Annotated in this window: 54 protein-coding genes, 1 tRNA gene and 3 pseudogenes; 39 read left to right on the top strand and 19 right to left on the bottom strand. The window is 49.4% G+C overall.

Going from position 1 to position 57,671, the window contains the following annotated elements:
- The first annotated feature begins 65 nt into the window (after positions 1-65).
- From PVOR_RS23505 to PVOR_RS23495, 3 genes are read left to right on the top strand one after another with little or no spacing between them, the layout of a single operon-like run.
- Positions 66-809, top strand: coding sequence for an MntP/YtaF family protein (locus tag PVOR_RS23505; protein WP_006212019.1), 744 nt, complete (start codon positions 66-68; stop codon positions 807-809).
- Between the two features lie 9 nt (positions 810-818).
- Complete coding sequence (coaE, locus tag PVOR_RS23500; RefSeq protein WP_006212018.1) at positions 819-1,418, top strand: dephospho-CoA kinase; 600 nt, start codon at positions 819-821, stop codon at positions 1,416-1,418.
- Positions 1,415-1,981: a lytic transglycosylase domain-containing protein gene (locus PVOR_RS23495; protein ID WP_006212017.1), complete on the top strand. Its 567-nt coding sequence runs from the start codon at positions 1,415-1,417 to the stop codon at positions 1,979-1,981. Before coaE ends, PVOR_RS23495 begins: the two co-directional genes overlap by 4 nt.
- 67 nt (positions 1,982-2,048) lie before the next feature.
- Here PVOR_RS23495 and PVOR_RS23490 read toward each other — a convergent pair whose 3' ends face one another.
- Entirely contained in the window at positions 2,049-2,276 is a 228-nt protein-coding gene (locus tag PVOR_RS23490) for an alpha/beta-type small acid-soluble spore protein (RefSeq protein ID WP_006212016.1), read from the bottom strand.
- Between the two features lie 148 nt (positions 2,277-2,424).
- Between PVOR_RS23490 and nrdR the strand changes: the two genes are divergently transcribed.
- From nrdR to PVOR_RS23450, 7 genes are all read left to right on the top strand, one after another.
- Positions 2,425-2,898 (top strand): transcriptional regulator NrdR, encoded by a 474-nt coding sequence (nrdR, locus tag PVOR_RS23485; RefSeq protein WP_006212015.1) that lies wholly within the window; start codon positions 2,425-2,427, stop codon positions 2,896-2,898.
- 175 nt (positions 2,899-3,073) lie between these two features.
- Positions 3,074-3,146, top strand: a tRNA-Ala gene (locus tag PVOR_RS23480).
- Positions 3,147-3,947: 801 nt separating this feature from the next.
- Positions 3,948-4,199 carry a hypothetical protein gene (locus tag PVOR_RS30820; RefSeq protein ID WP_148246691.1) on the top strand — a complete coding sequence of 84 codons (252 nt, stop codon included), beginning with the start codon at positions 3,948-3,950 and terminating at the stop codon, positions 4,197-4,199.
- Positions 4,200-4,491: 292 nt separating this feature from the next.
- A complete protein-coding gene (locus PVOR_RS23465) occupies positions 4,492-4,800 on the top strand; it encodes an SRPBCC domain-containing protein (protein WP_234973081.1) in 309 nt (102 codons plus the stop codon).
- A gap of 83 nt (positions 4,801-4,883) precedes the next feature.
- Positions 4,884-5,381 carry an SRPBCC domain-containing protein gene (locus tag PVOR_RS23460; protein WP_006212011.1) on the top strand — a complete coding sequence of 166 codons (498 nt, stop codon included), beginning with the start codon at positions 4,884-4,886 and terminating at the stop codon, positions 5,379-5,381.
- Between the two features lie 30 nt (positions 5,382-5,411).
- Positions 5,412-5,750, top strand: coding sequence for a DUF1801 domain-containing protein (locus tag PVOR_RS23455; protein ID WP_006212010.1), 339 nt, complete (start codon positions 5,412-5,414; stop codon positions 5,748-5,750).
- Positions 5,751-6,287: 537 nt separating this feature from the next.
- Complete coding sequence (locus tag PVOR_RS23450) at positions 6,288-6,521, top strand: hypothetical protein (protein ID WP_160164031.1); 234 nt, start codon at positions 6,288-6,290, stop codon at positions 6,519-6,521.
- A gap of 164 nt (positions 6,522-6,685) precedes the next feature.
- On the opposite strand, the pseudogene PVOR_RS23445 reads toward PVOR_RS23450, so the two are convergent.
- From PVOR_RS23445 to PVOR_RS23430, 5 genes and pseudogenes are all read right to left on the bottom strand, one after another.
- A pseudogene (locus PVOR_RS23445) lies at positions 6,686-7,610 on the bottom strand (S66 peptidase family protein).
- A gap of 125 nt (positions 7,611-7,735) precedes the next feature.
- The gene (locus PVOR_RS32885) at positions 7,736-8,038 is read right to left on the bottom strand and encodes a hypothetical protein (RefSeq protein ID WP_327196583.1); all 303 of its coding nucleotides are present in this window, start codon (positions 8,036-8,038) and stop codon (positions 7,736-7,738) included.
- Positions 7,983-8,549: an NmrA family NAD(P)-binding protein gene (locus PVOR_RS23440; RefSeq protein ID WP_006212008.1), complete on the bottom strand. Its 567-nt coding sequence runs from the start codon at positions 8,547-8,549 to the stop codon at positions 7,983-7,985. The genes PVOR_RS32885 and PVOR_RS23440 overlap by 56 nt, the downstream gene beginning before the upstream one ends.
- A 57-nt stretch (positions 8,550-8,606) precedes the next feature.
- Positions 8,607-9,056 carry a MarR family winged helix-turn-helix transcriptional regulator gene (locus PVOR_RS23435; RefSeq protein ID WP_006212007.1) on the bottom strand — a complete coding sequence of 150 codons (450 nt, stop codon included), beginning with the start codon at positions 9,054-9,056 and terminating at the stop codon, positions 8,607-8,609.
- Between the two features lie 60 nt (positions 9,057-9,116).
- Positions 9,117-9,989, bottom strand: coding sequence for an AraC family transcriptional regulator (locus PVOR_RS23430; protein WP_040680940.1), 873 nt, complete (start codon positions 9,987-9,989; stop codon positions 9,117-9,119).
- 138 nt (positions 9,990-10,127) lie between these two features.
- On the opposite strand from PVOR_RS23430, the gene PVOR_RS23425 reads away from it, so the two are divergent.
- The 4 genes from PVOR_RS23425 (at position 10,128) to PVOR_RS23410 (ending at position 13,661) form a co-directional block, all read left to right on the top strand.
- Entirely contained in the window at positions 10,128-10,988 is an 861-nt protein-coding gene (locus tag PVOR_RS23425; RefSeq protein WP_200860845.1) for an amidohydrolase family protein, read from the top strand.
- 62 nt (positions 10,989-11,050) lie between these two features.
- Positions 11,051-11,992, top strand: a complete 942-nt coding sequence (locus PVOR_RS23420; protein ID WP_006212004.1) for an aldo/keto reductase — start codon at positions 11,051-11,053, stop codon at positions 11,990-11,992.
- A gap of 23 nt (positions 11,993-12,015) precedes the next feature.
- The gene (locus tag PVOR_RS23415) at positions 12,016-13,029 is read left to right on the top strand and encodes a zinc-binding alcohol dehydrogenase family protein (RefSeq protein ID WP_006212003.1); all 1,014 of its coding nucleotides are present in this window, start codon (positions 12,016-12,018) and stop codon (positions 13,027-13,029) included.
- A 200-nt stretch (positions 13,030-13,229) separates the two neighbouring features.
- A complete protein-coding gene (locus PVOR_RS23410; RefSeq protein ID WP_040680919.1) occupies positions 13,230-13,661 on the top strand; it encodes a J-domain-containing protein in 432 nt (143 codons plus the stop codon).
- A gap of 99 nt (positions 13,662-13,760) precedes the next feature.
- On the opposite strand, the gene PVOR_RS23405 is transcribed toward PVOR_RS23410, so the two are convergent.
- From PVOR_RS23405 to PVOR_RS23380, 7 genes are all read right to left on the bottom strand, one after another.
- Positions 13,761-15,281 carry an ABC transporter substrate-binding protein gene (locus PVOR_RS23405; RefSeq protein ID WP_006212001.1) on the bottom strand — a complete coding sequence of 507 codons (1,521 nt, stop codon included), beginning with the start codon at positions 15,279-15,281 and terminating at the stop codon, positions 13,761-13,763.
- Positions 15,282-15,309: 28 nt separating this feature from the next.
- Positions 15,310-16,071, bottom strand: coding sequence for a response regulator transcription factor (locus PVOR_RS23400; protein ID WP_006212000.1), 762 nt, complete (start codon positions 16,069-16,071; stop codon positions 15,310-15,312).
- Positions 16,046-17,809: a sensor histidine kinase gene (locus PVOR_RS23395; protein ID WP_006211999.1), complete on the bottom strand. Its 1,764-nt coding sequence runs from the start codon at positions 17,807-17,809 to the stop codon at positions 16,046-16,048. The genes PVOR_RS23400 and PVOR_RS23395 overlap by 26 nt, the downstream gene beginning before the upstream one ends.
- Before the next feature lie 142 nt (positions 17,810-17,951).
- A complete protein-coding gene (locus PVOR_RS32325) occupies positions 17,952-18,899 on the bottom strand; it encodes an ABC transporter substrate-binding protein (protein WP_234973080.1) in 948 nt (315 codons plus the stop codon).
- Positions 18,841-19,449 (bottom strand): ABC transporter substrate-binding protein, encoded by a 609-nt coding sequence (locus PVOR_RS32320; protein ID WP_234973079.1) that lies wholly within the window; start codon positions 19,447-19,449, stop codon positions 18,841-18,843. The genes PVOR_RS32325 and PVOR_RS32320 overlap by 59 nt, the downstream gene beginning before the upstream one ends.
- 90 nt (positions 19,450-19,539) lie before the next feature.
- A complete protein-coding gene (locus PVOR_RS23385) occupies positions 19,540-20,469 on the bottom strand; it encodes a carbohydrate ABC transporter permease (protein ID WP_006211997.1) in 930 nt (309 codons plus the stop codon).
- Positions 20,470-20,480: 11 nt separating this feature from the next.
- Positions 20,481-21,437, bottom strand: a complete 957-nt coding sequence (locus PVOR_RS23380; protein ID WP_006211996.1) for an ABC transporter permease — start codon at positions 21,435-21,437, stop codon at positions 20,481-20,483.
- Between the two features lie 245 nt (positions 21,438-21,682).
- Here PVOR_RS23380 and PVOR_RS23375 point away from each other — a divergent pair, with 245 nt between their 5' ends.
- The 14 genes and pseudogenes from PVOR_RS23375 (at position 21,683) to PVOR_RS23310 (ending at position 39,081) form a co-directional block, all read left to right on the top strand.
- The gene (locus tag PVOR_RS23375; RefSeq protein ID WP_040680938.1) at positions 21,683-22,348 is read left to right on the top strand and encodes a formylglycine-generating enzyme family protein; all 666 of its coding nucleotides are present in this window, start codon (positions 21,683-21,685) and stop codon (positions 22,346-22,348) included.
- Positions 22,349-22,969: 621 nt separating this feature from the next.
- Entirely contained in the window at positions 22,970-24,709 is a 1,740-nt protein-coding gene (locus PVOR_RS23370) for an extracellular solute-binding protein (protein ID WP_006211994.1), read from the top strand.
- Between the two features lie 30 nt (positions 24,710-24,739).
- Positions 24,740-25,711 carry an ABC transporter permease gene (locus PVOR_RS23365; RefSeq protein ID WP_006211993.1) on the top strand — a complete coding sequence of 324 codons (972 nt, stop codon included), beginning with the start codon at positions 24,740-24,742 and terminating at the stop codon, positions 25,709-25,711.
- A 15-nt stretch (positions 25,712-25,726) separates the two neighbouring features.
- On the top strand, positions 25,727-26,662 hold the full coding sequence (locus PVOR_RS23360; protein WP_006211992.1) for a carbohydrate ABC transporter permease: 936 nt from the start codon (positions 25,727-25,729) through the stop codon (positions 26,660-26,662).
- 34 nt (positions 26,663-26,696) lie between these two features.
- Positions 26,697-28,506, top strand: a pseudogene (locus PVOR_RS23355) (glycoside hydrolase family 2 protein).
- 20 nt (positions 28,507-28,526) lie between these two features.
- The gene (locus tag PVOR_RS23350) at positions 28,527-29,525 is read left to right on the top strand and encodes an aldose 1-epimerase (RefSeq protein ID WP_006211990.1); all 999 of its coding nucleotides are present in this window, start codon (positions 28,527-28,529) and stop codon (positions 29,523-29,525) included.
- 72 nt (positions 29,526-29,597) lie between these two features.
- Positions 29,598-31,340 carry a glycoside hydrolase family 2 protein gene (locus tag PVOR_RS23345; protein WP_006211989.1) on the top strand — a complete coding sequence of 581 codons (1,743 nt, stop codon included), beginning with the start codon at positions 29,598-29,600 and terminating at the stop codon, positions 31,338-31,340.
- 90 nt (positions 31,341-31,430) lie between these two features.
- A complete protein-coding gene (locus tag PVOR_RS23340; protein ID WP_006211987.1) occupies positions 31,431-32,828 on the top strand; it encodes a family 43 glycosylhydrolase in 1,398 nt (465 codons plus the stop codon).
- A gap of 250 nt (positions 32,829-33,078) precedes the next feature.
- On the top strand, positions 33,079-34,035 hold the full coding sequence (locus PVOR_RS23335) for an ArsR/SmtB family transcription factor (RefSeq protein WP_006211986.1): 957 nt from the start codon (positions 33,079-33,081) through the stop codon (positions 34,033-34,035).
- Between the two features lie 277 nt (positions 34,036-34,312).
- Positions 34,313-35,344, top strand: a complete 1,032-nt coding sequence (locus PVOR_RS23330; RefSeq protein WP_006211985.1) for a daunorubicin resistance protein DrrA family ABC transporter ATP-binding protein — start codon at positions 34,313-34,315, stop codon at positions 35,342-35,344.
- Entirely contained in the window at positions 35,341-36,156 is an 816-nt protein-coding gene (gene tetB(58) / locus PVOR_RS23325; RefSeq protein WP_006211984.1) for a tetracycline efflux ABC transporter Tet(58) subunit B, read from the top strand. Before PVOR_RS23330 ends, tetB(58) begins: the two co-directional genes overlap by 4 nt.
- A gap of 231 nt (positions 36,157-36,387) precedes the next feature.
- Positions 36,388-36,597: a hypothetical protein gene (locus PVOR_RS23320; RefSeq protein WP_006211983.1), complete on the top strand. Its 210-nt coding sequence runs from the start codon at positions 36,388-36,390 to the stop codon at positions 36,595-36,597.
- 4 nt (positions 36,598-36,601) lie between these two features.
- Positions 36,602-37,862, top strand: a pseudogene (tyrS, locus tag PVOR_RS23315) (tyrosine--tRNA ligase).
- 106 nt (positions 37,863-37,968) lie between these two features.
- Complete coding sequence (locus tag PVOR_RS23310; protein ID WP_040680917.1) at positions 37,969-39,081, top strand: NAD(P)H-dependent flavin oxidoreductase; 1,113 nt, start codon at positions 37,969-37,971, stop codon at positions 39,079-39,081.
- 81 nt (positions 39,082-39,162) lie between these two features.
- Here PVOR_RS23310 and PVOR_RS23305 read toward each other — a convergent pair whose 3' ends face one another.
- Entirely contained in the window at positions 39,163-39,411 is a 249-nt protein-coding gene (locus PVOR_RS23305) for a hypothetical protein (RefSeq protein ID WP_006211980.1), read from the bottom strand.
- Between the two features lie 514 nt (positions 39,412-39,925).
- On the opposite strand from PVOR_RS23305, the gene PVOR_RS23300 reads away from it, so the two are divergent.
- From PVOR_RS23300 to PVOR_RS23285, 4 genes are all read left to right on the top strand, one after another.
- A complete protein-coding gene (locus tag PVOR_RS23300) occupies positions 39,926-40,897 on the top strand; it encodes a helix-turn-helix transcriptional regulator (RefSeq protein ID WP_006211979.1) in 972 nt (323 codons plus the stop codon).
- A gap of 75 nt (positions 40,898-40,972) precedes the next feature.
- Entirely contained in the window at positions 40,973-41,584 is a 612-nt protein-coding gene (locus PVOR_RS23295; RefSeq protein ID WP_006211978.1) for an SRPBCC family protein, read from the top strand.
- On the top strand, positions 41,581-41,961 hold the full coding sequence (locus PVOR_RS23290) for a VOC family protein (RefSeq protein ID WP_006211977.1): 381 nt from the start codon (positions 41,581-41,583) through the stop codon (positions 41,959-41,961). The genes PVOR_RS23295 and PVOR_RS23290 overlap by 4 nt, the downstream gene beginning before the upstream one ends.
- 951 nt (positions 41,962-42,912) lie before the next feature.
- Positions 42,913-43,269: a hypothetical protein gene (locus tag PVOR_RS23285; RefSeq protein WP_006211976.1), complete on the top strand. Its 357-nt coding sequence runs from the start codon at positions 42,913-42,915 to the stop codon at positions 43,267-43,269.
- Here the strand turns inward: PVOR_RS23285 and PVOR_RS29890 are convergent, their stop codons facing one another.
- From PVOR_RS29890 to PVOR_RS23265, 4 genes are all read right to left on the bottom strand, one after another.
- Complete coding sequence (locus tag PVOR_RS29890) at positions 43,270-43,758, bottom strand: transcriptional regulator (RefSeq protein WP_327196582.1); 489 nt, start codon at positions 43,756-43,758, stop codon at positions 43,270-43,272.
- A 344-nt stretch (positions 43,759-44,102) separates the two neighbouring features.
- Positions 44,103-44,537, bottom strand: coding sequence for a flavodoxin domain-containing protein (locus tag PVOR_RS23275; protein WP_006211973.1), 435 nt, complete (start codon positions 44,535-44,537; stop codon positions 44,103-44,105).
- A gap of 363 nt (positions 44,538-44,900) precedes the next feature.
- Complete coding sequence (locus PVOR_RS23270) at positions 44,901-46,643, bottom strand: sigma-54-dependent Fis family transcriptional regulator (protein WP_006211972.1); 1,743 nt, start codon at positions 46,641-46,643, stop codon at positions 44,901-44,903.
- An 84-nt stretch (positions 46,644-46,727) separates the two neighbouring features.
- The gene (locus PVOR_RS23265) at positions 46,728-47,648 is read right to left on the bottom strand and encodes a proline dehydrogenase family protein (protein ID WP_006211971.1); all 921 of its coding nucleotides are present in this window, start codon (positions 47,646-47,648) and stop codon (positions 46,728-46,730) included.
- Positions 47,649-47,823: 175 nt separating this feature from the next.
- Between PVOR_RS23265 and pruA the strand changes: the two genes are divergently transcribed.
- Both pruA and rpoN read left to right on the top strand, forming a co-directional pair.
- Complete coding sequence (pruA, locus tag PVOR_RS23260; RefSeq protein ID WP_006211970.1) at positions 47,824-49,371, top strand: L-glutamate gamma-semialdehyde dehydrogenase; 1,548 nt, start codon at positions 47,824-47,826, stop codon at positions 49,369-49,371.
- An 84-nt stretch (positions 49,372-49,455) separates the two neighbouring features.
- Complete coding sequence (gene rpoN, locus PVOR_RS23255) at positions 49,456-50,808, top strand: RNA polymerase factor sigma-54 (protein ID WP_006211969.1); 1,353 nt, start codon at positions 49,456-49,458, stop codon at positions 50,806-50,808.
- A 216-nt stretch (positions 50,809-51,024) separates the two neighbouring features.
- On the opposite strand, the gene PVOR_RS23250 is transcribed toward rpoN, so the two are convergent.
- Positions 51,025-52,170, bottom strand: a complete 1,146-nt coding sequence (locus tag PVOR_RS23250; protein WP_006211968.1) for a lyase family protein — start codon at positions 52,168-52,170, stop codon at positions 51,025-51,027.
- A gap of 385 nt (positions 52,171-52,555) precedes the next feature.
- On the opposite strand from PVOR_RS23250, the gene gap reads away from it, so the two are divergent.
- The 5 genes from gap (at position 52,556) to PVOR_RS23225 (ending at position 57,390) form a co-directional block, all read left to right on the top strand.
- Positions 52,556-53,566: a type I glyceraldehyde-3-phosphate dehydrogenase gene (gene gap / locus PVOR_RS23245; protein WP_006211967.1), complete on the top strand. Its 1,011-nt coding sequence runs from the start codon at positions 52,556-52,558 to the stop codon at positions 53,564-53,566.
- Positions 53,563-53,742, top strand: coding sequence for a GapA-binding peptide SR1P (locus tag PVOR_RS23240; protein ID WP_006211966.1), 180 nt, complete (start codon positions 53,563-53,565; stop codon positions 53,740-53,742). Before gap ends, PVOR_RS23240 begins: the two co-directional genes overlap by 4 nt.
- An 18-nt stretch (positions 53,743-53,760) precedes the next feature.
- On the top strand, positions 53,761-55,356 hold the full coding sequence (pckA, locus tag PVOR_RS23235) for a phosphoenolpyruvate carboxykinase (ATP) (protein WP_006211964.1): 1,596 nt from the start codon (positions 53,761-53,763) through the stop codon (positions 55,354-55,356).
- A gap of 175 nt (positions 55,357-55,531) precedes the next feature.
- The gene (locus PVOR_RS23230) at positions 55,532-56,251 is read left to right on the top strand and encodes an SDR family oxidoreductase (RefSeq protein WP_006211963.1); all 720 of its coding nucleotides are present in this window, start codon (positions 55,532-55,534) and stop codon (positions 56,249-56,251) included.
- Between the two features lie 284 nt (positions 56,252-56,535).
- Entirely contained in the window at positions 56,536-57,390 is an 855-nt protein-coding gene (locus tag PVOR_RS23225; RefSeq protein WP_006211962.1) for an NAD-dependent epimerase/dehydratase family protein, read from the top strand.
- The last annotated feature ends 281 nt before the right edge of the window (positions 57,391-57,671 follow it).

Raw genomic sequence — 57,671 nt, 5'->3', positions numbered from 1 at the left:
GCGCATGGAGCTGCTCTCTTTATGAATGAGCAGCTGTCTATGGCGCTTTCGGAGGAGGGAAAAGGGTGCTCAATCATATTTTCTCGTCTGCGCTGCTGGCCATGGCATTAAGTCTGGACGGTTTTGGAGCGGGTGTTACATACGGTCTGCGCAAAACAAGGATACCGCTATTGTCTGTATTAATCATCTCGCTATGCTCCGGACTGGTGCTAGGCGTCTCCATGCAGGCGGGTGCTCTGTTACAGCGGTTCTTATCCCCATCTGTGGCATCCGTTATCGGAGCTGCCATTTTGATTCTGCTGGGTTTGTGGTCCCTCTATCAGCAAGTCCGCAGAAGAAGCGAGTCTGAAGCGCAGCCGGTTTCTGCTTCGGGGATTTCCGAATCCCTTACGGAAGCACAGGCTGCTTTAAATCAAAGGAAGTCCATCGACGGTGGGGCTGGCACAGCTGAACCAGAGGAGCTTCAGAAGGCTGTATTCTCTCTTGAGATTCCGAAGATCGGCGTTGTCATTCAAATTCTGCGCAGTCCGACAAAGGCGGATCTGGATGACTCCGGCAGCATCTCTCCCTGGGAGGCGATGTGGCTCGGGATCGCGTTATCGCTTGATGCGTTCGGAGCTGGACTTGGCGCAGCGATGCTGGGTTTTTCGCCGCTGGGTACGGCGGCTGTGGTTGCATTGTTTAGCGGGATATTCCTCGTTATGGGCATGAGGATCGGTTTACGTTTTGCTTCCAAGGGCGGAATGCGATTTATCTCTTATTTGCCCGCTTTTTTGTTAATCGTCATGGGTATAATGAAGCTGTTATGAGGTGAAGTCATGAATATCGGTTTAACCGGAGGAATTGCAACAGGCAAAAGCACCGTGTCCTCTATGTTGGCCATGAAGGGAGCGCTTCTCGTCGATGCGGATATCATCGCCCGGGAAGTGATGCTCCCGGGTCATCCGGTGCTGGATGAAGTGACCGAACATTTTGGACAAGATATCCTGTTTGAGGACGGTACCTTGAATCGAAAAAAACTCGGAGAAATCATATTTCATAATCCCGAGCAGAGAACGGCGCTGAATGGTATCACACATCCTGCGATCCGGCAGGAAATCCGGGAACGGACGGAAGCGTACGAACGCCAGCATCCGGATCGGCTCGTGGTGGCCGATATTCCGCTGCTGCTGGAGGCGAGGGAGCAATATCCTTTTCTTGAGCAGATAGCGGTTGTCTATGTACCGCGAGAGCTGCAGCTTGAGCGTTTGATGAATCGTGATGCTCTTACCAGAGAAGCGGCAGAGGCACGTTTAAGCAGCCAGATGGATATCGAACAGAAGAAGTCGCTGGCGGATATTCTTATCGACAACAGCGGCTCACTAGTCGAGACACAGCTGCAGGTGGACAACCTGTGGCGCAGGATGGTTCAAATATGAAGTGGCTGCTTAAAAAAAGAGTGCTGCTTCTGCTGTTTGTTTCTTTTGTAGCGCTTCTGTTCCTGAGCTCCAACTGGATGACGCTCCTGTACCCGATCCATTATAAAGATGAGATCCGGAAGCATGCAGATTACTATGAGGTTGATCCATTCCTGGTGGCGTCCATCATTCGGGTGGAAACCAATTTTAAGCCGGGCAAGGAGTCCAAGAAGGGCGCGCTTGGCATTATGCAGCTGATGCCGGATACGGCCAATTGGGCGATGGAAATGGCCAAGCTGCCATCAGTGAACCTCCTGAGCGTAAAGAATGAAGTGGACGCGAATATCCAGCTGGGCACCTGGTATATCCAGAGCCTGCACAAAGAGATGGACGGCAATCCGATTGCCGCGATTGCGGCCTATAATGCCGGCCCCGGGAACGTCAAGAACTGGATCAACAAGGGTATGTGGGATGGAACCTATGAGAATGTGAAGAGTATTCCCATTGGGGAAACCAGGCATTATGTACAGCGAGTAATTTATTATTATAATCAATATACGGACGTATATAAGGGCGGTTTTTAATGAAAAAAGAGCGCTGGACAGGCTCTTACATCGAGCCGCCAACACTCCTTTTTTAAGGAAGAATCAATTATTGACCGGAGTATTGACCAGCCAATTGTTGCTCGGCCAGGGTTACAAGACGTTTTGTGATGTATCCCCCGATCGAACCGTTCTCGTAGGAAGTCATGTTACCTTGGTATCCGTCTTGTGGGATGGAGATACCAAGCTCTTGAGCTACCTCGTACTTCAATTGCTCAAGAGCAGCGTTTGCGCGAGGAACAACCAGGTTGTTGGAGTTGTTGTTGCTTTGTGCCATGTTAAGTTCACCTCCTTGAGTTGGTAAAAGTATTATGTCTCGGGTTTCGCATTTTCATAACATAAAAGACAAAAGTTTTGCTGGTAAATTTTTCTGAATGTAGTTACAGGTTAAATATGCGAAGAACAAAGGAAGTGAAGATGACTTTATGAAATGTCCATATTGCAGTTATGCCGGAACGAAAGTGCTGGATTCCAGGCCGGCCAACGAAAATAAATCCATCCGCCGCCGCAGGGAATGCGAGCAGTGCAGCAAAAGATTCACAACCTTTGAAATGGTGGAGGAAACGCCCCTGATTGTCGTTAAAAAGGATGGTAGCCGTGAAGAGTTTAGCCGGGAGAAGGTGCTTCGTGGCTTGATTCGGGCTTGCGAGAAGCGTCCGGTATCCGTCGACCAGCTGGATATGATTGTGTCGGATGTGGAGAAAGCACTGCGCAATACCGCAGCAGCCGAGGTGGAGAGCCGCCAGATCGGCGAGCTGCTGATGGAACGGTTATATCCCGTGGATGAGGTAGCTTATGTCCGCTTTGCGTCCGTGTATCGGCAGTTCAAGGATATCAATATGTTTATGAAGGAATTGAAAAGCCTGCTGTCCAAGGATACGGACGTACAGGAGCTGTAAGAGCGTCGTGGTTTTTTAGGGAGACGGTACTATACCGATGTTAGGATGGCTCCGCAGCCTCATCATGATAAGTGACATTATATAGAGAGTAAAAGAAGTACAGCTTGTCTTCATAAAATGCCAAAAAAATGTTGACAGGCCTGCTGATATTTTATATGATATAGAAGTCGCTTACGGGGCCTTAGCTCAGCTGGGAGAGCGCATCGCTGGCAGCGATGAGGTCAGGGGTTCGATCCCCCTAGGCTCCATAACTAAAAAGAACCCGCTAAACACAGGGATTTTCGAGTGTTTGGCGGGTTCTTGCTATGCTTAGATATGATTTGAGCGCGTGGTCACACGTTTGGTCACACTAAGGATTTTTTTAATGCTATTTCATCTTTTGCGAGGCAAATAGGACTCCGCTCAGACCTTTATTTTATTTTTCTCGATCACAAACAATCGCCCTGTCCTCTTTTGGAGGCAGGGTGATTTACTTTTACTCCGTTCTAAATGCTCCGATGAAAGGCGGTCAGTAAGTTGAGGATGAATTATTGAATCATGTTTAACGATTCAGAATCAAATTCTAACGAGCTACCCGTGTCGGCAGCGATTAAAACCTCCTTTTCTTTGCTCTCAAGTTGCGACCCGAAAATCATGTTGCCATACTGATGTGTGGTTTCCTTATGAATAGATGGTTAAATATGGAAATTAATGTCGAAGGTCACTCGAATGTCTGAATGCCCAGGGATTTCCTTTATTTTAGGGACTTTCGCTTTCTTCGTCAAATCATAGAACGTTCGAAGCAAGTTGCGTGGATTTACAAGAGTGCCTAACTTCGTACACACAATCAAATCATAGACTCTATAGTACGAGCCAGCGGAGCCGCAGCAAAATGCGCGGCTTATTTTAATCTCCTTCTGATAATTCCTTGTAGCGTCCCATTGTTATTTTTGCCTGCGACAGTACGTAATCCCTGACAGCTATCTTCGGAATTCGATAGCCCTTCATCTTTATCGACTTGATTTCGCCACTATTTAGCAATTCATAGGCTTTGTTCCTCGCAATGTTCGATGCTGGCAATGGTCAACTTCATCGCGCAAGGGATGGCAATCGGGATCTATGGCAAGATGACGGACCTCAGCAGATCGGCGATTCCAGCATGGAATCCGCTCTTTGGATCACCCGCAACGCAGGGCTTGATCTTCAGCAATATCTGGCTCGTGCTGGCGGTCTTACAAGTTGCCAGCTTAGGCCTCTTCTATTTCGTATTCGGCAGACGTTGCCGCGCTGAATCGTCCGAGACATGGTTAATCACGGCTTAAGCCTTCGTCAAGCGCACACTTCTACGACATGAGGTATTCTGTAAAATTCTTGGCCTTTCGCGCTTCGGCGCGATTAATGAAAGTGCGGTCAATTTAAATACCAAATATTCCTTGACAGGTATATTCCTTAATAGGTATATTCAAAATGAACAGAAAATAATATGAAAAAGGAGTGATTTGGTCTGAAGAAGTCGGCATTCTTGATTGTTGCCGTCGTCCTGTTGTTGGGAGCATTGGTCAGAAGTCCCGTGTTTGCTTTCGTATAGCGAATCCTTTGTAATCGCGCGTATGAATGGATTGGAGTTTTCACGCGACGTTAATCCAAATGCTGATTTATCCAGACTTCATCCAATCGTATTCCGATGAAGAAGGCAACACGATCCGGGCTCCGTTCAGCGGAACGTGGCCGCTCGAAGTGATCAACCACTTGATGTTAATCGAAAGCGAAGGAAAGACGAAGCTTACGCTAAGAGGCGGTCCGTTTAACGCCACTGAGGAAGAACGCGCCACCTTTGAGAGCATGCGCCCGCATGTACAGCAAGGATTCGTCGGGACATTTGGTCAACTCGATGCGTTCTTGGAACAAAACTTGAACCGTTAACTACTGTGTTGGCGATATTGGAAAAAATGGGATAAAATCTGAGCAGAACCCTATTACCTACCCAAATGAGGAGGAAAAACACGATGAGTCAACAGGCAAATAAAGCAACAACGCGAGTAGAAGGACAAGCATTAATCATTGAGCGTATTTTCGAAGCACCGCGCGAGTTGGTGTGGGATGCTTGGACAAAGCCGGAGCATGTGTCCCGCTGGTGGGGTCACGGCGGAGTACCCCTCCATGCCTGCGAGATCGATTTGCGAGTGGGTGGCACCTACCGATATGTTCAGTTGGGTCCGGATGGGACCGAGTTTCCTATCATCGGTACGTATCGCGAAATTGTGAAGCCCGAGCGACTGAACTATACGATGATTTTTGACGTGGCTCCGTATAACGAGCACGAATCCGTCATTTTCGACTCGTTTGAACAGCTTGAAGGCGGTAAATCAAAATTGACGATGCGCACGGAATACGTCTCTGCTGAAGCCCTTCAAGGCTCACTGGCTTCCGGTGCGGAGCAAGGCGCGATTGCGTCCATGGAACGTTACGCCGAATATTTGGCCAAGTTGCAACAGGAAGTCTAATATCCATTGATAAGAGAGGACGTGTTGAAAATGAACCCAGAAGTATCCACATTTATTGAAAATCTGTCCTCGCCATGGCAAGTTCAATTGTGCGGTCAGCTTCGGCATATGGTCCACGAGACGATTCCCGGAGCGGAAGAGAAGATTCAATACAAGAAACCGCATTTTCTGAAGAACGGGCAGTTTGCTGCCGTCATCTCACCTTCGAAAGATGCAATTGCATTTATGATCATGAATACAGTCGGCATGGCGTTTCCGAAAGGCTTCGAGGGTCCGGCCGAACGGAAGTGGATCAAGCTGCGCGAAGGAGATAAGCCGGATCTGGCCCAATTGTCCGGCTATCTGAAGCAAGCATCCGAGTCGTTGTAATTGGGAAAGTAGCAGTTTTTTAGAGGATATAAGCAAAGAGAGAGAGTGGAGATAAGGTTCCTCACTCTCTTTATTTTTATCGAAAGAGAGGTTAAATCGGTGCAAGTTTCCGATGTGAGTTCCGAAGTCTCGCATCACGCAGTAAACGGCCCATCAAAAGGGCACGATAGTTGAAAATTGAAAATGGGAGAACCCTCATATTCTGATGGCTCTCCTTATTAACTTGCTGGGCTCTATTTCGATAACATCATGGCTCTCACTAATTAACCAAGTGGCTCTGCCGCTACCGAAATATTCACAAGGACAGCGATGGTCGCCGTCCTTGTTGTGTTTTTTTATTGCAAACCAAACAAATGAATAATGCTTAAATAATGTAACCCTTCTTCACCAGTATGCCTTCCTACAGATGGCATTTTCCTTATGCATCTATCTTTAATTAGTAGTTCTATACAAGAAATTTTATATATGGTCAATATCGGAATAGATACTATGTATATTAACTGTCCAATTTCACAATCGGAATTCAGCAGATTGAAAGTGCAACTCGAAGAAGCTTTAGGCGAAAAGTTTCATCCAGAAAGAAAGCACAAACAAGATAGCAAGAAACAGACAGAGGAGAAGTATCTTAAAAATACATTTATTACCTATGCCTATGCCAAGCTAGGTTTTCAGAAAATAAGATTACGGAAAATACACCGGGACGGTGTGTTGGAAATTTCTCCGGTCTCGACAGCATGGGATCAAAGAGACGCTACATTTTACGTGAAATAAGTCAGGTGTGAAGGGATTGCCCATCTGTAGCGCAGCTATGAGTTTACCTGCAGCATCACATAGAAATGAAGGCAGCTGATCGTAATGATCAACTGCCTTTTTTTCATTAATATCTCGCTGCGCATGGGCAGCATGGGGATGAAGCGAGGGCCATGCAACGAGCTTTATGTACTGATCGTAGGTTCAACCACGGTTATGGTCTTAAGAATGGAATCGAGATTAACCAAGGCGCCAATCGGCAGAGCTGCTTTATACAAACCATGACCCGTGGCAAGATTTGTGATCAACGGCTTGCCGAGCGGCACAATGAACTCGTTGATGACATCCTCGTAGGATTTGCCGTAAGCAGCCTGGCAGCCTGTACATTCCCCCGTAATAATGCCGATGCAGTCACGGAATTTCCCAGCGAGTTTCAAATCGTTCAAGTACCTGTAGACGGTATTGGTCGGTTCATGCGTTTCTTCAAGAACGATTATTTTGCCCCGTGTATCGATTTCGAAAGGCGTTCCAAGCGTATCTACAAACGAGGTTAAATTACCGCCCACAAGCGGCCCCGTAACGTTGCCCGGAACTCGGCTGATCAGAGGCATCTCGGGGGGGGTTCTGGATGGGCCGTGTTAATGAATACAGGGACGTCGCGGCAAAAAACTGGTCGTAATTGTAGGAGGGCGTCTCGGGTTTGAAGTCGATAAGCAAGAGGCTGTGAAACGTAATTAAATCCACGAATTGATGCAATGCGTTTAATAGTACCGTTATATCACTGTAGCCCGTCAAGATTTTCGGATGGTTCCGGATCACATGATAATCAAGGTATGGAAGGATTCCGGCTACTCCGGTGCCGCCTCTTGTGGGCAGTATCATTTTCACCTGATCGTCTTGAAACATCATCATTAAATCGGATGCCCGCTGTTCGTCTGTTCCGGCCAGAAACCCGTTTTGGGCATATACATATTGGCCCAATACGACATTGAACTCCATGGCTCGTAAATACTCGATCCGTGCATTGATGATGTTGGCATCGAGCGGGCTGCCCAAGGTAACGATTCCAACGGTATCGCCTCTCTGCAATATGGGCGGACGTATCGGCATATTCCTGCCTCCTTCCTTGAGTCCCAGGGGCCATCGTATTCCCGTATTGCTTAATTATATTGGGTACGTTGGTTTCACAGTACTCAATGAAGGGGAAATGTCGATTCATCGTCAGTCGGATCTAATCACTGCCCGACATAAGCTTTCATGCTTTCTTTCATCGTTGTTAACGGGCGTCCCAATAAATTCTCCAGATCGCCAGAAGTTGAAGCCGTATCGATTTTTCTTAAAAAGCTGAATATCCAATGCTGTAACTCGTTGGTGGGACATAGGGATATCGCTCTGCCCGTTAGTTCTGAAAGAGTGGAGGCTACATCGCTGAAGGTCCAAACGTCAGGCGCCACAAGCTCATACGTTTTATTAAGATGGCCCTCACCGGATAATGCTGCCGCGATGGACGGCTCCCAGATCGGAGCGCGTAACCGCATTGAATTTCCACGACCCCGGATGGATACGAAGATTTCCTGTCAGAATGGACGCATTCACATCGAGTGCTTCGATAAAGTCCATATATAGGCCATTGCGAAGAAAAGTATACGGAATTCCGGTTGTGCGAATGGCATGTTCCGTTGCCAAATGCAAATGGGTCAGTGAAATGTCGCTATGTTCGGGAAAGGCAAAGCTGGTATAGAATATATGGCCAACGTTCGCTTTTTTTGCAGCTTCTATCACATGGGCATGCTGCCGCATACGAACGGTATCATCGGGATGGGGACTAGAGATGAACAACAGCCGCGAAGCACCCACGAAGGCCTTCTCCAGGGAGGCGGGCTCGTCGTAGTTGCAGAAACGAACAGTTATTCCTTGGTCCTCCCATGATTTTCCGGATTCCATACGCCGAACGCAAGCAACGATTTGATCAGGTGAAACATGGTGAAGAAGCTCTTGGATTATGAGGCTGCCGAGCCGGCCATTGGCTCCTGTAATTACGATTGACATTGCCATCATCCTTTTTGATTTTAGTTAAGTGCTTAACCAAATGGGCGTGAAAAACCGTCACGCCTCCTTTAATTTACGCAGAAGGGCCAGTAGCTGCTTTAATTCTTCGTCATTCAGCACGTTCATCTTAGCTGAAACTTGCTGCCTGTTCGCAGGCAGGTTGTGGATTAATAAATGCTGACCTTCATTTGTAATGCTGATAACCGATTTTCGACCGTCCCGGGGATGGTTATCCCGCCGAATCAAGCCTTCATTTTCCAAGGGGGTGAGCAGCAGGCTGATATTGGGTTTGGTTACTCCGATTTGTTGTGCCAGCTTGGAGGGAAGCATGGTTCCTCCCTCTTTCATAAGTTCAACTAATATACGTATTCTGGCTCCGTTCAGCCCTTGTGCCTTCCAGTAGCTTTCGGATACGTCGACCAGCTTTGCCGTTGTTTCCACCAACGTGAAGAAAGCAAGGGTCGGCAGCGGCAAATCCAGCACGTATTGTTGCAGGTCGTCATTCAACGAGATCACATCCCCTATTTAGTTAAGTGCTTAACTATAAATAATATAATTCTAAATGGGTCAACTGTCAATTACCTGCTTCCTATACGCTCCGGGAGTCATTCCCGTCAACGTTTTGAAATTTCGATGAAAGTGAGTCAGGGTGTCGTACCCGCAGATTTCAGCGATTTGTCCGATAGATTTCTCGTGGTGTAGCAGGAGCTCTTTAGCACGGGCGATTCGTTTGGCATTGATGTAACCCGTAACATGCAAACCGGTATATTTCTTGAACATACGGGAAAAATGGGCCGGGTCTACCGATGCATGGGCCGACAGAGTGGCTAGTCCTATGGGTTGATCCAGATGTTCATGAATCCATTGGATGGAATTCCTCAACCAGGAGGGGCCGATCTGTGAGTGGGCCGGCTGTTCTGCGGACAAGGTACTGATGTAGCGATTGATATGCAGCAGTAAGGAGCGCAGCAAGAGCACAAGCGCCTCGCGGAAACCCAACTGAGCAAGTCGGGTCTCTTCCGAGATCCTTTTTAGCATACCCTCGATATATTGTTGATTCGACTTGGGTAATTCATGACGATAAGATCCTGATTTTTGAGCAACGTCGAAGCAAGAAAGGATTGCATATTGCAGATCGCTTCCATTCGCACCTAAGACGAGCGAAGGCGCAAAGAATAAAGCACTCGAAATAATCGGATCATCCGGGTCAGGGAAAGAGCTGTGAATCGTGTTTCCGGGGATGATGAAAAGGTCGCCTGCTTTTTTCTCCATCAGCTTGTTTTCAATAAAAAAAGTGCCCTTTCCCTGGTACACATATACCAATTCGTAAAGATCATGCAAATGATGAGGCAGCTCCACTTCGGGGCTTTTTGTAGTCCGATAAACCAATTCCATCGGAAACAGGGGGTCCCCTTTAAATGGTTTGCGCAGGGGAGTCATGATCATCGCTCCTTACCTTCTAATAGAAACACAATATCAAAATAAGTTATAAAATTGCAATTCCACGCTATATTTGTACACAGACTTTGATCATACAATGAAAATAGCAAACATTACATCAAAAAGGCAGGGATGTTCATGAGAGTGGATGCCCATCAGCATTATTGGCTGATAGAACGAGGAGATTATGGATGGATCAAGCCGGATATTCCAGAGCTTTATCGAAACTTCCTGCCTTCTGATCTGAAGCCGCATTTGGATTTGCACCGGTTTGACGGCAGTATAACCGTCCAGGCGGCACCGACCATGGAAGAGACGGACTATCTATTGTCGCTCGCGGATCACGATTCTTCCATTCTCGGAGTGGTAGGATGGATCGATCTCTTCGATCCCGAACACCGGCAGCATTACGAGCGATTTCGGAAACATCCGAAATTTATCGGCTTTCGTATTATGATCCAGGATATGCCTGATGCCCAGGTGATCCTGGAGCCGTCATACATCGAAGCATTAAGTGGATATGCCAAGGAGGAGGTTCCAATTGATTTTCTTGTTCTGAGTCACCAGTTGGAACCGCTGCTGAAGCTAATCCAACATGTTCCCAGCATCCGCGGAGTTGTCGATCATCTGGGCAAACCGCCGATCCGGAGCGGACGGATCGAGCCTTGGGAGAGCCTCCTGAAGCAAATTGCCGGTTTTCCGAGTATCTACTGCAAGCTCTCCGGCATGGTAACCGAGGCGGAGCATCGCCGATGGAGTCAGGAGGATTTTAATAAGTATGTACATAAAGTGACAGCGATGTTCGGTCCTGAGCGGGTCATGTTCGGCAGCGATTGGCCCGTATGCCTGCTTTCGGCTGAATATGGCCAAGTGGTTGACGTATTGGCCGAAGCTCTGCCGAAATCATGGGGAGAGGCGGAATATGCCCGATTGTTCGGCCTGAATGCCAAGGCGTTTTACAAGCTTAAGGATGTTCGTGGTGACGGTCTGGAAGAATAGCTGGGATACTGCCGGGCAGCTCATGAATCGATATATCTATGAATAGGGAGGGTGTTTTCATCATGAAATATCGTAAGTTAGGTCGTACCGGGCTCGATGTTTCCGTATTAAGCTTCGGAGCTTCTTCGCTAGGCTCCGTCTTTCGGGAAACGGACGACCGCGAGGGAATCCGAACCGTGCACGCAGCCGTTGATGCGGGCATCAATTTGATCGATGTATCCCCCTATTACGGCTTGACGAAGGCGGAAAGCGTGCTGGGCGAAGCAATCCAACAATTACCCCGGGACAAGTTTATCCTGTCCACGAAAGCAGGCCGGTATGGCGAGCATGATTTTGATTTCACGTCCAAGCGGATTATCGACAGTGCCGAAGAGAGCTTGAAACGACTTAAAACCGATTACGTGGATATTCTTTTTCTGCATGATATAGAGTTCGTTCCCGCATCCGTTATTATCGAGGAGGCTCTTCCTGCACTCCAGCATCTAAAAGAGAAGGGGACAATCCGGTTTGGCGGGATTTGCGGTCTGCCGCTGCAGCTGTTCGAGAAACTGCTGCCCCAAGTGCAAGTGGACGTCATCATTTCTTATTGCCATTATTCTTTGAACGATCAGACACTTACCGGTTTGCTGCCGCTGCTTAACGACAAAGAAGTTGGCCTTATTAATGCATCTCCCTTATCCATGGGATTGCTTGGTCCCAGAGGAGCGCCGTCCTGGCACCCGGCTTCAACGGAGATCAAGGAAGCCTGCAGACGTGCGTCCGAATATTGCGCCAAAGCCGGAGTGGATATTGCGAAACTAGCTGTGCAGTTCTCAACCTCGAATGAACAGATACCGACAACGCTGGTCAGTACGGCTAACCCTGACAATATAAAGCGTAATGCTGCTTGGAGTGAAGAGTCGCTGGATCCTGTTGTCTTAGCCGAAGTGTTGAACATATTGGAGCCCGTACAAGGGCGGACTTGGACAAGCGGCCGTCCGGAATACAATGAAGGCATCCACTGATCAAGAGAAGGAGGCAGTTAGAAGTGAAGGGAATTGTGTGTAATCGGATTGGGGAATTTCAATACCGGGAGGACTTGCCTGAGCCACAATTACTCGACGGAGAAGCCATCATCCGCATCAAGCGAATCGGAATTTGCGGTACGGATCTACATGCCTTCCGCGGTAATCAGCCTTTTTTCACGTACCCGCGAATTCTCGGTCATGAGTTATCCGGTGTGATTGAAAAGGTCGGAGTTAACGATGAGGGATTGAAGGTCGGGGACACCGTCTGTGTCATTCCTTATATACACTGCGGAGAATGCTGGTCTTGCCTGAGAGGCAAAACAAACTGTTGTCGATCCATGAAAGTGATTGGCGTGCATCTCGACGGCGGCATGCGCGAGCGCATCTCCGTTCCGATTTCCCATTTGATGCGGACCGAAGGGCTGTCTTTGGATCAGGCGGCCTTGATAGAGCCGTTAGCCATTGGAACTCATGGCGTTAAGCGGGCGAATGTAACCAGCAAGGATACGGTTTTGGTGATCGGAGCCGGTCCAATTGGACTTGGGATCATGGTTTGTGCCAAAGCGATGGGAGCAACCCTTATCGCCATGGATACAAACGTCGATCGACTGGCCTTTTGCAAAGACTGGGCGAAGGTAGATCATACGATTCAGGTTGGAGAGGAACTATCCGATCTTTCGGCGCTAACAGGAGGAGAATTTCCCTCCATCGTTTTGGACGCAACAGGAAACCAGGAATCCATGACCAACGCTTTTCATATGGTTGCCCACGGGGGGACCTTGGTGTATGTCGGCTTGATTCAAGGAGAAATCTCATTTCGGGATTCTGAATTTCATAAACGGGAATTGACGCTGATGGGCAGCCGTAACGCAACCAAGGATGATTTCAATGAGGTGATGAAGCGGATCTCGGACGGCGGGCTGGATGTAGAACCGTACATAACTCATCGGTGCAGATTTGAAGAATTGATCCGTGAATTTCAGGGCTGGATGCATCCTTCCGCCAAGGTGATCAAAGCGATGGTGGAGCTTTGAACCATCCTTACTCAACGTATTAGCCTGGTTCAGAAGAAGTATATGAGCTTAATTCATTCCACACCGGTTCTTCCATTTACGGATGAGAAAATGTTATATTTTTCGATCATTTTACAGGTCATGACGATGGTTATGCAGAATGAGTTAAAGAAGGAGTCATGTTCATTCCCTCGGTAGGAGAAAAAAAGGAGGTGAAGCAGATGGATGTGAACAAGGACCCAAAGGAATCTGCTTCTGCAGCTGATGAAGATCAGCATCAAGAAAAAGAACGGCGTCCTGTGTCGACCAGCAGCGGGCTTCTGGAATCGGCGGTCGACAAGTTTGCAAGAGAAGGCGGCTTTGACGATTTGCCGTTGAAGGGAAAGCCAATCAAGATCGAAGACGGGGATGTATTAACCGGTATCATGAAAAACGCGAATTACCAGCCGGCATGGATTGAGCTGAGAAAAGAAATCGCCGCCGACATCAAGCGGCTCCTGGGTCGTCCGGAGCCAAATGCAATCCCGGAGGCTGAGCTGGAGGCCATCAACCAAAAAATTATGAAGTACAACCGGATGGTTCCGAATCCGCAGCTGCAAAAAGGACTCCTGTCCGGAATGAATTTGCAGGCAGCCTACGACAAATGGGAGTAAAATTGCAAATAGAGACCTTGAAGCAATCAGCTTCAAGGTCTCTTCTGAATATAGACAATAGGGTTCATTCACCCCGATTCAATTCCGCCTACCTGCCGCTTACTCTCTTTGGCTCCGCCAAGCGTCCAACTGCTTCTGCACCTCTTGTCGTACTTCGTCCATGCCTGCTTGCTTCAGCTCCTCGTTAAACTTGGGGAGGATGGTATCGACATCGACGGAGCCTGTCATGAGGCTTGGATAATATTTTTGCCAGACCATCTCGATGTTAGCGGTTTGGGCGGTCAGGCTGGATAGATCCGGCGTGAATCCAAGAACAGTGGAGTTGACGACGCCGTCGTTGTATTTACGGAATTGGTCCCATTTGTCGAGGGGTTCCGGGTTATCGCCGCCCATGGTTTTCAGAATAAACCAATTCCCCTGCGTGTACTGCACTCCTGAATAGCTGCTTGCCGGCGTATCCGGGACGGCGTCGTCATTGCTGTTCTTATCCGTAATCAGAACTACTTGGCCCTGTTCATCCAGCGTGTAGTGCACGCCTTCGATCCCGTAATTGAACAAGTTGCGTATTTCCGGGTCCGTATTCAGCAAATTCAGGAATTTTATGCACTCCACGGGATGTTTGGTGTTGGCATTAACGGCCATGATGCCTCCACGGACGGCTTCCGTAGTCACGGTGTTAGGGGTTACGGGATGGGCTACAAGTTTGTAGCCGCGATCCTTGCTCCAAGTTGTCTCCGAGAGCGGTCCGCCGCCCGAGGACTTCCAGAACACCTTGGCCCCTCGCTTAAGCGCTCCAGGCTCTCGCAGCGCGGCATCCTTGTTAATGAAGCCCTCCTTGTAATAACGCCGCAACGTATCCAGCACCTGCCGCGCTTCCTTGGTTTCGAAGATATTCACCACCTGGGCGGCAGGGTTCAGCGATTGCACCATCAAGGGCAATTTATGGTTCAGAATATATTCGTATCCATGGAGCGCGAAGAAATTCTGTGAATCCCGGTCCAATTCCATAGGGATGTATGCCGGCTCTTCCTGGCGAATCATTCGTAGCAAGGGTTCAAGGGATTCCAGCGTATTGTATTGGGTAATGTCGATATTGTGCTTGTTCACGATGGAAGCGGGGTACATCCAATGATCACGCACGGCTAATTCCTTATTGGTGGGCACGCCGTAAATGCTGCCATCGTTCATACGCACCCCTTGCCAAAAGGTTGGGTCGATGGCATCGTACATGTCCTTACCAATGCCGGTAAGGTAATCATCAAGCTTCAGCCAGGCGCCGCGCATCGCAGTTGTTGCATAATCGGGGGCAAAAGCGATATCAAACGGACTCCCGGCGGATATCAGCGTGTTCAGCCGATCCTCGTATTCTAGCCAGCTTACCTTGACATAGGTGATCGTTACGCCGATTTTGCGAGCCATGATTTCATTGATTTTGTCGTTTACGAGCTGGAGATCCTTGTCCGGCTCTCCGATCGTATAATAGATCAGGTTAACCGTGTCGCCATCGTAGGCCTCGTCGTTATGTCCGGGCTGCGGGAAACAGCCGGTTGTATACGATGTGAGCAGCATTATTAGAACAATATGCATGAACCATCTTCGGGGTCTGGCATGCTTCAACATCGATCTCCTCCTTTCTCGCAGCGTGTTGTTATCCTTTTCCCCGCAGTTCAGAAGGAGATTTACCGAAAAAGTTGTGAAATTGCGTATAGAAATAATTGAGATTGTTGTAGCCCACCGAAAGCGCGATGCAGGAAATTTTCTCATCGGTTCCTTGAATTCGTTCTTGAGCAAGAAGCATTCGGTAAGCCATAAGATATTCTGAGAACTTCATAGCGGTTTCTTTGAGAAACAATTGTCCAAGGTAGGTGCTGTTCATCTGAAAACGCTCCGCCACGGATTTTAAGGTGATGTTCTGAGCATACTCTGTCTTGATCATCAGCAGAATGCGGTTGACCAGCTTCGATAAGCTGTCATAACTTACACCTAATACCGGATCCCTGTTCAAGCTCTCGCTATTTATATCACCAATCGAACCGTTCAGATCCTCCACTATAATCTTCTCGATCACTTGCTGCAGTTTGGTGCGTTCCACAGGTTTGAGCAGATAGTCTTTGACACCGCAGCGAATGGCTTCCAGAGCATACTTGAATTCGCTATAACCGCTCATGATAATAAATTTAGTAGGGAGCTGAAATTCGTTGAGTCTGCGAATCGCCTCATATCCAAGCTCCTTGCCGATGCAGACATCAAATATGGCGATGTCCGGCATCAGGTCCACTGCTTTGGACATGGCTTCGTTGATGGATTCGCAGGTTTCGATCCGGCCGAAGCCGTATTGCTTCCAATCCAGAATTCGCTTCATCCCCTCCAAAATCTGAGGTTCGTCATCCACAATCATCAGTTTGTACATGTGCAATCACCTCTTTTGAAATCCGCACGGAAATCTTGACTCCGGCTTCCTCATTATTCTCAATCTCTATCGAAAAGCCGTTCCCATAGAAGAAGTGAAGGCGTGTGTATACGTTGCGCAGCCCGATGCTGCCGGAAGACGGATCATCGTGGTTAGACAGCGTGCTTCGGACGTTTTCCAAGCGCTCTGGCGAAATCCCGCTCCCGTTGTCCACAAATTCCAGCACGTAACACGCTTCGGACTCAAAACCATTAACTACATACAGATTAAACTCATGATGGGTATTGAAGCCGTGAATGAAAAAATTCTCAGCCAAAGGCTGCATCCAGAATTTCACGGTAGGGAGCAAGAGCAGCGGCGGCTCCACATTGATTTGGTAATAAAAACGTCCCGGGTATTTAAACTCCATAATCTCCAAGTACTTCTGCAGCAATTCCAGCTCGCTTGCAATCGAAATGACAGTTTCCTTCTTCACCATCTCCCGATAGAGCGTCCCTAACGTAGCAATGGCGTCCGCGGTGTCCCTGTCCTGGTTGACAAGGGCCGTGGAGCGGATAACCTCTAACGTATTGTATAAAAAATGAGGGTTGATTTGATGTTGAAGCGCTTTCATTTCAGTTTCCTGCTGTTTGATTTTCAGCAGATATTCATTGCGGATATGCTTATTCAGCTGCTGAATCATATCGTCCAATTCCCGGGCGATCATGCCGTATTCATTGCGACGGTAGCGGGCAGGCCCGCTTGGCGTAAAATTGGCCATCTTCACACGTCCTATCGATTGAATGATGCGGCGGAGGAAGAGGGCATCATCCCGCATATTGTATGCAATGAGAAGAAGCACGCTAATCATGGCTGCCAATACAATCAGAAAAACGGTGACCAGCATGCCGGCATGCTGACGAATCAGCATGGATAAATCGATGAGGGTGATGAATTTGAAATTAAATTTGGTGGATGGGAAGGAGGCAAATAGGATATGCTTCATGAACCCTTTCGAAATAAAACCATGACTGCGTCCATCCGCCTCAGCCAGACGGGATAGCTCCTCCAGGTCCTGGTCCTGTCCATTGCCGATGAGATAGGTATCGCCAGAAGCACTAACGGCAGCAGCATTGCCGAATCGAAAATTTCGTATGGATTTAAAAACCTGATCACTGCTGATCAGGAAGCGCATTTCCCCGAACTCCGGAGCGCCGAGCGCCGGATCCGACAATTTCTTGCGATATACGAAGCCCTTCATAATGGTATCGCGAAAGGCCTCATCTGCATTCGGCAGCCCGAAGCTGAAGCTTGCCGTTCCGTTTTCGTTAAAACGTACGACATTGCCATACCGGGCGGTGTGCAGACTAATCTGCGTAATTTCGCCTTGCGCCCAGCTGTACAGGTAGGTCTTAACGTCCTCCGGAAAGGAAACCAGCGGCTGTGAGAATTGGCTGTTGACCAGCCTGTTGGTTAAGTAGCCTTCCGCACTGCTGCTTAAAAAGCTGCGAGCGTCGTTCATCAGACCGGGATTGGAGTATATCCGCTGCATGTAGGCTTCGATTCGGTCGGCATCATACTGCAGCTCGTTCTCAACGCGCGCGAAGGCATTGGCCGCCTCGATGCGGGCATTGCCAATCCATTGATTCAGCAGCATGGCACTGGTCAGCGTGCCGAGGGTGAGTCCGATGGCCACGACGAAGATACAATAGGCAATAAACTTGTGACGATAAATTTTGATTTGTAAAAAAGAGCCCATACGACACCTCGATTGCAGCAGATCGGCCGAAATAATCGTTGCTATATCTCAATGTAACACGATTAACACCAAGCTTCATAGGTGTAAGGAAAAAGCATCCCTTAACAGCGACTCATTAAGGGATGCGCATGAATTCTAAGCATTACTTGAAGTATTGGTTGATTTGCTCCTGAGCAGCTTGCATAATCGTGTCCATGCCGGCCGACTTTAATTCCGCCGTGATTTTGGGCACCATTTTCTCCGGATCGGATGCACCTGTAATGAGTTCATATTTGTATTTATCCCATACGGCCTGGCAATTCGCCACTTCGGTTTGAAGATCGGTAATGTCAAGCGCGAAGCCCAGAATCGTTGAAGAGGTCGCTGCATCGTTCAGCTTTTTGACCTGTTCCCATTGATCTTCAGGAGCGCCTTTTGTAACCGCTAAATTAAAGAACGTCCCTTGCGTATAGGCAGCCAGCGGCCAAGTATCGGAGGTGCGCTCAATCACCTTCTCGCCATCAACGTTGTTGTAGTCCACGCCTAACTCGCCGAAGGCCAGCATATTGCGGAGCTTGGGATCCGTATTCACTAACTCGAGGTACTTCAGGGCTTCCTGTTTATATTTTGAATTCGCCGAAATTGCGTTTAGCGAGCCTTGGATCGTACTGGTTGTATAAATAGGTCCGTAATGCTGAACCATATCGTACTTCTCCACGGCGTCATTGATTTGCCAGCTGACCTCTGCCCCAGGGAAGGCCTGGGCTGCAAAGAATGCTCTTCCTTTGTCGTTCTCTGTTTTTGTCGGCGCATCCGGGTTGATGATGCCGTCCTGGTACCACCCATGCAAGAGCTTCAGGTTTGCCATGATATCAGGCTGCTCAAGAACAGAGACAACCGTACGCGAAGCATCGTCAGCCTTTACGCCGATGGGCGGGAAGCCTAAGGTCAAATCGTCATACTCGTTGAAGAAGCCGTTCAAGCCTTCGCCTTGCGTCATCGGGAGCGGATAGAAGCTTTTGCCTTCGCCAGCCTTCATGTCATGGAGAGGCTTATCCAGATCCTGCAATGTTTTCATCTGATTGATATCGATATTTGTACTTTTGTACATGCTTATCATCGAATACCCAGTACTGCGTCAGTGCCGAATCCTTGTAAGTCGGAACAGAATAATACTTACCGCCGATTTTTGTGCCTTCCCATACCTTCTCGGGAATCAATTTGTACAAGTCGGGCGTTTCACTCTGCACCAGATCCGTGATATCGGCAAATGCGCCCATAGCTACTTGTTTGCTGTATTTACCACTGTTCGTGAACATGATGTCAAATGGCTCGCCGGTATTCACAATGGTATTCATTTTGGTGTCCCATTCCCCCCAGCTGGCAACCTTGATGTCAATCTTCACGCCAATCTTCTCGGCTGTGTATGCATTCATGGCATCAATCGCTTTGCTGAAATTGTTAGGCACTTGACCTCCAATGGTCCACCAAGTCAGCGTTGGGACATCCTTGCTTGCAGCTGCGGATTCTTTAGATGTGTCCGGTGTCGTCGAAGATCCATCAGACGTGGATGCAGGCTTCGAGCCGCCACAGGCCGCCAAAGCAGCCAGCATAAGTGTCATCACGCACAGTGCAGATAAGAACCTTAAAGATTTCTTCATTCCATTTCCCCCTTTTTGAAGTTAACTCACCGTAAAAGTTGTATAAGAGTGATCTATCATAAACCAAGTATGGCTTGGCTTATTTCGCTGTTATCCTTTGACTGCACCGACCGTAAGTCCGGATATAAAGTACTTTTGGAAAAAAGGGTAGGCGAATGCGACAGGCAGAACGATGAGAATGGCTACAGCCATGCGGGCAGATTCCTTCGGCATCGTTGCGACAAGCAGCGCGTAGCTGACGCCCATGCTTGCGGCATTCTTGGCAAGTGCATCCACATTGCTCATTAAGCTGTTAAGCAGTGCTTGCAGAGAATAGAGGTTCTGGTTGTCGATATAAAGCATCGATTGGAACCAGTCGTTCCAGTAACTAAAGCAGAGAAACAGTCCGATCGTTGCGATGACCGGTAGCGAGATCGGCATGATGATGGAGAAGAAGATTCGCAGCTGGCTCGCGCCATCAATTTCGGCAGATTCGATCAGCCCATCCGGAATCGTGCTTTTGAAGAAGGTTTTACATATGATGACGTTGAACGATGAAACAGCCAGCGGTAGAATTAGGGCCCAGACGCTATCCTTGAGACCTAACAGATTGGTGTTAATGAAATAACTGGATACCAAGCCGCCATTGAAGACCATGGGGATGAACACGACCCAAGTCAGAAAACCTCTCAGCTTGTAGGTCGGGCGAGAGAGTACATATCCCATCGAAGTGGTCAGCAGTACACCGAGCACGGTACCAGCTACGGTAACAAGTGCGGATACGCCGAGCGCGCGCAGAATCATCGTACCCTGCTTGACGATATAGACGTAGGCGTCAGCTGACAAAGCAACCGGCAGCAGATGATATCCCGTCTCGCGGATGGAGTCTTCACTTGAGAATGAAATCGATAGAACAACAACAACAGGGATGACGCAGAGCAGCGCCAGGATTATAAAAATCAGATTAAACAGAAGGTTCACGGCTTTGTTTGTACGGTTAAACTTCTCCAGGCCCGTCTCATAAGCGGTTTTCGTTGTCATCGTTTTGCCTCCTACATCATCGCGCTGTCCGGATCAATTCGGCGAACAATCCAGTTAGCGATCAGAATGGTAGCACACCCCAGAACAGACTGCACAAATGCGGCAGCAGAGGCCATCCCTACGGTGGCGGTTTTTAATTGTTTGTACACCATCACGTCGATGGTGGTAGACACGTTGAAGAGAGAGTTGGAATCTCGCGTAACCTGATAGAACAAACCGAAATCGGTGTAAAAAATCCGTCCGACGGCCAAAATGAACATCATGACAATCACCAGCTTGAGCATGGGCAATGTAATAAATCTTGTCTGCTGCCAGATGGAGGCGCCATCAATGACAGCTGCTTCATAATAAGTGCTGTCAATGCTCGTGATGGTTGCCAGATAGATGACCATGCCATAACCTAAGCCTTTCCAGATATTCAGGAGAATCAGAAAGTACGGCCAATAACTTGGCTCCATATACCAGTTAATCGGATCGCTGCCCATATTGACGAGCACTTGATTGACAATCCCTTTATCAAAGCTCAGGAAGGCCCAGCCTACGGCAGATACGACAACCCAGGATAGGAAATAGGGCAGGAACATCATCGTCTGATAGACTTTGCTTGCCTTTCGACTGTGGAGCAGACCGATCATAATGGCGAATAGAACGGGCAGTACAATCCCAGTAATGATAAAAATCATATTGTAGCCAATGGTGTTACGGATAATGATCCAGGCGTCATTCGACTTGAACAGGAACTCAAAGTTTTTGATGCCTATCCATGGACTGTTGAACACATTACTCAAGAAGCCGCCGCTAATCCTGAAATTTTTGAAGGCGATAATGATCCCGAACATCGGCAAGAAACTAAACAGGATGTACCAGATCGTCGTTGGCAATGCCAACAGGGTCAGTTCCGTATCCTGTTTGTGCCAGCGCATTCGAAAGCGCTTTCGTTTATCTTTTGGTTCGGCTGTAGAGCTCATGTCCGTCACTCCTTACGGGGATACCTCGCTTGTAGTGGCCTTGTTGAATTCATTGTATAAGAGAAAGTTTCGATGCTTCCAGACAACAAACTTGATACTATAGTCAACAAACGTTAGATTTGAAAGAATTGAATTGTGAAACACAACCTAAAATTGCTATTTGTGGAATAAAAATAGCGGATAAGTTAGCAGGAACGGGAGGAGGAACGTGGTTGAAACCAGAGCGTAATCGAGACGGGTATCCTATGGTACAAATACCGGCAGGTGAAATTCAACTAAGGGACGATCGTATCAAGACAACATGGACAGCTCAGGTAAATTCTTTTTTGCTCGCACCGGTTCCAGTTACGGCTGCGTTGTATTGCTCGATTATGCAACAGACAGGTGAACTCGGCGACAAGCCTCAAGCGCCGATTGCGAATGTTTCATGGCATGATGCGATTCTCTTTTGTAATACAATATCGCAGAAGTCAGGTTTAAAGGCATGTTACTCGGTAAGCGATGATAGAGAGCAGGTTATCTGTGACCGGGAGACGGATGGCTATCGTTTACCTACAGAAGCGGAATGGCAGTATGCCTGTAAAGCAGGGACGGGTGGTTATCGGTACGGCGAGCTGGATCAAATTGCATGGTATGGTGAAAACTCGGAGGGTATGGCGCATGAAGTAGGCAAAAAGCTGCCGAATGCGTGGGGGCTCTACGATATGCTGGGAAATGTTTGGGAGTGGTGTTGGGATTTATACGACCCGGAAGTGTACGGTCCCTACAGAGTTTTTCGTGGTGGAAGCTGGGCTGAAGAAGCCAGGGGATGTGGAGCAACGTGCCGCCGCCGAAGTCATCCTACATTTCGAATTGAGGATCTGGGCTTTCGTCTTGCAAGGTCGATTCCCTCAAAGGGAATCACCTCCTGAATTACAAATGCATGAGCTGCTGTAAATCGATAGATTTTTCCACGGGAACCCAAACGCCCACTTTATTACAGGTAATCTGTAATAAATGGGCGTTTGTTACGAATAGAGGTTTAGTCGGATAAACGTCTGGGACTGTTGACTCATCCGATGAATTTTTATTGATAATACTAATAAAACAAGACTTATTCATGTTTTTCTATTCCAACACTTACAATTCCAAAAACATAAAGATTAAAAAATACATCAAATTAATTACATTAATTGTGTTTGAAAGCGTTGACAAAACAATGATATATGCTTATACTTCGATTAAATATACAGGATATTTGTATTAAATGAGGGGAATTTGAGTTTTGTTCTAGTTATTTTTTAGCTGAAAGGGGACTTGTTTTCGGGATGGTAATGAGAGCAGAAGCATGGCTTCCAGCGAGGAGGTGCTGGTCCGCATTTCTATGATCTTGTTGGAGTGAATAACATTCGCTTTCCGAGAAGCAACCAATGCTCCGAGATTTAAGAATGAAGTCAAGCTTTAATCAGGCGCCCTTGAATAACTACAGCTAATAGAACATCTCGACACCATACGGGAACGCTTGCAACTATTCATATCATGGGAGGTTAAGCATGAACAGAACGATGAAGCGCCTTTTCACACTGTTATTCATATCCATATTGATCATTTCGACGGTAACCGCTTGCAGCGGTAAAGGAAACAATGAGCCCGATAATCCCGTAGCCAAAGAAGAAGGCGTTTCCAAAGAGAAGAATCAAGTGACTTTCGAAGACATCAGCGGAGACATTCGCGGGAATACAGCACCGACGCAGGAGCAGATTGACGAGGTGAACAGCACGTTAAACGATACATACCTCGGTGATGTTTACGAGGAAGTGATTCCGAGTGATTATTCTGCATATCCGGTCCAAGGTGACGTGGTACTGGATGTGTGGATGCCCGCGAACTCCAATATCCCGGATATGAATAATCACTTGGTTCAGAAGCAGGTGGAGAAGCTGACCGGAATCAAAGTGAACTTCATTACGCCTCCTGTCGGGCAGGAGGCGGACGCCTTTACCTTGATGATCTCCTCCGGCGAGCTGCCGGATATCATTATCGATCCGGGGCGTTACCCGGGAGGTTTTGAAGCCGGGGTGAACGATGGTGCCTATTTGGACCTCACCGATAAGATGGAAGAGTTTGCCCCCAACTACACGGCATGGCGAAATTCCGATGAAATGAGAAGAAAAACGACCGTAACGGACGATGGCCGATTGCTTGGCTTCTACGGCATCGCGCCGTATTCCGAATGGATCTGGTTCGGAACCTTAATCAAGCAGGAAGCACTGGATAAGACAGGTCTGGAAGTTCCGACAACGATTGATGAATGGTACACGTTCCTCAAGAAATGCCAGGAAGTTGGATATAAGAACCCGCTGAATTACGGATCCACTTACGGCCAAATCTTTACTGGCATCATTAACGGAGCGTATGGCGTGTGGGATTGGACCTTCATCGATGAGAACGGCAAGGTTGCATGGGGACCGGCACAGCCGAAAGCGAAGGAATACCTGACCACGATGCAGCAATGGAACAAGGAAGGCTTACTGAATCGGGACTGGGCGACCGCTGACTTTAATCAACGGATGGCAAGCGCCATTTCCGATGATACGGCTGTCATGATGGACTCGCCGGATACGATGTGGAGTTATTGGAAGGTGCAGAACGATATCGATTTTGTCGGGGCGCTGAATCCTGTTCTGAACAAAGGGGATAAATCCGCATCCACCTATAAGAATTTCAAGAGAGCCGGTACCAATGCGGCCATCACCACGCAGAGCAAGAACGTAGAGGCCGCTATGGCATGGCTGGATTTCAACTTCACGAAAAAAGGCTGGGAGCTCATTAACTTCGGCGAGTACGGCACGGTGCATTTGGTGGATGAGCAGGGGATGCCGTATTACCCGGAGAACAGCTATATCTACAATGATCCGGATGGTCAGCCGGTTGATGTGACGCTCTGGAAATACCGCATGCACAATTGGCCGAATATTCGTGACGAGCATCATGCGAATCCGTTGATTGCGGCAAAAGGCAGCTATTCGGGCGATATCCGGAAGACCTGGACGGAGAACATGGATACGAGCATGGCGATGCCGCCGATTACGTTCACGAAAGAGGAAGCCTCACGGGAGGCAGAGCTCGGGAACCAATTGTCTACGCTGCGCGGTGAATATTTTGCCAAGATCATGATGGGTGAACTGCCGGTGGATGCGTACGATAAATTTTTGAAGGAAGCGCAAAGCATGGGGCTGGAGGAATTCTTAAGTCTCCATCAAGCAGCCTTGGATCGGTACAACCAACGCTAGTGTCACTTTCGAAGAACAGGTGGTTGAATCATGGAGATATTAAGGAAACCAAGGGAAATGGACCCGGTTGGTTTGAACCCGAAACCGAAGAATACGAAGCGACTGATTCAAAAGGATCTAAAGAAAAACTGGTTTGTCTATCTGATGGCCCTTCCGGTCGTAGCCTGGTTCCTGATCTTCTGCTACGGCCCAATGTGGGGCGTGATGATCGCCTTCAAGGATTTCAAGCCCTTGCTTGGATTTGCCGATAGCGATTGGGTCGGTTTCAAGCATTTCATCGACTTTTTCACAGGGCCTTATTTCTGGAGAGTGGTCAAGAATACGCTGCTTCTGAACGTGTGGGGCATCGCATTCGGATTCACCGCTCCAATCATACTTGCCTTGCTATTGAATGAGGTTCGTTCGTCCAAGTTCAAGCGGACCGTGCAGACCATTACGTACATGCCGCATTTTATCTCATTGGTTGTGGTGTGCGGCATCATACACATATTCACGGCGAACGAAGGGGTCGTAACCCAGCTGCTGTCGTTCATCACAGGCAAAGATTACTCGTCGCTTCTGGGATACTCCAATTTGTTCCGGCCGATCTACACCTTCTCGGGAATATGGCAGAGTATCGGATGGGACAGCATTATCTATCTGGCCGCGATGAGCGGCATTGACCCTTCGTTATATGAAGCAGCCGATATCGACGGCGTGGGTCGGGTGAAAAAAATGTGGTATATCACACTGCCGCAGATCAGTCCGGTCATCATCATCCTGTTTATTTTTGCGATTGGCGGCTTGATGTCGTCCGGTTACGAGAAAATCATCCTGCTGTATAATCCGCTCATCTACGATACGGCGGATGTCATCGCATCGTATGTTTACCGAAGGGGCTTAAGGGAAGCGAGCCTCAGCTACTCCACGGCTGTGGGACTTGTCAGCTCCATCGTCAATTTCGGGCTGTTATGGATGACAAATACGATAGCGAAGCGTAGATCCGAATCCAGCCTATGGTAAGAAAGAGGGACGGTTATGAAAGATATCATGCAACCCAAAGCGAAACGAAGCAGAAAGCACAAGTCCATCGGGGACCGCGTGTTCGATTGGACCAACTATACGGTACTTACCGCATTGACCTTGGTGTGCTTTTATCCGATTCTGCATATCCTGTTCGCCTCCGTCAGTGATCCGGGCGCTTTAATGGCACATAAAGGGGTGCTGTTGAAGCCCTTGGGATTCACGCTGGATGGCTACAAGCTGGTGTTCAAAGATAACAGTCTCTTGAACGGGTACAAGAACACGATCATTTACGTGGGACTCGGTACGCTGGTCAATATGGTCATGACGATATTAGGCGCATACGTATTATCCAGGCGGGACTTGTATTTCAAGAATTTCATCATGATTGTCATTACCATTACGATGTTTTTCGGCGGGGGGCTGATTCCATGGTTCCTGTTGATGAAGGATATCGGCCTGTACAACAATCTGTGGGCCATGATCCTGCCAACGGCGTTAAGCACATGGAATATCATCATCCTGCGGACCGGTTTCCAGTCCATCCCGAAGGAACTGGAGGAAGCGGCAGTAATCGATGGCGCCAGCCAGTTCAGCATCCTGGTAACCGTGATTCTCCCGCTATCGAAAGCGACGCTGGCTGTCATATTCCTGTACTATCTGGTTGGCAATTGGAACTCCTGGTTTAATGCAATGGTGCTGCTGAAGGATCGGGAGTTGTTCCCGCTGCAGCTGCTCATGAAGGAAATTCTTGTTGCCAATGACGCTACGGCGACAACGATCGGCAGCGCCGGCGGTGTTGTCATCAATAGCGCTCAGAGCTCCACTGCGTTCCGGGAACTCGTGAAGTATTGCGCAATCGTGGTTTCCACGGTTCCGATCTTGCTGGTGTACCCGTTCCTGCAGAAGTATTTTGTGAAGGGTGTTTATGTAGGCTCGATCAAAGGATAGACGATGAACTTGTACTTGGATGAACTAGATAGAGATGAATCGAACAGGAGTGAGTCACATCTTGACGACAGCAGTTAGCGAGACACAAACAGGTTTGCGCAGCGAATATCCAAGACCCCAGTTTCAACGCAAGGAATGGCTGAGTCTTAATGGAGAATGGGTATTTCGGATTTGATGATCTTGGCATCGGTGAGGATGAGCGATGGTACCTGGGGAATGCCGAACAATCTTTTGCACGAAAAATAACGGTCCCGTTTACGTTTCAAAGCAAGCTGAGCGGCATCGACGATCCGGCTTTTCACGATGTTGTGTGGTACCGTAGAACGTTCGAGATTCCGCCGGATTGGCATGGTAAACGGATCGTGCTTCATTTTGGCGCCGTGGATTATTCGGCCAAAGTATGGGTGAACGGGCATATGGTGGCGGTGCATGAGGGCGGTCATACGCCGTTCCAGGCAGACATTACGGCTGCGCTGGCGGCAGGAAGCAACACCATCATCGTTCGAGCCGAGGATTTCAGCCGGGATGTCACCTTGCCGCGCGGCAAGCAGTATTGGCTTGAGCATTCCGCAAGCATATTCTACACCCGCACGACCGGCATCTGGCAAAGTGTATGGATCGAGCCGGTATCCCCTGTACATCTGAGCAAGACGATGATGACACCTGATATTGATCGAAATGAAATCCGCATCCGGACGTTTATAGAGGGAGTTAAGTCTGTGGAGGAGGTCAAGCTGCAGATTACCGTAAGGTTTCAGGGAGAGCTTGTCGCGGAGGATCAATATGCGATTCAAAATGCGGAGCAGCTTCGGACCATCGGTCTGAGCGATTTCACAGATCATGGATTGGGGCGGCTGTGGAGCCCGGAGCATCCGAACCTGTATGATATCGAGTTTCGCCTCCTTCAAGCCGAAGCCGTGGTGGATCAGGTATCGAGTTATTTTGGCATGCGCAAGGTATCCATCGAGGATGGCAAACTGTGCCTGAATAATCGCCCTTACTTTCAGAGGCTGGTGCTGGACCAGGGATATTTTCCAGAGGGCATCCTGACGGCGCCGTCGGATGAGGCGTTAAAACGCGATGTGGAACTGGCGAAGGAAATGGGCTTTAACGGCGTGCGAAAACATCAGAAGAGTGAGGACCCCCGCTTCCTGTACTGGTGTGATCGACTCGGCCTGCTGTTATGGAGTGAGGCAGCTAACGCGTATGAATACTCCGAAGCGTATGTCCGCCGGTTCACGGCTGAGTGGCAGGAGATTATGGAGCGGGATTACAATCATCCGTGCATCATCACGTGGGTTCCGCTGAACGAGAGCTGGGGCATTCCGAATGTCCAGATGGATCGGCGCCAGCAGCAGCACGGACTGGCGATGTACCATTTGACTAAATCGCTGGATGATAGCAGACCCGTCGTTTATAACGACGGATGGGAGCATATGACCACCGATCTGGTCACGATCCATGACTATGAGAGCCGTCAGGAGGTGCTGGAGGAGCGGTATGCAACAGCCGCGTCTGCGGTGCAGGCCATGCCGGCTAACCGGAGGATCTTTGTCGGCGGAGCCAGCTATCAAGGACAGCCGATATTCGTATCGGAGTTCGGCGGCATTGCCTTCAAGAAGAGTGAGTGGGATGGCTGGGGTTATTCCGGCGCAGAGAATGAAGAGGATTTCTTGGCCCGGCTGAAGGCGGTGGTTGATCCAATGTTCTCGTCACCTGTGGTTCAGGGATATTGCTACACACAGCTAACGGATGTTGAGCAGGAGATCAATGGACTGCTGACGTATGACCGCAAGCCGAAAGCACCGCTTGAGACCATCCGTAAGATTATGATGGGAACCTAATCGGGGGAGATGAAGAAGAAATGGACCGAACGAATGCCTATGAGGGTGTATACCATGACGAGAGCGCGGTTTATTTAAGGGCAGGAGCTTATGAAGCAGTCATGCTTCCGGGAATCGGGGGGAATCTGATTTCGTTCCGGGACCTGGAGAAGGGGTGCCGGTTTCTGCATGAACCGGCACCGGAGGAAATGGCGGCATTCAGGGAAAGACCGATGATTCACGGCATACCGGTGCTGTTTCCCCCGAACCGCTATGAGCAAGGCAATTTCCGGTGGAACGGCAAGATCCATCACCTTCCCGTCAACGAGGAGGCAACCGGTCATCATCTTCATGGCTTCTTGTACAATATTCCATGGGAGCTTGATGACTACGGGCACTCCAAGCAGGAGGCTTATGTGACGGTATCTGTCCATGTGGATGAACGGCATCCGGTATACGAAGCCTTTCCGTTCCCGTTTCATATTCAGCTGCGGTACAGCTTAAGCGATCAAGGGTTATCCCAGCGCGTCACGATAACCAATACGGGGACAGGATCCATGCCGTGCCTGCTTGCATTTCATACGTCCATTAATGCGCCTTTCGTGGAGGGAGGCGATGCCCGGGATTACCGGATGAAGCTGACCCTTGGTAAGCGGTGGGAGCTCGGTGAATCCATGCTGCCCACCGGCGCCCATCAGCCATTGTCCGCGAGTGAGGAAGCGATGCAAGGCGACGGCGTCTATCCGTTCTTCGAGCGTATGGACAATCACTATACCGCCGCCGCCCAGAATGGAAGGAACCGAATGGAGCTTACTGATGAGGTTGCCCAATTGACGTTGGTGTACGACGTGGGTACCTCTTACAAGCAGTGGATGATCTGGAATAATGAAGCGACGGAGGGTTTCTTCTGCCCTGAACCGCAGATTAATCTGGTCAATGCGCCCAATATGGACATGCCAGCGGAGGAAGTCGGGTGTTTCAGTCTGGATCCCCATGAGATATGGGAGGAGAGCAGCAGGCTGTACGTTAGGAAAAGCTGAGGCATTGCCCACCTTCAGCCCTATGGCAATAGATACTATACAGACAAATTAAACGTTAAAAGGAGTTCAACCATGACCCACACTACAGTTCCGCGTCCCGAATACCCGAGACCCCAATGGGTAAGACCCGATTGGATCAACCTGAACGGTCCATGGCAATTCGAAATCGATCATGGCCGGAGTGGAAAAGAACGCGGTTACCAAGAAATCGGACACGAGCTCTCGGGAACGATCACGGTCCCTTTTTGCCCGGAGAGCAAGCTGTCCGGCGTTGAATATAAGGATTTTATGGCTGGAGTCTGGTATAAACGGGAGTTTACCGTGCCTGAGAGCTGGAAGGGCAGAACACTGCTTCATTTCGGGGCGGTCGATTATGAAACGGAAGTATGGGTGAACGGTGTATCCATAGGTACCCATCGCGGAGGATATACCCCGTTCAGCTTTGATATCAGCCCTCAGATGACACCGGGCGCGAATGTGATTACCGTATATGCGGAGGACGATGTCCGTTCCGGACGTCAGCCGCGAGGCAAGCAGAGCGAGCGCTACGACTCTCATGGCTGTGATTACACGCGCACCACAGGCATCTGGCAGACGGTATGGCTGGAGCATGTGCCGGAAGCCTATTTGTCTGACATGAAAGTGGTGGCAGACCCTGATAATGCTTGCGTACACCTTGAAGTGAAAGTGGTCGGAAAGGCATTGGGGGGCAAGCTCACTGCTGCCGCTCTCTATGACGGTAAGGCTGTAGGGGATGCCAGCGCTTTGGTATCCGGACCGTCCGTCAAGCTCACCCTTCCGTTGGAGGAGGTTCACTTATGGGAGGTTGGTCAGGGCAGATTGTACGATCTGGAGTTATCCCTGCAGGAGCAAGGTAAAACAGGTGATACGGTGCAAGCTTATTTCGGCCTCAGAAGCGTTAGGCTGGACGGCATGGCATTTCGGATCAACGGCAGATCCATATTTCAGCGTCTGGTGCTGGATCAGGGCTTTTACCCGGACGGCATCTATACGGCTCCAAGCGACGAGGCTCTTCGCAACGACATCGAAATATCGATGGGCCTTGGCTTTAACGGCGCGAGGCTGCATGAGAAGATATTCGAACCGCGCTTCTTGTATTGGGCCGACCGGTTAGGTTATCTGGTATGGGGAGAGCATGCAAATTGGGGACTGGACATCACAACAACCGAGGGGCTGTCCCATTTCCTGCCGGAATGGCTCGAAGGGATGGAGCGTGATTTCAATCATCCTGCCCTTATCGGCTGGTGTCCTTTTAACGAAACTTGGGATCGGGACGGTGCCAAACAAAATAACGAAGTGCTGCGCATTGTATACGAGGTATCCAAAAAAATCGATCCGACGCGTCCGGTCATTGATACGAGTGGCAACTTCCATGTCGTGACGGATATATTCGACATTCATGATTATGATCAGAACCCGCAGACATTTAAGGAGAGATATGAGCCGATGAAGGATGGCGGCGAGGTGTACAACAGCTTTCCGAACCGGCAGCAGTATGCGGGGCAGCCTTATTTCATCAGTGAATATGGCGGCATCTGGTGGAATCCGGAGCAGCAAGATGAGAAGTCCTGGGGATACGGGGATCGTCCGACATCTGAAGAAGATTTTCTTACGCGTTATGCGGGTTTGACTAATGTCTTGCTCGATCATCCGCGGATGTTCGGATTTTGTTACACCCAGCTATACGATGTCGAGCAGGAAGTGAACGGGCTGTATACCTACGACAGGAAGCCGAAATTCGATCCTGATCTGATACGAAGCATAAATTTGCGTAAGGCCGCCATTGAAGATTGAAGCCGCTGTCCCATGACTGCTCTGTACAGGCCGGAATCTTGGATGCCCAAGTGCATGTTGTTACATTATCCAAAAAGGACGTGACCGGTAATGAAGGTAGACATTCGGAATAAATGGCTGCTCGCAGTGTGCGCACTTCTTATTTTTCCTATGGGGCAGGTGACCCATGCCGTCTCAAGCCAAAACAACTTCTACAACGTTGTCATGCAGGATGGAGCGGATCCTTGGGTTTATAAACATACCGACGGTTACTACTATTTTACGAAAACGACCGGCGGTGACGTTACGATCTGGAAGTCAGCCCAGCTGACGGCGATGGATGCAGCTCCCACTACGGTCGTAAACACAGGCTGCTGCGGGATATGGGCTCCCGAGCTGCATTACATCAACGGCGCTTGGTACATCTACTACGCGAAGGACGACGGGGACAATGTCAATCACCGTATGTATGTGATGGAGAATACATCGGCAGATCCGACACAGGGAACCTGGCAGTATAAAGGTCAGATTACGGACCACACCAACAAGTGGGCCATTGACGGCACGGTGCTGCAAGCAGGCGGTCAGCTGTACTTTATCTGGTCCGGCTGGGAAGGGGATACCAATGTGCGGCAGAATCTGTATATCGCACGCATGAGCAATCCGTGGACCATCAGCTCGGATCGGGTGGAGATTGCAAGGCCTACTTATCAGTGGGAGACGAATCACTCCCCGCACGTAAACGAAGGTCCCCAGGTGATTATCCAAAATGGCGTCATTAGCCTGGTGTACTCTGCCAGCGGGAGCTGGACCAATGACTATTGCCTAGGATTGATCACAGCCAGCACGACCAGCGATTTGTTGAACCCGGCATCCTGGAACAAACGCAGCCAACCGATATTCAAGTCGGGTAACGGGCTGTACGGACCGGGCCACCATTCATTCACGAAGTCGACGGATGGCACGGAGGATTGGATGCTCTACCACGTCGCCAAATATCATAATGCCGGGTGGAATCGTGAGGTCCGAATGCAGAAATTCACATGGCATGCGGACAATACCCCGAATCTTGGTGTTCCGGCGAATCCGAATGCGCCCATAACCTTGCCTTCAGGCGAAGCCGCTCACACCCGTTACGAAGGGGAAGTGGGGGCGTTCGGCGGTGTCGCCTATGCATCCGGAAGCCCCAACAGCTCGGGAGGACTTAAGGCGGGACATATCGACACGCCGGAGAGTTATGTTGAATTTTCCGTTCATGCCGCATCGGCTGGCGAATATATTCTGCTCGCCCGGACAGCAAACGGCACAGCCGGGGGGAACTGGTCCAATCTTCTGTTAAGCGTAAATTCAGGCGTACCGAGCAGGTTTCACATCACGAATAAAGGCTGGGAGAACTGGGGATTGTCCACGGCGCGAGTTCAGCTTAAGGCCGGCGTGAACCAGATCCGTTTTTCTAAAGGCGAAGGCTACGGAGAAATCGATTTTTTTGACATCAAGCCAGCGAATTAGCACACTGTGCATGACAGATGGAACCGAAAAAAATAGTGATGTTCGCTTGACCATGGATGGCTTCCGGTTCTCCCGGAGGCCTTTTCTGGCTAAGCAAGGAGGCGTTCTCCCCTACTCCTTCGAAGAGCTAACTAACGGCAAAATGATGATAGATCAACGATGTAAGCCTTTGCAAGTTTGATTGTTTTTCGTCACGTTAAGAAGTAAGATAATTGTAATGAATATGTTTAGTTTAAAGGAGAGCAGATTTGTGCTGGAACTTGGCTTTAACGACCCGGAAAGACTCGTCACGGTATCCCATGCCTTGTCAACGCGTTCACGGGTTGATATTCTAAGGCTCCTGAATTCCAAAAATTTAAATATTATCGAGATTGCCGAGAAGCTTAAACTTCCGGTCTCAACAGTAGCCAGCAACATCAAAGTGCTGGAAGCCGCCGAGTTAATCAATACTGAACTGCTGCCGGCTTCCCGCGGGGCCATGAAGGTCTGCAGCCGGAATTACGACGATATTCACATTGCCCTGAACTTGAAGAATTCGGTGCCCAAGGGAGTAACGCATGTTTATGAAGTCGAGATGCCGATCGGTCATTACAGCGATTGCGAGGTATCTCCCACCTGCGGAATGGCTAATGCGGACGGTTATATCATTAAGGAAGACGAGCCTGCGAGCTTTTACCACCCCAAGCATGTGAACGCCCAGATCATCTGGCTGCGCAAGGGGTATCTGGAGTATTTACTGCCGATGGATATTCCGGCCGGAGCTCGCATTGAATCGCTTGGACTGTCCATGGAAATGTGTTCCGAAGCGCCGAATTATGATCATAATTGGCCGTCCAATATTTCGGTATGGGTAAACGGCGTGGAGATTGGAATGTGGACAAGTCCAGGTGATTTCGGGGACCGCCGCGGCAAACTGAATCCGAATTGGTGGTATGATTGGGCTACGCAATACGGCTTTCTCAAAACATGGCGAGTGGACCACGAAAAGACGACCCTTGATATGGATAAAGTGTCCGATGTTACATTAGATCATCTTAGGATTAACGAGAGCCCCAAAATGCGCCTGCGTATCGGCATCAAACCCGATGCCGTAAATCAAGGCGGACTGAATTTGTTCGGCCGTCAGTTTGGCGATCATGAACAAAATATTATGATGCAGATTAAATATACGATGGATCAGGATGAGGAAGATCCGGTTGTCCCCTAGAGCAGTTCGCTCGCTTGACGAAGACCTCACCTCATCAAAATAACAAAAGAACCGTTTCTTTCGTAAATGGGCAGGACGTGCCTCCATTTAACCAAGAAACGGTTTTTTTGCTTATGTCTGAAGTTTGCCTTTGCACAGCACAGCACAGCATAGCGGCGGGGAGGAACGGTTCGTGTGCGGCGCGTAAAAGAGCCCATTTTATTTTACGGTTTACATTCCGTTTAAATACGGGTGTTACGATCCCCATATCATCAATAATGGATTGGAGGAAATAGAAGTGGAGCATGTATACAGAAAGAGAATGGAACCGAACAATGGAGACCTCGCTGTTGAAGCACATGGACTTGTCAAAACCTTTGGCAGCAATCGTGCAGTAGACGGTGTAAATTTGCAGGTGCGCGCAGGCACGATTTACGGCGTGCTTGGACCGAATGGTGCAGGCAAGACAACCACCATTCGGATGCTGGCGACCCTGCTGCGGCCGGATGCAGGTTCCGCCCGAATCTTCGGGCACGATGTGCTTGCGGAATCCCAGATCGTTCGTCAATTAATCGGGGTGACCGGCCAATACGCATCGGTTGACGAGTCGCTCAGCGCCACCGAGAATCTGATCATCTTCTCACGCTTGCTGGGACTGGGCCGTACAGAGGCACGGCGCAAGTCCGAAGAATTGCTGGAGGAATTCGGATTGACGGAGGCGGCGAAGCGGCCGCTCAAAAATTTCTCCGGCGGCATGCGCCGCAGGCTGGACCTGGCGGCAAGCCTCATTGCCCAGCCGCCGCTCATTTTTCTGGATGAACCGACAACGGGGCTGGACCCGCGCACGCGTTCACAGATGTGGGATACGATCCGCAGGCTGGTGAATACCGGATCAACTGTACTGCTCACGACGCAGTATCTGGAGGAGGCTGATCAGCTGGCTGACCGAATCGCCGTCATCGATTACGGCCGGGTGGTGGCCGAAGGTACGGGAGATGAGCTGAAAATGTCAGTGGGGACTTCGTCGCTGCATCTGACGGTCCAAAACCCGCTGGACATTGACAGGGCTCGTCATACCGTGGAACGGGTGCTGAAAGTCCATGTCAATGTGTCACCGGAAGCTGGAAAGATTACGGCGCCGATGGAGAGTGCGGACCTTGTTGCAGACCTGTTGATCGAGCTTCGCTCGGCGGGAATTGGCTTGTCCGAGATGAGTGTGCAGAAGCCGACCCTGGATGAGGTATTCCTGACGATTACCGGTCATGGAGTGAAAGAGGAGACGTCTCAAGCGTCCCGTGAATCCAATAAAACAGAGGTGACAACCGTATGAGCAGCACAATGATTAAGCCAGCTAAGGAGCGGCAGCTGAAAAACCACACAAGTCTCGGTCAGACGCTGCGAAACTCATTGACGATGGCCTACCGGGGGCTGCTGAAGATTCGGCGCACGCCCGAGCAATTGTTCGACGTAACGCTCCAGCCTATTATTTTCACCTTGATGTTTACCTATATTTTTGGCGGTGCGATCTCTGGCGACGTATTGAGTTATTTGCCTGTCATCATTCCGGGGATCCTCGTTCAGACCGTGATTACGACCTCCGTTGTGACCGGGGTTCAACTGCGCGAGGATATGGATAAAGGGGTGTTCGACCGATTCAAGTCGCTGCCTATTGCGCGGATTGCTCCGCTTGCCGGAGCCCTGCTGGCAGATACCGTCAGGTATACCATAGCAACGGTGCTTACCTTTAGCATGGGATATGTTATGGGGTACCGTCCCGAAGGGGGCCTTGGCTACGTTGCTCTCGCGGCGCTGCTGGTAATTTTGTGTTCATGGGCAATCAGTTGGATATTTGCTTTCTTCGGTGTCATTGCACGTACGGCCTCAAGCGTACAGGGCATATCCATGATTGTGCTGTTCCCGCTCACGTTTCTCTCCAATGCGTTCGTTCCGGTAGATACCATGCCGGGCTGGCTGCAGTGGTTTGTGAACATCAATCCGATCTCGCATCTGGTTACGGCTGTGCGGGATCTGACCAACTCCGGGATTGTCGGATGGGATCTCGCGATATCGTTGATCGGCGCTGCCGTCATTGTAGCTATCTTTGCTCCGATTACGGTACGTGCATATATGCGCCGCACGTAAGAGCAGCAGTTGAACAACCGGACTTTCATTCAGGTTTGCCGCCTGTGTAAGACTACCTATGCGAACGCTGGTTGACATCGATTTATTATTTCACTATACTGTCTGTAATCTTATAAACGACATGCGTTGAAAGAGCCCAGTAGCAGCTTGGTCCCTGTTCTAGAAAGCCGGGGGTTGATGGAACCCGGTACACACCAAGCTGGCGAATTACACTCTGGAGTATCTCGGGTAATGCCGAGCGGAAATGGCGAACGAATATCTCGCCTGATGAGCGGCATGAACGGCGCGCAGCAGCAGCTGGCGGTCCAATTGTGCAATCTGGGTGGTAACACGGTTATTAATCGTCCCTATGTCTATAACAGACAAGGGGCGATTTTTTGTTTTTTTCAACGAGGATGGACGTTTCGTAATAAGGATATTAATGAATTGAAGGGGTGTTAATGCTGTGAATATTATCGATGAACTTGAATGGCGCGATGCCATCAACCAACAGACGGATGCCGAAGGCCTCCGGGAGCTTACGAATGAAAAATCAATCTCGCTATACTGCGGCGTAGACCCAACGGGCGACAGCATGCATATCGGCCATCTGATTCCCTTTATTATGCTGAAGCGTTTCCAGCTTGCCGGTCATCGCCCGGTCATTCTGATCGGTGGCGCAACCGGCACTATCGGGGATCCAAGCGGACGTCAAACCGAGCGCTCGCTGCAAACGCTGGAGCAGGTTCAGGCCAACGTGGATGCACTGACCGGGCAAATGAAAAAGCTCTTTGTGACGGAAGGCGACAATCAAATTCGCATGGTCAACAACTACGACTGGACGCATAAGATTAGCATTATCGAATTTTTACGAGATTTCGGCAAAAACTTCAGCATCAACTCCATGCTGGCGAAGGACGTTGTGGCGAGCCGCCTCGACAGCGGCATTTCCTTCACGGAATTCACTTATACAGATTCTGCAGTCCGTGGACTACCTGCATCTGTTCCAGCATGAAGACGTGCAGCTGCAAATCGGCGGCTCGGACCAATGGGGCAACATTACAAGCGGTCTTGATCTGATCCGGAAAAAAGAAGGCTCCGAGGCGAAAGCATTCGGTCTCACGATTCCGCTGATGCTGAAAGCCGATGGCACGAAATTCGGCAAAACCGCCGGTGGCGCGATATGGCTGGATCCGAACAAAACCACGCCATTTGAGTTCTACCAGTTCTGGGCGAACACCGATGACCGTGACGTCGTGAAATACTTGAAGTACTTTACGTTCTTGAGTAAAGAGCAAATCGACGAGCTGGCCGAGAAGGTGCAGAGCGAGCCGCATAAACGCGAAGCACAAAAAATGCTGGCAGAGGAAATGACGAAATTCGTGCACGGCGAGGAAATGCTGGAGCAAGCCAAGCGCATTACCGCAGCCCTGTTTACGGGCGATATCCAATCGCTTACGGCCGAAGAGATCGAGCAGGGCTTCAAGGAGATGCCAACATTTGAAGCGACGCAGGAGCCGAAGAATATCGTTGACTGGCTCGTGGATCTGGGCATCGAGCCTTCCAAGCGGCAAGCTCGCGAGGACATCACGAAAGGCGCAATCTCCATGAACGGCGAGCGCGTCAGCGACCTGGAACATGAGGTTACGGCTGATCAAGCGATCGGCGGGCGTTTCATCATCATCCGCAAAGGAAAGAAAAACTACAGCTTGGTGAAAATGTCCTAAACTTGAAAAAACCGCTCAACACAGATCATTGTGTTGAGCGGTTTTTTTACGATGGAAGTTGTTGTGTCTTCATAGGATAATAGCTTTAACAACGAAGGAGGGAATCATGAATATGCAGCTATACACGGAGTTATGCCAACGGTTCGGAATCCGCTACCCGGTCTTTCTGGCTGGAATGGCCGGAGGGCCGTCAACGGCTGAGCTGGTTGCCGCCGTATCGGATGCAGGCGGGCTTGGAACGCTGGGCGCAGCCTATATGGAGCCGGCCGCCATTCGTCAAAGCATTCAGGATATCCGCAAGCTGACGGATAAGCCCTTTGCCGTGAATCTCTTTGCTTCTACTGCCACTCAGGCTTCGGATAACTTGGATCGAATCGGAGAAGTCCAGCATGAGCTGAACCGGATGCGGGAAACGCTGGGCATTCCTCAAGCGGGTGCGGATCAGGTGGCAGCTCCCGATTGGTTTGAGAAGCAATTCACGGTTCTGCTTGAAGAGAAGGTGCCTGTCATCAGCACTGCATTCGGCATTCTGCCTGAACCTCTCATGCGGCAGGCAAAAGCGGCCAACCTGCTGGTGGTTACGATGGTAACGACGGTAAACGAAGCGTTGATGGCGGAGCAAGCGGGCTGTGATGCCATTGTTGCCCAAGGCAGCGACGCAGGTGGACATCGAGGAACGTTTGATCTGACAGAGCACCCGATGGGTGCGAATATCGGGACATTTTCCCTGGTACCGCAAATTGTGGATCAGGTGAAGATACCGGTAATTGCTGCGGGAGGCGTTATGGATGGACGCGGGCTTGTTGCCTCGCTTGTTCTTGGAGCGCAAGGCGTCCAGATGGGGACGCGATTTTTGACGGCACTGGAATCGGGGGCTCATGAGGTTTACAAGCAGGCTCTGCTGGAGAGCACGGAAGAGAGCACAGTCATTACCCAAGCGTTCTCGGGACGGCCAGCCAGAGGAATACGCAATGCCTTTATCAGGCGTTGGGATGCCACTGGTTTAGAGCCGCTTCCGTTTCCCGTGCAGAATACGGTGACCCGCGATATCAGAAACGCCGCCAACCGCCAAAATAATCCGGACTATATGTCATTATGGGCAGGGCAAGGGACAAGAAGGCTGACCTCCGGACAGAGGGCCAAGGCTATCGTATACGAGACCATTCAGGAAGCGCTCTCCCTATGCGGGTCAAGCGAAATCACCGATCCGCATGAATGAGGATGACCGCTGCCGGGTTGTTAAGCTAGTCTAACGACAGGCCACCTGAGGACGAATTCCCGGGGGGCCTGCCAATTCTTTTTAGAATCCGTAAGTATCTCCGCCTTCACCGTTCCACGTCATCTCAACAAAGGAGGATGGACTGGCAGCAGATGCGGTTTTGGAGCCGGAAGCATATAGACCTCCAGCCACGCCGGACATGGTGTAGTCGGAATATAATGTGTTGGTGGTATGGTTCGTATAAATCATCGCACCCGCGATGTTGGAAGCAGTGACGTTCTTCAGCTCCAGCTTGTTTCCACGCCATGGAATCGCGTTGTGAATTCTCATATCATGCCTCCTGCAAGAATGATTCGTCCATCGTCAACGGCAGGACCATCCAATCTCTTTCATCATCACCCTTTACGAGTTTTTGGTTTTTTAGGTATAATCCTATCTAATATTTTTTCAGATATCAAGGACAAGAGATACATAATATGTAAAAAGTTTATAAAAATGCCAAGTGGGATGATGAAGGGCGTATGAAGAGGAGCGTTGTCATCAAGGCGGAGCATGATAACGGCGGAGGTCGTTAGGTTTAATTACCGTAGGCAGCTTATTAGATTAGAGACAAAGAGGCTAATTCTAGCGATCTGCGTTCACATAGGATAAAACGAAGTCGTGTTTAAGGAATAAGAATGAAGAGCTGCTCCAGCAGAGGGTCGGCTTTTCTCTCGGCTGGCAGGGAATGAGTAGGCACATCAACAGTAGATGCAGCATGGGAGATATTTCTGAACCTGTGTTTTTTGTGATTTATAATGGAAGTGAAATGAATGAATCCTGAAGGGGAGGAGTACTGAATACGATGTCTAAGGCTGATAATATGCTGGCGATTCTATGGCTCTTAAAGGCACGAAGAAGAATGACGGCCAAACAGCTGGCGGAGGAACTTGACGTACATATTCGAACGATATACCGGAATATCGATGCCCTCTGTATTTCCGGCATGCCGATCGTTTCCGAAATCGGACGCGATGGGGGTTACTTCATCCCTGATCCTATCAAGCTTGCGCCCCTGTTTTTTGATGCCGATGAACAGAAGGCACTGCTTCACGCCGCTGCATTCGCACGGGAAGCGGGTTATCCTTCCGAAGCTCCACTCAGTCGAGCTCTTTCCAAAATCAAGCGGCATACGAATCCGGAGCAGCTGGAGCGTCTAACGCGCCGTGAAAATAGCATCGAGGTCATCCAACCGCCTACAGCTCCCGTGCTTATGTCCATGCTTGCCGCGATTGAAGCTGGCATCGACCAGCAATGCCGTCTCCAGATCAACTATAAGACAGGGTATGATGGTACCATACATACACGTATCCTGGATCCATATGGGCTTGTCCATTGGAAGAGCAAATGGTATACGGTGGGTTATTGCCACCTGCGGGGTGAAATACGCAGCTTTCGCGTCGATCGTATGAGCGATATCCGTTGTACCGTTGACTCCTTTGTCCGTCCGGAGCCGTTCTCCGCCCGTGAGTTTTTGTTGGAGGGATTGCTGGCAGAGCAGGGTTCTGATAACAACCCGCATGGGGTGTCCGTGCACATACAAGGTGTCCCCCAAGCTATTGACGATTTATGTCAGCATTGGCTGCTCGGTCATGTACTGCAGGAGAGGACAGCAGATCATGCGGTGTTCAGGCTGGACGAGCTTACGCTATACACCCAGGTAGCCTATTATCTCCTATCATTCGGGGGGAGGATTCGAATCATGGAGCCCGAAGAATTGAAATTAGGCATGATCGACATTACGGAATCCTTGTTGAAACATTATCAATCCCAATGATAAAAGACTGACCTTCTATGTCAGTTTTTGCGTTATATAATGAATTCCATAAGGCAGCGTTAGGAGGAGATTAGGGTGGCAGGGGCTATTTTTAGACAAGATGTGTTACAGGCAACGGGACGCTCGTGGGAAGACTGGGTCGCCAAACTTGGGCAGGAAATGGACCAGCTATGGTCTCATGAACAGATCCGAAATCATATCTGCGCGTTGGATCAGGTGTCAGAGGAGTGGGGTGAATGGATCACCGTCATGTACGAACAGCTCATGGGCCGGATTCCTGTTGGATTTTCCAAAGACGCAGGCGTGCAGATCGGCGTTAGAAAAACGATGGCCATGACGAAGGAGCAAGCTTGGGACTTCCTCACATCGCCGGAAGGTCTGGCGCTATGGATAGGGGATGTACCTTCGATAGAGTTTCGGGTAGGGCATGAATATGAGTCGAAGGAAGGCGTGTCCGGCAAGATTACGGTGGTCATCCCCTATCATAAACTGCGTTTGACATGGAAGTGCAAGGCGTGGGATAACCCGTCCCGGCTGCAAATCTACGTACTATCTACGAATAGCGGTAAAACCACCATCGCGATTCATCAGGAAATGCTGGAAGACGTCTATATGCGAGAGGTGATGAGGCGTTACTGGAACGAGGTACTGACAACGATTCAACAACATAGGGAGGTGGCAGGATGAATCGATTCAGTCATATGGACCTGCGAGTGAATTCGTGGGAACAAGTTAGTCTGTTTTATGACAAGCTGCTGCATGAACTGGGTTTCACCATCACCTATCATTCCGAGCAATGGAACGTATTTGCAGCACAAGGGGAGCTTCCAAGTGTTCCTTATTTTGCGATAACGGAGGATCCCGAACATCAACCGAATGACAATCTGATCGGGTTCTGGGGGAAAGATCCGGCTGAAGTTGATCATATCGCAGAGGTTGTGAAGCAGTATGGGGGAACCATTAACAGCGGGCCAGGGTTATTCCCGATCAGTCCGACCTATTATGCCGTTTATTTTGAAGATCCCTGCGGCAACAAGTATGAAATGGTCCATAGGTTGAATTAATTTGGCTGCGGGCAAGGGCATGAACACAAGTGCGATGATGACGGTGGTAATGGGTTAACGCTAATGCTAACGGGCAAAGACCACAGTTAACAGTAAGCTGCCAACGGCAAAGAGTAAGCAGTAGCAGTGAGCAGTCAGAAGTAAACAGTAGACAGTAAGCAGTAGCAGCGAGCAGTAACAGTAGCAGTAGCAGTAAGCGGTAACAGTAACAGTAGCAGTAGCAGTAGCAGTAAGCAGTATGTGTAGTAGCAGTAAGCAAGTAACAGTAAGCGTGAATAGCCAATAGTAACTGTAGCAGTAACTCTAGAGTCAAAAGTAAGCATTAACAGCAAACAGTAACAACAAGCAAAAACCGTAAACAAGCCAATAGCATGAAGTAAAAGTCAACAGTACAATAACGGTAACAGTAACAGTAACAGTAACAGTAACAGTAACAGTAAACAGTAGAGCTACTAAACAATAAGTAAAGGCGGAGACAAGGATGCGATAAGGCGAGCGTTGAATTCGACCGGCATGGTCAAGGTGCTGGAGCAATGAACGCGACGAAGACAGCGGTGAACGACTAACAATCACGCCCAACCGCTAACGCACAGACCAAAGACTACAGAACACAGAAACCTTTGCTAACTGTCACTCGTCAACCCCAACCGCTAAATGCCAACCGCCAAATGGCAAATGCGAGAGCTGCCCAGTAAATGTGAGGACAGAGGTTCCGCTATTTCGTCCCATGTAGTTGTATATGGTCAGTTTGAGGACACCAGATCCGTTATTACTTAAAAAATGGCGATATTTAGTGATGTTTTAAGCAAATAACGGATCCTGAGTCCGGAAATTCTCAAAAACAGGTCAGTTTTCTCATAATAACGGATTCTGTGTCCAGTTTAGTATAGGCTCATCCAGAGTCGTGAGGCAACGCAGGTGCAATGCGAAACGAGAAGCCGCACAAGAGGCATGAAAGAAGCGCTGCTGACGAGGAGCGAAGTCCTCGACACGCCAGAAGTGCTTGAAGCAGCAAGCGCCCTCAATGCCCTCAATGAAGGAAATGCCGCAATGCCCAAAATGCCAGAAATCCTTAAAGCCCCCGAAAAAATGTCCGAAGTACCCGGAATGCTCGAAACGCTCAAAATCCTCGAAACGCTCGAAATTCTCGGATTGTCCGAACCCTCGAGATCCCCCAGATACCAGAGGTTCATGGTGGTTTCGATTACTAGGATTACTGGGAGCAACACACACCCTGCCTGGCAACCAACCAACAGGTGGCGCTACTGGATGTGGCTGCCCGCAAAGTACTGCTGCATAACCCCTTAATCATAAACGGAGTTTATAGGTGCGAGCTCGTCGTTCCCCGCTTGCAACGTCTAGTATTTGGAGCTCGACCAGCCTATGCAACAGGCGCCTTGTGTGTCTGTCGCTGACCCTAAGGTGATCAGCGAGTTCCAACGGGGTGATCGGACGCAGAAGCCTTCGCGTAAACCGGACAGCTTCCGCCTCAAGCCAAGTCAAGGTCGCAGGGACATCCGATGCAATAAATCGACCGACAAAAGACAATACGAGCTGCTGGCATTGTTTTGGCTCGTCGACGATGGAGGGGTAGGCGATCGGAAGAAAGGTCCAGCCATCCAAGGCCAATAAGCAGTGACGTCGGCATAAATCCTTGAACCTTCTGACGTCAAGATCGCGGGCATGCGGTCCATATCCTTGGATTTCGATTCCTCCTCTTGCCCCGCCAGGCATATAAGCCAAGTCCAAATAACGATAACCATTACTGAAATCACGTACTTCCCACTCTGGATACAAATCATTGAAATTACCGATCGCCGGAAACCATATCGAGCGCAGGAATTCGATTGTTCCATGACCTAATCCTTTATGAAAGGATTTCGAGTCTGCGCGGTATTTTTTTCATTTAGGGTATTTGTTTGCATCCAAGACTCATATTGCTTATCAAAACGTGACATGAATCGGTCTACCCCCTTTGGGTTGTTTAATAAAAACAAACATTAAAAAGCCGCCCCATACCCATGCAGCCCGATCACTTCATTCGGGTTACATCGTATGGAAGCGGCGTGTTCTTCACGTCCTCAGTAGGTATAGTATAACTCGCGGTTTTTGGGTTTAGCAACGGGTTCAGATTAAGATTCTCAGATCATGAACTTCTCTGCAAAGGTTCTAATCTTGTCCACGAAAATCCCCTTTAACGGATCCTCATTCTCTTTAGGCGCCGCATAAGCCTTATATCCGCCAAACGACTCCATACAAACGGCTGCTTTCTTGAGATCATTCGGAATATTCTCGTCCAGGATTTCCTCGGTTTTCCTAGGCTTCTCGTTACAAATAAAGTAGCCTATCTTCTTGTTTAGCAGCTCGCTATGATTCTTCTTAATAAAGTCGCGAAGCGGCTTATATATCTTTCCGTCTCTGACGCCCGCCCCCACAATAATGCTGTCGAATTCATCGATTGTCGGCTTCTCCGAGCCAATATCACAAATTGTACAATGGGGAAGCTGCTCCGATAAAAGCCGGGCACACTGCTCGGATGCTCCTGATTTGGTTGCATACACAACGAGTATTGACAAGGTTCATCACTCACTTTGATTTGGAAGATTTATATAACTGGTGATTGGCATATCAAAAAAAGAGATGTTGGAAACAAAGTTCCTTAATCGTCTGATATCTTGATTATCAAGATAAATTTATTGTAAATGTGAGGATAACGTTTGTCAACAAAACGGGATGTTAACAGATTCAAGATATGGATTATCAGCGGCAAAAAATAAAGCCGCACTCATAACGGAGCAATAACCCTACAAGAAATGAAGAAAGCCGATCCTATATCAGGGTCGGCTTTTTTGTGGATACATTTATATGTAGTTAAGGGTGTATAACTATTTATACAGTAAGGTGGAAGAGTGTCCAATTAATTAGAATTCGGTGCATCATCAAAGATTCAGCCGTTTCAGCTTGTTATACAATGTAGCTCTTGAAATGCCAAGTTGTTTAGCCATGCTCAGCTTGTTACCGTTAACGGCTGCTAATGCCTGGGATAACAATTTCCGTTCGTAATCGTCGAGCGCGGCTTGAAACGCATCTCCGGTGATGGGGGAAGTGTTCATATTGTTGGAATCATGGGCTGGGACGGGCAGCTGTTTGAAGCCAGAGTAAATGTTGTCAGGCAAATATTCGCGCCGGATCTCACCATCGGTGGAGAATATCACCAGTCGCTCTATGGTGTTGCGCAATTCTCTGATATTGCCCGGCCAGTCGTACCGCAGCAGATCTTCTAACACATCGGGAGCAATAGACTGGATGTGCCGGCCGTAAATAAGCGAGAATTCATGTAAAAAGGATTGCGTCAATTCGTAAATATCTTCTTTGCGTTCACGCAAGGAAGGAATCTCGATAGACACTACGTTCAGTCGATAGTACAGGTCCTCACGAAAGCTGCCTTCGGCAATCATCTGTTCCAGATTACGGTTGGTTGCTGCGATGATACGGCAGTCGGTCCGCTTCAGCTGTGTGCCGCCAACGGGAAAATAACTGCGCTCTTGCAGCACACGAAGCAGCTTGACCTGCATTTCCAGCGGCATTTCCCCGATTTCATCGAGGAACAATGTACCGCCGCTCGCGAGTTCTATTTTTCCTTTTTTGCCTTTGGGGTCCGCTCCCGAGAACGCTCCCCGCTCATAGCCAAACAACTCACTCTCGAACAAGGCAGCCGGAATGGCTCCGCAGTTGATGGCGATATACGGAGCGCTGCTCCCTTCACGGGAATCGTGGATGGCTTTGGCGAAGAGCTCTTTCCCGGTGCCGCTTTTTCCTTGAATGAGAACCGTCGCTTTGGTTGTACTGATCTTACGGATGGTATCGATGCTATTCTTGATGGTTCGGCTAGTTCCTTTGATATGCTGGAAAGGGTCGCTGGAAGGGCTGAGCATGGCGACTTCCTTCTGTAAATGATGGACTTTGGTTGTCATCTGGATCAGTTCCTGATGGAGTCTCATTTGTGTAGTCAGATCGGATTCTGCCGCTACAGCGCCAATGATCTGATCATCTAAGGTGATGGGGTTGGAATTAATGAGGACAAACATATCCTGGCGAGGCCGATGCTGCATTTTATGCGCCGATTCGCCGGTTTTGAGTGTTCGGAGCGACTGCAAACGGTCCGCTTGGAAAAAATCCGAAGCAGGCTTCCCGATAATCTCGTCCCTGCGAATGGAGAAGATGTGCTCCGCGCCGGATGTCCAGACAGCCACATGGCCTTCCTCGTTGATGAGTGTAATTGCGACATCGGGATTAAGCGTTTCCAAAGTGGTGGAGAAATAGGCCTCCAGATGGCGAAACGCTTGCAGCGCAGCTTCGATCACATCGCTTGATGAGATGTAGCCAACGGGTGTGCCGTCACGTTCCACAATCGCCAGAGGGGCCGCTCGGAATGCTTGCGCAATACTTTGTATAGACTCATCTATATTTACAGCAGCAACATCCATTACACAGGGCTGATCAAGAATTTTGGCATGGGCTTCGAATTGTAGCAAACCATAACGGCCCTGACCGTCCTCCAAGAAGACAGGAACTCCGGCCGCCTCGTGTTGACCGTTCTCAAGCTCTGACAGGCTGGACAGATGAATCATGCTGTAATCCGTACGGATAAGGCATTCCAGACTAGGCAAAACATGTTTCATTCCGGTGCCCCCTATATATGAATACATTTTATCTTGTTTGTATTAATAGGGCCATTATACCCAGCCTGATTTTCAGTGTAAATATTATTTGAACATATTGCTGAGAACCATCCACAGATTGGCCGGTTTCTCGGCCAGTCGCCGGGTGTAGTAGGGGTACCACATCGTGCCATAAGGCATATAACAGCGGATGCGGTAGCCCTCTTTGGCTAATTCCGCCTGATCCGTCATCCGCAAGCCGTAGAGCATTTGGAACTCAAATGCATCGGCGGTGATGCCATTTTCCTTGGCGTAGGCTTTGACCCAATTTATGATTCTATCATCATGTGAGGCAATCGCTGTATATACGCCTCTGTCCAAATGCATCCGGATGATCCGTTTGTAATTGTCGATGACCTCATTCATTTGCTGATAGGCAATCGATGCCGGTTCATTATAGGCTCCCTTTACAAGCCGAAGATTGACTTTAGCATCAATCAATTGATTAACATCTTCCACTGTGCGATGCAGATATGCCTGGATGACGGTGCCCACATTGTTCAGACCCTCTGCATGCAGCCGGAGCACAATATCAATCGTGGCTTGGGTAAAAGGAGAATCTTCCATATCAATTCGGATGAAATTGTTGTGTTGTTTAGCTTGGCGTACGATCGAGCGGATGTTATCGTAACAGACTTGCGGGTCGAGGGCCAATCCCATCTGCGTCGGCTTCAGCGATACATTGGAGCTCACTTTCCGCTCAGCGATGCCCTCCACAAGCCTGATATATTCTTCCCGGTATGCTGCAGCTTCGTTTAGGTGCGATATACCTTCTCCCAAATGATCCAGCGTCACCATGATTCCCTTGCCATTCAGGTGCTCAATTTCGTCCAGTGCCTCAGCGAGTGTGTCGCCTGCAATAAATTTACCTGCCAATTTCCGGCCGTATTTAATGGCAAGTTTCTCGACCAAACGGTTGCCGGATACCGACAACAGTGTTTTGCGATAAAGTTCAATGCGATCCAAAGGTTACTCCTCCTTACAAGAGCTTGATTAGTGTAATAAAAATACGGAATCGACATATTCTTAAGCAAAAAATGTGCCAAATATCATGGAGTTTGAACTTGGCACGATAATTGCTTGTATTCTTTGAATGAGAAAGCGATATCTAAAACAAATGGTGAGAGGATGGTTGTTCGATATGAGAACCGAGTTTAAGAATGAGGCATTTGTGAATTTTAAGGAAGAAAGAAACCACGAATTATATGAGCAGGCGCTAAAAAAAGCAGAGGCTGAACTAGGCAAAGAGTACCCGCTCATCATTGGCGGCGAGAGAATTACAACGGACCGTACAGCCCTTTCCATAAATCCGGCCAATCATTCGCAGGTGATTGGCATTGTCTCGCAAGCGGATGCCCAGCTTGCAGAGAAAGCGATCCAAGTCGCGGCAGCGACATTCGAGACATGGAAGCGCACCGATCCGAATGAACGCGCAAGGTATCTGTACCGGGCAGCAGCCATTCTGCGCCGGCGCAAGCATGAATTCTCGGCCATCATGACCTTCGAGGCCGGAAAGACCAGAGTAGAGGCTGATGTGGAAACGGCGGAAGCCATTGATTTCCTGGAATTTTATGCACGGGAGATGCAGCGGCTCAGTCTGCCTCAGCCGTTAACGGCAAGTGCCGAGGAAGAGAATGAGCTGTATTATATCCCGCTTGGAGTTGGTATCGTTATTCCGCCTTGGAATTTTCCGCTGGCCATAATGGCAGGTATGACTACAGCAGCTCTTGTTACCGGCAATACCGTTGTCCTAAAGCCGGCAAGCACTACGCCGGTGATTGCAGCGAAATTTATGGCCTTGCTGGAAGAGGTGGGTCTTCCACCCGGTGTTGTCAATTACCTCCCGGGTCCCGGCGGTGAGGTAGGGGACTACCTGGTCGACCATCCGCTTACAAGATTCATCAGCTTTACTGGTTCCCGGGATGTCGGTCTCCGAATTAATGAACGAGCTGCCAAGGCTAATCCGGGACAAAAGTGGATCAAGCGGGTCGTGGCCGAGATGGGCGGCAAAGATGCCATCGTTGTGGATTCCGAAGCTGATCTGGATCTGGCAGCGGATATGATAACAATGTCCGCATTCGGGTTCTCCGGGCAAAAGTGCTCTGCTTGTTCACGCGCCATCATCCATGAAGACGTATACGACACGGTACTGGAACGGGTAGTGGAGCGTGCGAGTCAGTTGAAGATGACAAACCCGGCACATGCAGATGCCAATCTGGGGCCGGTTATAGATGAGAAAGCATATAATAAAATACTGGAATATATTGAAATTGGCAAGCAGGAAGGGCGTTTGGTGCTCGGCGGCAGTACGGGTGACTCGAACGGCTATTTTATCGAGCCTACCATCTTCGCAGATGTGGCTGCGGATGCCCGAATTTCACAGGAAGAGATCTTTGGACCAGTCGTAGCGTTCACAAAAGCGGCGTCGTTTGACGAAGCCATACAAATTGCAAACGGAACCGATTATGGTTTAACAGGGGCTGTCATCTCGCGCAATGGCGCTAACCTGGAGAAAGCCAGACGTGAGTACCACGTCGGGAATTTATATTTCAACCGCAAGTGCACAGGGGCTTTGGTTGGAACTCATCCGTTCGGCGGATTCAATATGTCGGGTACGGATTCCAAGGCAGGGGGCCGGGATTATCTGCTGCTGTTTACTCAAGGCAAGCTGGTTTCTGACCGGTTTTAATGAGACTTTCTGTAACATTCAACTTTCAATATTCAATGTTCATTGCAAACCAAATTAAGTATAGTAGAGGAAAAAGATCGTAGGATGCAGTTTGAGCTGACCCTGGAGGAAGGGGGAGATGAGTTGTTAAACTATTCATTGGTGCAGGATCAACGTACGACTCTGACTGTAACACCTGAATTGAAGCAGTCGATTCATATTTTGTCATTGTCAGGTTATGAGCTTTTGCAATATTTGCAGGAACAGGCGATGGAGAACCCGGTCCTTGAGATTGAAGCTGGGCGTGATGGGTATCTATATCGCAAGAAACGCGGAGCAAGCAGCGGCAGCATTGCGTATGAACAAGATCCGTTGTGGAATGTGAAGTCGGCGCAAGAATCCATGGAGACAAGGCTGCAGAATCAGCTCCGTCTCCTCTCCCTTCCAACCGATGTGTACCGGGTTGCTGCCTTTTTGGCGGGGAATCTTAATGATGACGGGTATCTGGATGCGGAGTTGTCAGACCTCGGAGGAGTGTTGAAGGTTTCTGATGATCTTCTGGAGGCAGCGCTTCATCAGCTGCAATCTCTGGAGCCAGCAGGAATAGGCTCCAGGAGTTTGCAGGAATGCCTGCTGCTGCAAATCGCGCGGGACCCGGAACCTGTTCCGTATGCGGAAGAAATCGTGGATGGGTATTTACCGCAGCTGGCCGATGGAAGTTTCGATCAGATCGGCCTTTCTTTACGAATCAGCAAGGAGCAGGTGAGCAGGGCTTCACAGTATATCCGCAGCCTGAATCCGCGTCCGGGGTTATCGATGAGCATTCCAGAACGACATTATATTGTTCCTGATGCTGTAGTCCGCTGTGTAGGGGATGGTTGGACGGTTACAATGCACCCGTATGCCCACCCCAGGCTTTCCGTGAATAAGGAATGCCGGGAGTGGATCAAAATCAGGCATACGGCCGAAGCGGACTCCTATTTAAACCATTGTTTTAATTCGGCGCGTTGGATTGAACGCTGTATCGAGATGCGGAAGCTGACCCTGATGAGGGTAGTAACGGCGATGATGGAGGAACAACAGGAATTTCTGACGAGAGGTGTGAGAGGTCTTCGGCCGATGAATTTGCTTACCATCTCCAGCATGTTGGATATGCATGAATCCACAGTCAGCCGGGCAATTCACGACAAGTTCGTGCTTACTCCGCAAGGAGTGTTTCCTTTGAAATTTTTTTTCGCACCAAGGATAGCCACAGCGGACGGAAGCGGGGCATCCTCGCGCAGCGTAAAGCTGAGGATCAGGGAACTTGTCGATGCCGAGAACAAGAGCAAGCCGCACTCCGATCAGACCATCGTTGAGCTATTATTTGCAGAAGGAATACAGTTATCGCGCAGAACGGTGACCAAGTACCGTGAAGAATTGAAAATCTTGTCCTCAACCTATCGGAGGCGGAGATGATAAAGGGTGTTTAGCATGTTGGCCCCGAGCCTTTGGAACAGAACTGAAGGGGCTCCCGAAAGGGATGCTGGGCAATGGAGCACGATTTTCTTCCGTGGTTCTAGTCTCTGTTGAACACTGCGCTATGATTCATCTTTAAAAAAAGCGGCGCAGGGAGTATTCCTGCGCCGCTATTTCATTTCAATTGCCGCTGTAGTTACCCCTATCAGGGGATATTTAGCGGAAGACTGGGCTGGAAGAATTCGAGCTTCCCCTGGCACCCAGCGTGAAGGATTGGATTCCGTTGATAAGCAAGCTCAAGGACTCCATCACATTGTAGATGATAATGGGCGGGATAGCGTTTCGATCCGGCATGCCGATTTCGGCTGCGAGGCTGATGCTGTGGTCGAGTCCCATGACCTGAAAGGCAGATTGGCTTAGGGATACGGCCTTTTCGTGTACGATGCCGTTGGCCGGATGGATATCGATCTGCTCCAACGAAGCACCGAGGCGAATGTCGCTGCATAACTTGGACAGGTTAACAGCCAGGCCTTTTAGTGCGGAAGAGAGCTCAACAACAACATGATAAGATGGTTCTCCGCTCTTGGAAGCAAACAGCTCGATTTGGGTTAGCTCCTGTAAATGGGAGGTGGCTCTCTCGTTAAATCCGGAATGATGATCAGGCTGTCTGCCCATGGCTGCCGAATTCAAGCAGATGGTATTCATCTGCGAGACGGCTTTGTCCAGTCGTGTCATATCGCTTTGAATGCACTGGCCATAATCCTCGAATTGGCGGCTGAGCCATAGCGGAGCACCGGAATGATACATAGAAATTTCTGGCGTTTGGAGCTGGTCGAGGGGTTCCTTTTTATACAATAATTCGGTTATCAAATCCTGCAAGGACTTGATTAAATCCTGTGTGAGCCGATAAGCTGCGATCTGAAGAGAAGCCGACATGACCCCGTTTGACGTCTGACCTAAATTCGCGTGCAGCTCAGGATTGACAACACTATAGTTTCCTTTATCTTCAAGCAGGAATTCCAGGGCGCGGTTGGCCAGTATTTCATTCATATTGGTGTTCAGAATATCCCCGGATGCGCTTTGCGAATAATCGGCGATGAAGTGCTTCGAATGTTTACCCCTCAATATCTCCTCTGCTGCCTGTACAATGAGGTTGCCGATTCGTTGAGGCAGCGCACCGATTTCCAGATTTGCTTTTGCAGCCGCGATTTTAACATTAGCCATGGCTGCGATAAACGCTCGGTGAACGGGCGTTCCGGCAGTCGGATAAACTTCGGCGGCTCGCAGTGTTTGAATCCCATAGTAAGCATAGGCAGGTACCTCTACAGCCCCTAATTCGTCTTGTTCGATTCTTATCATCATGATCATGATCCCTCCGCAAGTTTGGTGATAACCTTGACTTGAACTTATGAAGATTAAACAAGCAATTTCTGTACCAACAATCACGGATGTAATTAAAAAAATTAACTTAAGTCCGGTTAGGTGATGGAATCGTATAACGAAAGCGGATTGCTCGGATCTTGTGTGTGCTCATTGAGGACAAACGGTGTACTATGGGGCGATTTGGCGGCACCAGGCAGTAACCGCCTCTCTGTGAATACAGAGGGTGGTTTTTGTATTATTTTAATATGACGTCATAAATAATAATTTTACAACAAATATGCTATTATATATTGCGCATTATTTATTTATATTGTACATTAATTGCGTAAGAAGGATATATAAAGCGCATAATTGGAGGGATGAAATGAATCCGGGAATCGGTATAAGCGGAATGGGGAGAATCGGCCGGTTATTGATCAGGAAGCTGATGGCTGAGCATTCAACTCAACTGAAGGCGATTAACAGCATGCATCCCATTGAGACCATCGCCCATTTGTTGAAATACGATTCGATTCATGGGACGTGGGATGCTGCGATATGGGGAAAGGACGATGCCCTTATCATTAATGGGCATTCCATACAGGTGATATATGAGCCTGATCCATCGCGCATACCATGGCAAGCCCTTGGCGTGGAGATCGTCATTGATGCGACTGGAAAGTTCAACAACCGTGAGAGTGCAGAGCAGCATAAGGCGGGAGGCGCATCAACGGTGATCATCTCCGCACCGGGAGACCGAATGGATCTGACGGTTGTCATGGGGGTCAACGACCATCAGTATCATCCCCGGAAGCACACTCTGCTGTCGGCGGCATCCTGTACAACGAACTGCTTGTCTCCCGTATTGTTTATTTTGGATCAGGCGTACGGTGTGGAGCGGGGATGGATGACCACCATTCATTCCTTCACCTCGGACCAGAGGCATCTCGATAATCCCCACAAGGATTTGCGAAGGGCCAGGGGCTGTACGCAATCCATTGTTCCGACTTCGACAGGTGTTGGCAAATCGTTGATCGATGTGCTTCCCCATCTGTCCGGCTGCGTTGAGGGAACCTCCATCCGAGTTCCAACGCAGGACGTATCCCTGATTGATCTGACCCTGCGGGTCTCAAAAGAGATGACAACGGAGGATGTACAGGGCGTGCTGCGTGAAGCGGCAAGAGGTGCTTTTTCGGCATATGTGGATTACACGGAGGAACCGCTTGTATCTGCCGATTTTATAGGAAACGACAAGTCAGCGGTCATAGATGGCTTAACGGTAAGCGCATCTGATGGATTTATTAAATTAATGGCTTGGTATGACAATGAGTGGGGATATGCAAGCAGAGTTATAGACTTAACCCATCTGGTACAAGAGAGGATGAGTGAAGCATGAACGATTCCGTTAAACAAATGAATATGGGTGTCATCTTATGCAGACATTGCAACGCTCAAGTCGATACAGTGGATACGGATCGGATTGCCACCTTCTATGGTGTATGCGATCAGCCGGAGTGCCGGGAGCTGCACAGCCGTTTGGATGTACCGGGAGTTGTCATGGACGAAGAATAACGATATGAAGAGGCTGAAATGGGAGGAATTACGGTGAACGCAAATCGTAAAATGAACACACGGATGGCCAGCCTGCATGTGGAGACATCTCGAAGAAACCTGCCGGTTGTCAAACTTGTGGAGGCAGCTCTTTCTCAAGGAGAGGGGAAGCTTAGCTCCGCAGGCGCTCTGCAAGTTTTGACTGGAAAGTATACTGGACGTTCACCGAAGGATAAATTTATTGTTAGAGAAAGCGAAACGGAAGACCATATTGCTTGGGGCGGAGTCAACCAGGCACTGACTCCGGAACAATTCGATTCGCTATATGAGAAGATGATGAATTACATGGAGTATCGCAGGTTATTCGTTTTTGACGGATATGCCGGGGCAGACCCCGATTATCGATTGCCGATTCGAATCGTTAACGAGCACGCATGGCAGAGCCTGTTTGTCCGCCAATTATTCATACGGCCCTCGGCGGCAGAATTACAGTCCCACGAACCCGAATTTACTGTTTTGGCGATGCCTGGTTTGAAAGCGGATCCCTTTACGGATGGTACGAATTCCGAGACCTTCATTGCGATATCCTTCGCAAGAAGGACGGTGCTCATCGGGGGAACCCACTATGCAGGTGAGATGAAGAAATCCATCTTCAGTGTGCTGAACTATCTGCTGCCATTCCGCGGCGTCATGCCGATGCACTGCTCGGCCAATATCGGGGAGGCGGGAGACACGGCTTTGTTCTTCGGGTTATCGGGGACAGGCAAAACGACGTTGTCCGCTGATCCGAACCGCAGATTGATCGGAGATGACGAGCATGGCTGGTCCGACAAAGGCGTATTTAATTTTGAAGGCGGATGTTATGCCAAATGCATTGGGCTGACGCAGACGAATGAGCCCCAGATCTGGAATGCGATCCGATTCGGCTCTGTTCTGGAGAACGTGTCCATCGATGCTGTATCAGGCGAAGCCGATTACAACGATAAGGCATTGACGGAGAATACGCGGGCGGCGTATCCGATTGATTATATCCAAGGCGCGGTGATACCGGGAGTGGCCGGTCATCCCAAGGTCATTATCTTTTTAACCGCAGATGCCTCCGGTGTGCTTCCTCCCGTATCGAAGCTTACGAAGGAGCAGGCCATGTATCATTTCTTGTCGGGATACACCTCCAAGCTGGCAGGTACGGAGCGCGGCGTCACGGAGCCTGAAGCCACGTTCTCGGCATGTTTTGGCGCCCCGTTCCTCCCCCTTCAGCCGAATGTGTATGCAGAAATGCTCGGGAACAACATCACGAAGCACGATACCCGCGTCTATCTCGTCAACACAGGGTGGAGCGGCGGTCCGTACGGGATCGGCCAACGGATGAACCTGTCATACACAAGAGCTATGATTACAGCTATTATAAATGGAAGTATCGAGAACACCTCGTTCATTCCCCAGCCAGTGTTTGGCGTATGGATTCCAGCCGCTATTTCCGGAGTCCCGGAAGAGCTGCTAGACCCGAGGAACGTATGGACAGATAAGGACGCGTATGACCGTGGAGCGAGAGAGCTTGGGAGGTTATTTGCTCAAAATTTCGAGAAATTTCGTGACATACCAGACGCTATCAAGCTAGCCGGACCGCGGCTATAGCGGTAGCTCGGCAAGTTAAACCCGGAAAACGTCACCACATGAAGTGGTGCGTTTTTTGGTTATGTGGAACATGCTGCAGACCGCCCATTTCGATCTGAGCGACAAGTCCATGTATAATGAAATGAGGTAGGTACAAGAGCAGCCGAATTCATTATTTTATCAAGGAGACCTAAGAATGAAGAATTATATTATATTTGGCGCAAGCAAAGGGCTGGGAGACGCCTTTGTCAAAGGCCTTCCCCAAGCGGGAGATCGGGTTTGGGTGGTATCCCGAAGCAGACCGGGCAGTTTGGATATGGAGGATGGGGTCCAGCGAAAATGGGTCCAAGCCGATCTCTCACAGCCGAAGGCCGTTCAAGAAGTGGCAAATTCCTTACAGCATGAGAAACTGGATGTGTTGATATATAACGTTGGGATATGGGAAAAAGAAGGTTTCGAGGATCACTATAATTTTGATGAGGATGACCCTGCGGAGATTGCTAACATCATACATGTGAACATCACCTCTACGATAACCTGCATGCAAGCGCTGCTGCCGAATCTGCGCAAATCCGAAGCAGGCAAAATCATTATGATTGGCTCCACTGCCGGCTTGGATCATACGAACAATGCCCAAGTCTCTTTTGTGGCATCCAAATTCAGTTTGCGCGGCATTACCCATGCTCTGCGGGAGCATGTCCGCAAAGACGGGATAGCGGTTACTTGCATTAATCCGGGCGAGCTTGCAGCCGAGATCCCCTATGAAGATGGGGCGGAGAAGGCCATATCCGAATACGGGGGCACCCGAATCCCGGTTCAAGATATCGTCTCGCTTGTCCGGTGCGTAGTCGGTTTATCGAAGGCGGCATGTGTCAAAGAAATTAATGTGCCGGCGATAACGGATTTAAACGCATAGAATGATTGTAAGGGATTTTACAGAATAATTTTACATGCTACATATTTGAAGCACGCCGAATAGGCGTGTTTTTTCATGTGAAAAGCGTTACCGCAAGCAGTCTATTCGATTGTTGAGGGAACCGTCTTCATCGAAAGAATTGGTATTGGTATAGTCCGTTCCATGGAAAGTGGCACTTAATAGGTCTATCCCTATCATGCTAAGATGGAAACTACCCCTACACTGAAGTTCGGTCTGACAACGTTGGGTTCATTCCTATTTGTATTCGATTGGAGGTCGTTAAGTTGAACATATTTGTAGCCGGCTCCACAGGAGTCATTGGGCAATTACTGCTTCCCAAGCTCGTTCAGGCAGGTCACGAGGTTGTAGGAATGACACACAACCCTCAGCGTAAGAAGTTCATTGAATCCTGGGGAGCCAGGGGCGTTGTCGCAGATGCCTTTGATCGGGAAGGGATGATAGCTGTAATCGAGGACATACGCCCGGATGTGGTCATTCATCAGCTCACTTCATTAAGCGAATGGAACCTCGAGGATAATGCGAGGATTCGCATGGAGGGAACACGCCATTTGGTGGAAGCTGCTCAGGCTGCAGGTGTTAAGCGAATGATTGCTCAAAGCATTTCGTGGGCCTATGAGCCCGGGGATTACCCCGCCACCGAAGAGGTATCCCTGGACATTCATGCACCTGCGCCGCGCAAGACTACGATCGACGGCATCGTTTCGTTGGAACATGCTGTCGCACAACTGCCAAATCACGTCATTCTACGGTATGGCATGCTGTATGGCCCTAACACATGGTACGATGCCAAGGGGAGTGTGGCGGAAAAGGTAGTGCATCGAGCGCTCCCGTCAACGGACGGGGTTACGTCATTTCTTCATGTTGAGGATGCGGCGAATGCTGCCCTGCTGGCACTGGATTGGCCGATAGGTCCGGTAAACATTGTTGATGACGAGCCTGCGGCTGGAACGTTGTGGCTGCCGGTGTATGCGGATGCGCTGCAAGCACCTACTCCTGAATATCAAGCGGGGAGCCGTCGTGGCGAACGCGGTGCTTCGAATGCCAAAGCTCGGAAGGAGTACGGCTGGGAGCTGCTCTATCCAACGTGGCGATCAGGTTTTGCGCATGCGCTGGAGTGAGAACGTAGCGCCTCTCGTGCTGGCGTTACGCATATCGACATAGCCAAGGTAACGTGGGGTGTTCTGAACGAGACCAAACCAGATCTAACGGACATCACAGCCGTTATTCCTGCTGGAAAGGCCGCAATTCTAATGTAACGGACAGCAGAAGCGCTATATTGACTATTGAGCGCATTGGAGCTGTCCTTTTCCTTGAATAACGACGCCTGAGTCCGTTACCCATTGTAAATTGCAAATTTACCTCGAATAACGCCTACTCGGTCCGTTATCCATCTCGAAAT

Source organism: Paenibacillus vortex V453 (assembly GCF_000193415.1).
GTDB classification, from domain to species: domain Bacteria; phylum Bacillota; class Bacilli; order Paenibacillales; family Paenibacillaceae; genus Paenibacillus_AQ; species Paenibacillus_AQ glucanolyticus.
This window is presented reverse-complemented; position numbering and strand designations above follow the sequence as displayed.

Bases quoted from the DNA above. Each gene is read 5' to 3' on its own strand.
- PVOR_RS23420 (WP_006212004.1), top strand. From the start codon at position 11,051: ATGAAATATCGTAAGTTAGGTCGTACCGGGCTCGATGTTTCCGTATTA.
- PVOR_RS23250 (WP_006211968.1), bottom strand. From the start codon at position 52,170: ATGATGATAAGAATCGAACAAGACGAATTAGGGGCTGTAGAGGTACCT.
- PVOR_RS23270 (WP_006211972.1), bottom strand. From the start codon at position 46,643: ATGAAACATGTTTTGCCTAGTCTGGAATGCCTTATCCGTACGGATTAC.
- PVOR_RS23465 (WP_234973081.1), top strand. From the start codon at position 4,492: ATGGATTGGAGTTTTCACGCGACGTTAATCCAAATGCTGATTTATCCA.
- PVOR_RS30820 (WP_148246691.1), top strand. From the start codon at position 3,948: ATGCTGGCAATGGTCAACTTCATCGCGCAAGGGATGGCAATCGGGATC.
- PVOR_RS32885 (WP_327196583.1), bottom strand. From the start codon at position 8,038: ATGCGGTTACGCGCTCCGATCTGGGAGCCGTCCATCGCGGCAGCATTA.
- PVOR_RS32320 (WP_234973079.1), bottom strand. From the start codon at position 19,449: ATGAAGAAATCTTTAAGGTTCTTATCTGCACTGTGCGTGATGACACTT.
- PVOR_RS23305 (WP_006211980.1), bottom strand. From the start codon at position 39,411: ATGAGAATTCACAACGCGATTCCATGGCGTGGAAACAAGCTGGAGCTG.
- PVOR_RS23350 (WP_006211990.1), top strand. From the start codon at position 28,527: ATGGACCGAACGAATGCCTATGAGGGTGTATACCATGACGAGAGCGCG.
- PVOR_RS23375 (WP_040680938.1), top strand. From the start codon at position 21,683: ATGGTACAAATACCGGCAGGTGAAATTCAACTAAGGGACGATCGTATC.
- PVOR_RS23240 (WP_006211966.1), top strand. From the start codon at position 53,563: ATGAACGATTCCGTTAAACAAATGAATATGGGTGTCATCTTATGCAGA.
- PVOR_RS23395 (WP_006211999.1), bottom strand. From the start codon at position 17,809: ATGGGCTCTTTTTTACAAATCAAAATTTATCGTCACAAGTTTATTGCC.
- PVOR_RS23285 (WP_006211976.1), top strand. From the start codon at position 42,913: ATGAAAGAAGCGCTGCTGACGAGGAGCGAAGTCCTCGACACGCCAGAA.
- PVOR_RS23495 (WP_006212017.1), top strand. From the start codon at position 1,415: ATGAAGTGGCTGCTTAAAAAAAGAGTGCTGCTTCTGCTGTTTGTTTCT.
- PVOR_RS23230 (WP_006211963.1), top strand. From the start codon at position 55,532: ATGAAGAATTATATTATATTTGGCGCAAGCAAAGGGCTGGGAGACGCC.
- PVOR_RS23345 (WP_006211989.1), top strand. From the start codon at position 29,598: ATGACCCACACTACAGTTCCGCGTCCCGAATACCCGAGACCCCAATGG.
- rpoN (WP_006211969.1), top strand. From the start codon at position 49,456: ATGCAGTTTGAGCTGACCCTGGAGGAAGGGGGAGATGAGTTGTTAAAC.
- PVOR_RS23370 (WP_006211994.1), top strand. From the start codon at position 22,970: ATGAACAGAACGATGAAGCGCCTTTTCACACTGTTATTCATATCCATA.
- PVOR_RS23430 (WP_040680940.1), bottom strand. From the start codon at position 9,989: ATGACTCCCCTGCGCAAACCATTTAAAGGGGACCCCCTGTTTCCGATG.
- PVOR_RS23360 (WP_006211992.1), top strand. From the start codon at position 25,727: ATGAAAGATATCATGCAACCCAAAGCGAAACGAAGCAGAAAGCACAAG.
- PVOR_RS23380 (WP_006211996.1), bottom strand. From the start codon at position 21,437: ATGAGCTCTACAGCCGAACCAAAAGATAAACGAAAGCGCTTTCGAATG.
- PVOR_RS23405 (WP_006212001.1), bottom strand. From the start codon at position 15,281: ATGTTGAAGCATGCCAGACCCCGAAGATGGTTCATGCATATTGTTCTA.
- coaE (WP_006212018.1), top strand. From the start codon at position 819: ATGAATATCGGTTTAACCGGAGGAATTGCAACAGGCAAAAGCACCGTG.
- PVOR_RS23460 (WP_006212011.1), top strand. From the start codon at position 4,884: ATGAGTCAACAGGCAAATAAAGCAACAACGCGAGTAGAAGGACAAGCA.
- PVOR_RS23300 (WP_006211979.1), top strand. From the start codon at position 39,926: ATGTCTAAGGCTGATAATATGCTGGCGATTCTATGGCTCTTAAAGGCA.
- PVOR_RS23400 (WP_006212000.1), bottom strand. From the start codon at position 16,071: ATGTACAAACTGATGATTGTGGATGACGAACCTCAGATTTTGGAGGGG.
- PVOR_RS23320 (WP_006211983.1), top strand. From the start codon at position 36,388: ATGCCGAGCGGAAATGGCGAACGAATATCTCGCCTGATGAGCGGCATG.
- PVOR_RS23365 (WP_006211993.1), top strand. From the start codon at position 24,740: ATGGAGATATTAAGGAAACCAAGGGAAATGGACCCGGTTGGTTTGAAC.
- PVOR_RS23410 (WP_040680919.1), top strand. From the start codon at position 13,230: ATGGATGTGAACAAGGACCCAAAGGAATCTGCTTCTGCAGCTGATGAA.
- PVOR_RS23340 (WP_006211987.1), top strand. From the start codon at position 31,431: ATGAAGGTAGACATTCGGAATAAATGGCTGCTCGCAGTGTGCGCACTT.
- PVOR_RS23490 (WP_006212016.1), bottom strand. From the start codon at position 2,276: ATGGCACAAAGCAACAACAACTCCAACAACCTGGTTGTTCCTCGCGCA.
- PVOR_RS32325 (WP_234973080.1), bottom strand. From the start codon at position 18,899: ATGTACAAAAGTACAAATATCGATATCAATCAGATGAAAACATTGCAG.
- nrdR (WP_006212015.1), top strand. From the start codon at position 2,425: ATGAAATGTCCATATTGCAGTTATGCCGGAACGAAAGTGCTGGATTCC.
- PVOR_RS23455 (WP_006212010.1), top strand. From the start codon at position 5,412: ATGAACCCAGAAGTATCCACATTTATTGAAAATCTGTCCTCGCCATGG.
- PVOR_RS23385 (WP_006211997.1), bottom strand. From the start codon at position 20,469: ATGACAACGAAAACCGCTTATGAGACGGGCCTGGAGAAGTTTAACCGT.
- pruA (WP_006211970.1), top strand. From the start codon at position 47,824: ATGAGAACCGAGTTTAAGAATGAGGCATTTGTGAATTTTAAGGAAGAA.
- PVOR_RS23310 (WP_040680917.1), top strand. From the start codon at position 37,969: ATGAATATGCAGCTATACACGGAGTTATGCCAACGGTTCGGAATCCGC.
- PVOR_RS23425 (WP_200860845.1), top strand. From the start codon at position 10,128: ATGAGAGTGGATGCCCATCAGCATTATTGGCTGATAGAACGAGGAGAT.
- pckA (WP_006211964.1), top strand. From the start codon at position 53,761: ATGGGAGGAATTACGGTGAACGCAAATCGTAAAATGAACACACGGATG.
- gap (WP_006211967.1), top strand. From the start codon at position 52,556: ATGAATCCGGGAATCGGTATAAGCGGAATGGGGAGAATCGGCCGGTTA.
- PVOR_RS23290 (WP_006211977.1), top strand. From the start codon at position 41,581: ATGAATCGATTCAGTCATATGGACCTGCGAGTGAATTCGTGGGAACAA.
- PVOR_RS23440 (WP_006212008.1), bottom strand. From the start codon at position 8,549: ATGTCAATCGTAATTACAGGAGCCAATGGCCGGCTCGGCAGCCTCATA.